Raw genomic sequence first — 57,671 nt, 5'->3', positions numbered from 1 at the left:
TGGTTATTAACTACCAAAGCGTTGATATTGAGCATATAGGTCTCGCGGTTGCAAAGGCTGCGCGTTTGTCCTTGGGAACCTTGAGAGATTTTAAATATTGATGAGTCGGAAAATGTTTGATCGAACTGACCTAAATAATTGAAGACCACCTCAGCTTGTGGAAGCGATCGCAGTAACTCTACTCTGGCAGTATCCTTACTAAGGTAACGTAGGACACCATAGCCCATCCCCTTATTTGGAATGCTCCGCAGCTGCTCTTTGATCGATTTCAAAGCCTCTACGGGATGAGAGATTTTTCCCAAATCTAACAGCACAGGAAAAATAGATGTAAACCAACCTACTGTGCGCGACAAATCGACATTATCAAAAATCTCTTCCCGTCCATGACCTTCCAGAGCTAGTAATAGAGAATTATTGCCAGTCCATTCAGAAAAAGCTTGTACTAGTGCCGTGAGCAAGACATCGTTAATTTGTGTATTGTAAGCTTTTGGTACTTCTTTTAGCAATACTTGAGTCTGTTCCTGTGCCAAAAAAATTGAGATGTTCTGAGCCGAAGCCACTGTATTGTCGCCGTCAGCAAAATCGACTGGCAAAGGAGCAATTTTTTGCCAAGACTCTCTCAGCCAATAGTCCCATTCTTGCTGGAGAGTAGCTGATTGTGCATATTTCTGTAGACATTCCGACCAGTATTTAAACGAAGTTGTCTTTACTGGCAGTTGCGCTTTCTTGCCTTGGTTCATCTGTTGGTATGCTGTTTCCAAGTCCTCCAGTAAAATCCGCCAAGAAACGCCATCTACCGCTAAATGGTGAATGACTATCAGCAAATGGCTTGGTTGCTGCCCTAAGTCAAACAGAGCAACTCGTATCAATGGGCCTGTTGAGAGATTAAGACTGGCTTGTAATTTGGTAGCAGCTGTTTCGATGGCTAGTTCTTGTTCGCTTGCTGATAGGGCAGAGAAATCCAAGTGTATCCAGGGTATTTCTGCATCAGGGCTGGCTATAATCTGCTGCCAGCTAGACTCTGTTTGTTCAAAGCGTAAGCGGAGAGCATCATGGTGTAACAGCAGTTGCTCTACCGATTTTTCTAATACAGCTAGGTCAAGAACTTGTTTAACTTCTAGTAAGACTGCTTGGTTCCAGTGGTGGGGTTCGAGTAGATTCTGTTCAAAAAACCAGTATTGTATTGGTGTTAGAGAAGCTAAACCTGTAATCAGTCCTTGTTCAGCTTGTTTTACCTTTTTCGCAACTGCCACACTTGCCAAACCAGCAACTGTTTGATGTTGAAATAACTGTTTAACTGCCAGTTGTAGACCAGCCTCGTTGGCTTTGGTGATAACTACAATGGCAAGGATAGAATCACCACCTAACTCAAAAAAGTTATCGAAAATACCCACTTTATCCATACCAAGCACTTCTGCCCAAATTTCAGCCAGCTTGGCTTCTAAGAAATTACGAGGTGCTACTAGCTCTTTGCCTAATTCAGGTCTTGCTGTATCAGGTACAGGTAGTGCCTTACGATCAACCTTACCATTAGGTGTTAATGGTAACGCTTCTAGGCTGACAAAAGCAGATGGTACCATGTAAGGTGGCAACTTTGACTCTAAAAAGCTACGTAGTTCAAAAATTGCCAGTGTTTGCTCTTTTTGAGGAACTACATACGCGACTAAACGTTTAGAATTTACCGATTCTTCGCTGACTACAACTACAGTTTCTTTTACTGCTGGGTATTGGTTGATAGCTACTTCAATTTCGCCAAGTTCAATGCGAAAACCGCGTATTTTTACTTGGTGATCGATACGTCCAAGGTAATCGATATTACCATCTGCTAAATAACGAGCAAGATCCCCGCTCTTGTATAGGCGTGCGCCCGGCTTGTTGCTGAAAGGATCGGAAACAAACTTACCTAAAGTCAGATCAATATTATTGATATAGCCTCGTCCGACTCCTTCACCACCAACATATAGTTCGCCGACCATACCCACAGGCAAAGGCTTGAGGTTTTCATCTAATATGTATACTTTTGCATTATGGATCGGTTTCCCAATCGGTACTAATTTTTCTAGCCATTGTTCTGGTTGAGCAACCCGATAAGCGGCACAGATGTCTGTACATTCGGTCGGGCCGTAAGTGTTGACAATTTGTGTTTCGCAGGGAATAGAGTCGAGCCATACCTTGAGCCTAGATATTGAAATCGGTTCACCACCCAAAAATACATACTTCAATGTCTTTTTCATACACAAGCTTTTATCACCTTGATCTATCAATGGATAAAAGGCGCTCGGAGTGCAGTTGAGCCACGTCACTTGTTTGTTACAAACGGACTCAGCGATTTGTGCAGCGTCATAGCATCCAGATGATAAAATGTGCAACTCACCTCCAACGAGTAAAGGAGCATAAATATTCTTCTGCGTCAAATCAAAACTCAAAGAAGATATGAGTAAAACACGGTCATTGGAGGTAAAATCGAATTCCATTACAAACCAATTCATGAGGTTTGCAAAGCTTCGCTGATAGACTCCTGCACCCTTGGGTTTACCTGTTGACCCAGAGGTGTAGATCACATACATTAAATTGTCTGGTGTGACACCACTGACTTGATTTTCTGGGCAATGTTTGGCAATGGCTTGGGAATCAGCGTCGAAACAAATCACATCCCCTTTGTACTTCGATAACCGTTCTGCTAGCCGTTTATGAGTCAACAAAACGAATATGTCGGCATTTTCTAGCATGAAGGCCAAACGTTCCGGTGGGTACATCGGATCTAGCGGTACATAAGCACCACCCGCTTTGAGGATGGCTAATATTCCGATGACCATATCAAGCGATCGCTCCACACAAATCCCGACTAATACCTCTGGTTCCACGCCCAGCTTTTTCAGATAGTGCGCTAGTTGATTTGCTCTAGCATTCAGTTCGTAGTAGGTTAATTGTTTATCCTCAAATACTACTGCTACTGCATCAGGCGTGCGTTCTACTTGCGCTTCAAACAACTGATGAATACATTGTTGTTGAGGATATTCAACCTGAGTGTTATTCCACTCCACTAGCTGCTGATGTAACTCCTCAGCCGTTAATAGTGGTAAGTCAGATAATCTTGCTTGTGGATTTGCAACAATCCCTTCTAGCAAAGTACAAAAATGCTCTACTATCCGAGTAATGGTTTCAGCATCAAACAAGTCGGTATTATATTCTAAGCACCCCTTCAATTCTGACTCTGCATTCACTATGTGCAAGGTTAAATCAAATCTGGCAGTCTGGCCATGCGTCGGGAGCCAATTTAGAGTCAAACCAGGTAGTGTCAGTTGCTTTTGAGTGTCTTCCTGCCAAGCAAACATTACTTGAAACAAGGGCATCTGACTGAGATTTCTATCTGGCTGAAGTTTTTCCACCAATTGCTCAAAAGGTATATCTGCATGAGCGTATGCACCCACGCATACCTCGCGCACTCTATTCAACAATTCTAAAAAACTTGGATTACCAGAAAGATGAGTCCGCAGCACCAGGGTATTTACAAAAAAACCAATCAGCCCTTGAATCTCACTTTGGTTGCGGTTAGCAATTGGGGAGCCAACGCAGATATCTTCTTGCCCTGTGTAACGGTACAGTAAAGCTTGAAATGCTCCCAGTAGCGTCATAAACAAGGTTACTCCTTCCTGATTGCTCAAGGATCTGAGCATATCAGTTAGGCTCGCTGATAGCTCAAAAGAAGCAATTGCGCCTCGGAAGCTTTGGACTGGTGGCCGTGGGCGATCTGTGGGCAAAGCTAAAGTTGAAGCATCTGCCAACTGTTGCTTCCAATAATCAAGTTGCGTCTTTTGTAATTCCCCTTGTAACCACTGACGCTGCCAAATAGCAAAGTCTGCGTATTGAATAGAGATATCAGGCAGGGGAGATGCTTTGTCGATGGAAAAAGCTTCATAGAGTCCTGCTAATTCACGAATCAGCACTCCTATAGACCAACCATCAACGGCAATGTGGTGGATCGTGAATAGCAGCAAGTATTCTTCGGCACCTGTTTGTAGCAACATGACTCGCAGCAACGGGCCAGTCACTAAATTAAAAGGTTTTTGAGCTATCTCTGTTGTTAACCGTTCAACTTGTTCTTGTCGTTTCACTTCTGACATCGAGAGCAAATTCACCACTGGCAGCGTCACAGTTACAGCAGGATGAATAATTTGAATTGCTTCTTCCTCAAGCATCTCAAAAGTAGTACGTAACGCTTCATGGCGCCGCACAATCTCATTGAGACTTCGCTCTAACGCATCCACGTTAAGCGTACCTAACAACTGTACGCACGCTAGTTCGCTGTAGTAAGGATTGTCGATATCTAACTGTTGAAGAAACCACAGCCGTTGTTGAGAAAAGGATAGGGGAGCAGGACTTATTTGAGCACGTTTGGGAATAACCTCTAATTGAGAGCGAGAGTCAACTTCACCGCGCAATCGCTTTGTGAGAAGCTCCTGTTGAGCGAGTGAAAGCTTTGACCGTCGTTTTAAAATTTCATCTTTTCTTGTTTCCATAATCCCCCCTATCAAACTACGATAACTAGCAGTACCTTCTAATCCATAATTTTGACCTTGACATATTCAGGAATAGGCTGTATTTGCGTTAGATCGTTTTCTAAAATCTCCAAATCTCCATTTTTTTCAATCTCATGAAAACCTGCAAATTTATAAGATATATACATCATTCGATTACGATTATTTGAAACAAACTCAGCCCGCAAACGAACATTATTATTCTTAGCTAATGTCATAATATGATTTAGCATAATTGTGCCGACACCTCTGGACATAACCCGACAAGACATCAGCAAAAGCTTCAGAGTCCATACAACCTCCGCACATTCTACAAGAGCTAGCCCAATTTTTCCATAACTGCCGTATTTATCTTCTAAACTAGCAATTAGTATTTTATGTTGATTTGATTTTCGGAAATGATTCAGTTCATCATAGGAGTATGTATAACCAGTTGTATTTAATTGATTAGTTCTTAATGTTAACTCTTCGGCTCTTTGTAAATCATCTTCTTGAGCGTCAGAAATAGTAAAAGTCATATTTAGTGTAGCTAAAAACTCGTCTTGAGTACCAATAAATTCTTTTTCCGAATTATTTCGTTCAATATCACTAATATACATTAATCTTCTCAGTTTTGAATCCTCTGTAATAAAACGAGGATTCATTTCTGGTTTATCTAAGATATCCGTTAAATCAGTTACATTAATACAATGTACTTCAGCAAGAGAGAAATTGACTTCTTCAAGTTCAAATAACTGGTCATCGATAAAGGCAAATACATTGATACCAATATTGAGCGACTTAGCAATTTCTTGAATAGAACTCGATTTTGAATTCCAATTGATTTGGGGATAGAGAAAATATTCGTATAGCCCAAACTCCTGGATTTTTTCCATTGCTCTGGCATAGTCATTTTTACTGGCAATAGACTGCAAAATACCTCGACTATCTAATGTTTTGATAATATCGATTCTATCGGGGAACAGGTAAACACAGTCATCCTCTAACAAAACACCATCCCAAAGCGTGTTATCTAAATCCCAAACTACGCATTTGATAGTTTTTTTATCGACTTGTTTATCGCTTAAAATTTCAGTGTTTGTGCTAATCATATTCTCACATCATTGCCAGTAAGTTTTGAGAATTGACAGTGGAAGCAGGTTTTGATATGTACTCTTGATAACCGTAATCAGCGATGGTAATCTGTTGTATTTGTGTACTTCCTTCAATGATTTCCATAATTTTGGCATCTCGGAAATATCTAGCAACCGAATATTCATTAGTACAACCATTAGCGCCGTGAATTTGTACGGCATCATTTGCGACTTTAGTTGCTGTTGTAGATGCAAAATATTTGGCGATTGAAGTCTCTGTGATGGAATTGGGATCGCCAATTTCTTTGAGATAGCCAGCTTGATAGCATAGTAATCTTGCTGCTTTCACATTGACTATCATCTCGGTAATCATTTGCCGAATTAATTGGTGTTCTTTCAAATAAACATCAAACTGTTTTCGTTCACTCGTGTAATGAATGCAGTCTTCTAGGCAGGCTTGAGCAATACCTACAGAACCCCATGCCACACTATATCTTCCATAATCTAATGCAGAAGAAGCTATATAAGAGAAACCAAAACCCAATCTGCCTACCAGGTTTTCTTTAGGAATTCGACAATCTAGAAAGTTTAATTGAGCAAGCATTGAAGCCCGAACACCTAATATTCCAGAAATAGGTTGTATTGAAAATCCTGGACTATTCTTTTCAACTAAAAAAGCAGAAGGTTTACCCGAACATTGGGCAAATACCAAAAATACATCTGCAATTTGCCCGTAAGTAATCCATTTTTTATTTCCATTTAAAACATAAGAGTCACCAGAAAGTGTTGCTGTGGTTTCTATACTTTTGGCATCGCTACCTACGTTTGGTTCACTTAAGGCGAAAGCAGCTATAACTTCACCAGATGCTAATTTTGGCAGCCAATACTCTTTTTGAGACTTATTACCCCATCGACAAAGAGCATAAGAAACCATACTGTGAACTGTGAGCAAACTCCGTAAAGAAGAACATCCTCGTCCAACTTCTTCATTAAGAAGACCATAGGTAATAATATCCATACTTTTGCCACCAAATTCTTCAGGTAATACTGCACCCAAATATCCTTGATGAGCAAACTTTTCTATAACTTTTGAAGAGGTATACTCTTCTTGGTCGAAGGAATTTGCATGAGGTATAATTTCTTCGTTTACGAAACCTCTAAACTTAGATTTATCATCTTTTTGTTGAGATGTCAACTCAATTTTCATGATGATTACTTGTTTGGTGGAAAGGATGGTAATTGTTATATTTCTTCATTTTTATGCGACTAAAGTTGTTTTCCGTTCAACTAAACGAATCATAGAATTTATAGTTCTGAAGTTATCAAGTTCCAGGTCTTCATTGTCAATAGTAATTTGAAATGCTTGCTCTATAAATAAGACAAGTTGCATAGCAAACATGGAATTGACAAAACCAAGGGCAAATATATCTTCATCTAACTGCAAATCATGATTTCGGAAAAATCGGGATAAAAATTCTCTAATTTTTACTTGTATTTCTGACATTTTTCAATTTGCCTTGATTTACAGAATGGCTAAGGACTTTGTTTTCATATCCAATTTCAAATTGCTCCATTGTAAGTATAAAAACCTTGCCCACTCTTGCGACCAAATAACCCGGCATTTACCATTTTTTTCAGTAATTGACAGGGCCTATATTTGCTGTCGTTGAAACTTTCATACAAAACTTCGATAGAAAAAAGAATCGTATCCAATCCAATTAAGTCAGCAGTTTCTAGAGGGCCCATCTTGTGCCCAAAACAACTTTTAAAAATTCTATCCACTTCTTCCACTGAAGCAACTTGGTCTTGTAGCAAGAAAATTGCTTCATTAATCATCAACATGAGAACTCGATTAGAAACAAAACCTGGCGCATCATTGACGAGGATGCTTTCCTTACCCATCTGAGCCAGTAATTCTTTCGCTGTTGAGATTGTTTCATCAGATGTGTGATACCCGCGAATCATTTCAACCATCGGCTTCATGGGAACCGGGTTCATGAAATGCATACCAATCACTTTATCAGCACGCTTAGTTAATGAAGCAATGCGAGTAATGGGAATAGCAGATGTATTAGCTGCAAATATAGTTTGTTCTGGACAAATCGCATCAAGTTGTGCGTATACTCCCTCTTTAATATCCCACTTTTCGGTGACATTTTCAATCACAAATTCTGTATCTTCAAGAAATTTATAGTTTGTAGAAAATTTAATTCTTTGAAGAGTGGTATCAGGATTGTCTACTTTTTCATTTTTATTGAAAAAACCTTGAAAACGGATATTATTTCTGATTTGTTTGTTAGCAGCTGACAAAATCTCTTCGGAAATATCTACTAAAATTACGTGATGACCGCTCTGGGCGAGACTTTGGGCTAACCCAATTCCCATCACACCTGCTCCGACAACACCGACAGTTTGAATTTTCATAATTTTATCCTGCAATGACTAACTTTTTCGATCTAGTTTGACAATTGCACATTAAGAGTTTTGTTAATCTCTCCAGTTACACTTGTTTCGTTTCTAGATAATTGTTCTAACTCTTCTATGAGAATTTCTTCAATCACCAAAGCTAATTCATCAATAGTGGGAGCTTCAAAAAGAGAACGAACAGGTAGTTCTATTTGAAAAGTTTTGCGAAGCTGAGAAATAAGTACAGTTCCCGTCAGAGAGTCTCCCCCTAAAGCAAAAAAGCTGTCATGAATACCTACTGGCTCTATACCCAGTAACTCTTGAAAAACTTCAACTAGTTTTTGCTCTACGTCATTACTAGGAGCAATGTATGCATTTTTTAAGTTTGGTCTAGAGTGACGAGAAGATAAATTAACTGTTTGGGCAGTATTTTTTTGTTGTAAAGGTTTTAATCTAATCCATTGGTCAATTCTAGATTGTAAATTCCCAGTTGAAACAACTATTTGATGATATTGACTCCATAAAATAATCCGTTCAAGGGCATTAATACCTTCTAAAGGTTCGATGGCGAATTCAGCCAAAGTTGTATTAGCAGGTATTTGTGAATTGTCTACTGCAAATCGCCACGCATCCCAGTTAATGCTCATCCAAGGAACAGGATTTATCTGATTGTGCTGGGAAGCAAAAGCATCCATGAATAGACTGGCTGCTGAGTAGGTAACAGAGCCTAATCCTCCTAAAACTGAGGTTAAGGAAGACATTAATAGACAAAAATCAAGGTTTTGAGACTGCAAAACTTCTTCTAATACTAAGAGTCTTTGTATTTCTTGCTGAAGTTGCTGTTGACACTTTCTTGGGTCTATCTCTACGATAGGGTTAAATAACTTATCTGCGGGTATTTTAGTTGTGTGGAATACCCCATTTATTTGACTAAACTTGTTTTGTATTAAATTTACCACATCAGCGCTTTCGATTAAGACTTCTGCACCCAAATTTTCTAGTTCTTGCACTTTGAAAATCTTGCGGCTGATGTTATTTTGAGCGTTGTGAGTTTTCAGCCACTGTTCCCACTCCTGTCGATTGGGAAAATCTTCAGCTTCTAAAATCAGCAGCTTTGCCTGTAGTGTCTTTGCTAGATGTTCGGCTACTACAAGTCCTATGTCTTCCAGTCCACCTGTAATCAAGTAGACTCCTTTTTCCTTGAATCTGGGTGTTTTGGGTAAATTTACATCTAATTGGACAGACTCAAAGGTTTGCACCCAACGTTCCAAACTACGGTAAGCAATAACTGAGTCAGAGGAATTGGTTTGGAGTTCCGTCAGTAGTTGTTCTACAAATTTTTCTTCTTGCCAACTTCCTGGTGAGGGAATAGCAACATCAATACTACGACATTTTATATTTGAATATTCTTGTGGGATGACCTTAACAAGTGCAAGGAGTGTTGCTTTTTCTGGACAAAGATTTTCAACTCCAGTTACAGCTTGCATATTGTTGGAGATAATTGCAATCTGTAACTCATTTGTAAAATTCTGTTTTCCTAGCGCTTGTGTCAACAATAATAAACTTTGGAATCCTTCTGTCGGGTTAAAGTCTCCAAGTTCTGACTGCGTTACACTCCATAGATGAATAATTCTTTGTGGTATGAAGTCTTGAGCGCGAAGTTCTTTGAGTAGGGTATTGTAATCATCTTGTTGTTGAGGCGCTATTGTATATGCACGCTTACCCAGATGCTCTCTTGAAGATTCACTCGTAGTCTCAAATTGTTTTCCAATTCTGACGGTAATGACATCATGACCTTCAAGTTCGAGTCGCTGCACGATTTGAGCGCCTAACCCATACTCATCAACAAATATTAACCATCGTTCTGCTTGTTTGACCTGACCGTTTGATTGTGGTGGTAGCGAACGTTTCCATGAAGGGATGTAGAACCAGTCAGCAATGTTGGGCTTTTTGCCAAATGAAACTTCATGCGTTTTGTCGGCTTCAAGTAATGCTGTAAATGCTGCTGGTGCTTTGAGGGTTGTTTGTGTAGTAGCCTGAGCGACAATTATGTGGTCTGTGAAAGGTGCGAATTCTGAGAAAGCTGTCACCTGCACAAAACCATGAGATTTGAGTTCTTGTTGCCACTGCTCTTTGGATAAAAAGGGATTGCACATGTTACGATCGCTTTCTAAATCCTCTATCGGATTCATCAGCAGCGCGTCAATGAACTCAAATTCCAAGCGTGGTTGAGTTGTTTCCCAAAAAAGAAGCAAACCTCCAGGAGCGAGTAAAGAGCGAATGCGATCGAGAGTTTCTCCAATATTTCGAGCAACGTGCAACACTTGGAAAGCTACAATTACATCAAAGCTGTGGCTTGAGTATCCTTGTTCTTGTAGCGATCGCTCAAGGTCTAGCAATTGGTATTCAATAAATGGATAATCGCTAAATTTCTTCTTAGCTGCATTCAAGAAGAAACCTCCCACATCAGTGAAGGTATAATTAGTTTTGTCTGATGGCAATATAGGTAATAACTCTGCCGTGCCGGTGCCAGTTCCAGCGCCAAGTTCCAGAATTCTGAGATTCACTTGAGGAGGTAGTGCTTTTGACACTTGTTCTAAGCATACCCGCATGATTGAGTTGTAGTACTTATTTTCAGGCAATTGTTGGACTGAAAATTCTCCTGACTTTAATAAGGTGGAAACATGGAACTCTAATGGTTCTTTTTTACCAGTCAGTAGAGCTACCATATTTTCGCCATACAGTTGCAGCAAATCTATTTGTTGCGGTGTGTCTGCCCATTTGGTTCTGACTTCTTCTACCAAAAGCTTATTAACAAAGTCTATTGATATTGGTAAAAAGTTACTAAACAGCCCTTGTTCTCGATTTAACTGACCTTGCTCTACCAATATTTCTAGCCATCGACTGAACAATTCTCTATAGGAAGGAATAATCTGACATTGGTCAAATAACTCTTCCAAAGAATACTTTTTAGTGGGATTGCTAAAAGCTCCTAAATGTGCTGTTGTAAGCTTAATATAAGCAATACATAAACGATCTAAACACTCTCTTTTCTCTTGAGCAATTGGCTCGTCAAGTTCCGAAGCCCCTATGCTGGCTTGGAGTTGACCAGCTTCTACTAAAGATTTCCAAAGCTCTGATGCTGTTAACTTGGGTTGGGAATTTATTTGTGCAGGTAATAATTTTTGTGGTTCAATCCAATATCTTTGTCGCTCAAAGGGATATGTTGGCAAGGGAAGGCGGTATCGGCGCTCATGGGTATGGAATCCCGACCAATCTATCTTAATTCCTTCAAGCCATAGTTGTCCTAATGTGTTGAGGATAAAAGCAACGTCTGACTGGCGCTCATAAGCATAGCGCAGCGAGGATAATATTACTTTGCGATCGCCAGAAACATTATCTAAGCATTGCATTGCTAAACTGCTTAATGCTTGTCCTGGCCCCACCTCTAAGAAAATTGGACTGTATTTTGTCCACAATTGATTTACTCCATCAGCAAAACGCACGGGTTGGCATAGATGCTGTGTCCAATAGCTGGGATTTGTGGCTTGCTCTGCTGTAATCCAAGTTCCGGTAACGTTAGATATATAAGGAATTTGCGGTGGTTTGAGGCTGATAGTTTGCACCAGTTCGGTGAAAGAGTCAGTGATCGCCTCCATCATGTAAGAATGAAAGGCATGGGAAGTCTGCAATTGCCGACAGGCTAACCCCTTAGCGCTCAACTCGCGTGCCAATTCCTCTACAGCCTGTGTAGTTCCCGCAAGCACACACTGAAATGAGCCATTAACTGCTGATAAGGAAAGGTTTTTATTCAAGAAAGGTTGCACTTCTTCTTCTGTTAAGGGAACTGCTAGCATTGCTCCCCCTGGCAACTCTTGAATCATTTGCGCTCTTTTGGCAACAAGAGTAATCGCATCTTCTAGAGACAATACTCCGGCTATTGTTGCTGCGGTATATTCACCGATGCTGTAACCAATCATCGCTACTGGACGAATGCCCCAGGATATCCATAATTGAGCTAAAGCATACTCAATGGCAAACAGTGCTGGCTGCGTCAGGTATGTTTGATTTAGTTTTTGGGCGGCGGGATCTGGTGATTGGCGATCGCGACCAAGCATTTGGCGTAAATCTATACCCGATTTTTCTTTGGTTGTTTCGGTTGTTGAATGGGAAGTAGGATAAATAACTTCTTTGAGATTAAGACCTAAAAGGGGTTCAAACAACGAGCAACAGCGATCGAGGTGTTCTCTAAAAGTTGGTTCAAACTGGTATAATTCAGAACCCATGTTGAGATAATGAGTTCCCAAACCAGTAAACATCAAGACTACTGGGCGCTCATTCATATCCTGAGTGCTAGTTAAGACTCGTTTAGGATTTTGGAAAGCTGCGATCGCATCTTCAGTATCTTGACAAACAACTGTCCGCCGATGACTCAAACCATGTCGCCCAACTTGCAATGTATAAGCCACATCTGCAAGGTTAATTTCTGGGTGCTGTTGCAAGTGATTAACCAAATTTGTAGTCGCCGTCTCCAAAGCAGAGTCAGTTTTGGCAGAAACTACCAGCAATTGATACTTTCTCCCCTGCTCCCCTGCCCCTCTGCTCCCCTGCCCTACAATAGGTGCTTCTTCTAAAACAACATGAGCATTAGTCCCCCCAAGACCAAAAGAACTAACCCCAGCGCGGCGTGGTGTCCCGTTTGTTTGCCATGCAGATAGTTGGGTATTAACGTAAAAAGGGCTGTTGGCAAAGTCTATTTCGGGATTTGGTTCTTCAAAGTACAAGCTGGGTGGTATTTGTTGATGCTTTAAAGCCAAAACAGTTTTAATTAAGCCTGTCACCCCAGCAGCTGTATTCAAATGGCTGACATTAGGTTTAACCGAACCGATCGCACAAAAACCTTTCTTACTGGTTCTGGCACGAAATACTTTTTCTAGCGCTCGAATTTCGATTGGATCGCCCAAGGCTGTACCAGTACCATGAGTTTCAATGTAGGTAATGGTATCAGGTTCAAAGTCGGCGATCGCTTGGGCTTGGGCGATCGCTTCTGCTTGACCTGCAACGCTCGGTGCTGTATAGCTGACTTTTACCGCACCATCATTATTAATAGCTGAACCTTTAATCACTCCATAAATATAGTCGCCATCTGCGACGGCATCCTCTAATCTCTTTAAGATCACAATACCCACGCCTCTGCCAAAAGGGCCGCCTTGGGCTTTAGCATCAAAAGCGCGAGTGTGAGCATCAGCAGAAGCCATCCCACCAGTTTGATAGAAATAACCTTCTACTTGGGGAGTTTGGATCGCGATACCACCAGCCAGTGCCATATCGCACTGGTAACTTTGCAACCCTCGGCACGCTAGATGAACAGCTACTAAGGAAGTGGAACAAGCTGTACCAACACTAATACTCGGCCCTTTTAAATTTAACTTGTAAGAAGTTCGTGTAGAGATAGAATCCTTATCATTGCCAAGGGCAATTTGCATATTCAGGGATTTGAGCAAGTCAGGGTGTGAGGCGAGATTATTCAGCAGGTAAGTACTTAGATTGCCCCCAGCATATACACCAATCAGGTTATTGTCTGTTTTTGGATCGTAACCAGCATTTTCTAAAGCTTCCCACGCACACTCTAAAAAAACTCGCTGTTGTGGGTCGAGAATCTCAGCTTCTCTAGGAGAGTAGCCAAAGAATGAAGCGTCAAACATCTCGATGTCTTCTAGCACAAACCCTGCTTTTACATAGTTAGGGTCTTGCAAACAAGTTGGATCTACGCCTTGTGCGATTAATTCTTCATCGCTGAAGGGTGAAATAGACTCTACACCGTTGCACAAATTCTGCCAAAACTGAGCCACATTTTTGGCTTTGGGAAACCGACCTGCCATGCCAATTACGGCTATTCCTTTCAATCGATTACTCATACACTCTCCTCCTGAGTTTCATCAGCTCCATTTCTTCTTCAATTGCTGCTTCTTGCCTCTTGGCACGCTCTTGGGCTTGCTCGAAGGCTGGCGGCTGTTGATTTTGTGTCTGGCTGAGATATCCTGCCAAGACATTGATGGTGGGATATTCAAATAAGTCAGCTGTGGAGATATCACAGTTTAAAGCCGCCTGCAATTTACTGCGTACCTGTACCATGAGAAGTGAATCGCCACCTAGCTCAAAGAAGTTGTCGTGGATACCTACTTGTTCGCTGCCCAGGAGTTCTTGCCAGATCGAAGAGATTTTTTGCTCGATTTCGTTTCTGGGAGCAATATAAGTAGTACTCAGTTCTGGTCTTGAATACGTTGGTTTTAAGAGGTTATCTTTGTTTGTAGCTTCTGGATTGGGTGAGTAATTCACGAGATCCGGCTTGATTTGAAGTCGGAAATCATGGGTTGAGACTAAAACTTGGGAAAGCGTATTTTCCAGAATCCGGTTGAGAGCTTCTATCCCCTCAGCAGGTGATAACCCTTGCTCAAGCAGCTGTTTTTGATACGTTTGGGCAGGTGTGAGAGATTTTTTCGGCTCTCTAGAACTGAAAGCTACGGATACTTTAGTGTCTTTGTTTTCCCCAATAGATAGGGAGTCTTGATTTTCCAAAGATACAACAATCTTACCAATATGTTTCGCTCTTGCCATCTCTTCAAAAGCACGAGCCACGGAATTAATGGCAAAGACCTGATAAGGCAAGGGTTGAAAATTTCTCTGGTGGAAATGTTGTACTACTTCGCGCCACAGGTCGCTAAAGTTGGGAAGTTGTCGGTCTACGTTAATAGCAAAGAACGATAAGCATTTTGCAAAGACTTTTAGACCTAGTTGGCTGTTATTGAGAATATCCCGCTTACCAATTTCTAGGAAGCGTCCGTAAGGTGCTAATACGTCTAGACTTTTGGTCAAGAATTCTCCAGCAAGGGAATTCAAAACTACGTCTACACCTTTGCCATGGGTGCGTTGCATCACTTCCTCAGCAAAAGCAACAGACCTAGAATCAAAGACATGCTCAATCCCAATTGAGTGCAGAAACGCTCGCTTCTCTGGATTACCCGCCGTGGCGAAGATTTCTGCTCCTATCCACTGAGCAATTTGAACTGCGGCCATGCCAACTCCACCAGCCGCAGCATGAATCAGAACGCGATCGCCTTTACTCAACCGACCCAATTGCATCAGGGAATAGTAAGCTGTAGTAAAGGCTACGGGAATTGTTGCTGCTGCTTCTAAACTCAAATGTTTAGGTTTGAGTGCAACTGATAAAGCAGAAGTCGTGAGGAATCGGCTAAAGCAACCATCGCCAAAGGCAATCACTTCGTCTCCGATTTCAAATCCCTCAACGCCTTCTCCTAATGCAACTATTTTTCCAGCACACTCCAAACCGAACTTGAGATCGGCATCAGTTGGGATAGGAAGCATTCCTAGAGCCAGAAGTACTTCTTTAAAGTTAAGACCAGTTGCAGCCACCTCAATTTCTATCTCTCCTCGTCCTGGTTGCTGTCGCGATCCTGATTGAAATGTCAAAGTATCTAAAGTGCCAGGAGAAGAAATTTGTAAACAAAAGTTTTGGTTTTCGGAAATAGGAGATTTTTTGGGGATGACATCTACTTTTCTCAAAGTATACTCTTCTATCTCAACCAATTCTCTCCCTTGCTCATCCATAATCGTGATATCAAATTTCAGAGTATCATTCCGAGATTTGTCATTTTTAGTGGATCTAATGTGACTGTATACTTTCTCAGGTAAAGATTCTCTAAACGTCAATTTTTTATAAGAAAATGGTAAGTAAGCACTATTTTCTTTGATGCTCAGAAAACCAACGGCATTATCTAGTAAAGCCGGATGTAATTTATATAAATTAAGATCGTTGGCAAATTGGCTAGGTATTTCTAGGATAGCTAAACCTTCATTTCTACCGAATTTTGCCTGTTTGAAGTTGTTCCATCTAGAGCCAAATTCTATATATCCTCCTTGAAGTTTAATTTCCCTTTCTGCATTGGTAATTTCCTGTTCGTTACATCTGGCTATAATTGCTTCAATGTCATATTGATTAGTAAATTCTGTTTCGATAAAGGCTATTTCTCCTCTAGCATGTTCTAACCATTTATCTCCCTCAGAGTTAGATTGACTGATGATCGAGAATTCAAATTTATCTCCCTGTTTTTTCAACAGTGTCCGAACTTCTTTTTCTTCATCAGCTTCTACCACTAAGGGCGAGAGGAAATACATTTCACTGATTTCTATTGGGCGATTTTCGCTATGCTTTTCAAAAGCAGCCTTAGCCATTTGCAGGTAAGCTGTTCCTGGAAGTGTCGCTTTTCCCATGACTATGTGTTCATTCAAAACCCAATGTTTGATGACGCTAAACTTCGAGATATATATTTCTTGCTCTGAACTCTCCACTATGCATTGCTCAAATAATGGATGGTTCACTGCTTGAAATTGAGGTTTGATAATCTGGGTTGCGGCTGTGGCTGCCATACCAACTTCCTGCCAAGCAGACCAGTTAATGGATGTAGTAAATATGCCATCTCGATTACTCTTATAGTGAGCAAAAGCGTCCAGAAAAGCATTAGCACTGGCATAATCTACCTGTCCTAATTCTCCTTGAATGGCAGTCATTGAAGAACACAAAACCAAGAAATCTAGCTGAGTATCCTGAAAAATACTATTAATAACTAGCGTTCCTTTCACTTTCGGAGCTAGAACCTTTGCTGTCATTTCCGCCGTTTTTAGCTGAATGATTCCACCTCCTGGAATTCCAGCAGTATGAATCACACCATTGAACTCACCAAAATGCTTCTGCGCCTTTGCGATCGCCTCAAGCATTTGTTCGCGATTGGTGACATCAGCACTCACCACCAAAATTTCTGCACCCAACTGTTCGAGTTCTTGGAGTTTTTGAATCTTGCAGCTAATAGTATCTTGCTCACCATGAGCCTTCAGCCACTCTGACCATTGGTCTTTTGCTGGAAATGATGAACGTCCTGTGAGCAGTAATTTTGCCTTTACAGTCTTCGCCAGATGCTCTGCTAAAACCAGTCCAATGCCACCTAATCCACCAGTGATTAAATATACGCCTTTTTCTTGTAGCTTTGGTATTTTTGTAGAGGCTGGCTTTAAGGAAACAGGTTCAAATTGTTGTACCCAACGATGATTTCCTCGGTAGGCGATAACTGAGTCAAAAGATTGTGTTTGTAGTTCACTCAGCAATTGTTCTATCAGTTTCTCTTGCTGCCAAGATTGATTTGAAGGAGTAGTAATATCAATGCTGCGACAACTGATATTTAAATACTCTTTTGGTATGACCTTGACAGGCCCAAGAATAGTTGCCTTTTCAGGACAAAGAATTTCATCTCCAGTCACTTCCTGGATGTTGTTGGAGATGACGGCTATTTGCAGTTGTTCGCTAAAATGATGTTTCCCAAGTGCCTGAGCGAGAAATAGCAGACTATAAAATCCTAAATCTTCTGTGCCAACTACTGATTCTGTATTATTAACAGGTGTGACATTCCATAAATGCACAATTGTATTTGGGAATTTGTCTTCTGCTAGAAGTTCTTTGAGCAAAGCATCATAGTCATCTGGTTGTTGGGGATTTAAGGTGTAGTGGCGATCGCTTAGTTTTCTCAACTTTGATCCGATGGTGAGTGCGATCGCATCTTGACCTTGCTGTTTCAATCGATTCACTAATTCTTCACCCAATCCGCACTCATCGGTAAACACCAGAGTGCAAGCCAAAACCGATTTTTCACTCTTGGGTTTTTCGGGTAGTGGAGAGCGTTTCCATGATGGGACGTAGAACCAGTCAGCAATATCTGACTTTTTACCCGTTACAGAGGCGACAGGCGTCTGTAAACTTGTCTTGACAGTTGGTGCTGGTTTTTGGTCATGAATCCAGTAACGCTGGCGCTCGAAGGGATATGTTGGTAAGGGAAGACGATGACGGCGCTCATGAGCATAAAATCCCGACCAATCCACATTTACTCCAGATAGCCAAAGCTTACCTAATGTGTTCATTAAGAACGCTACATCTGAGTGTTTTTCTTGAGGATGTCGTAATGAAGATAATGCGATCGGTTCTGAATGCTTTTTGGCGAAGGTAGATAAAGTATGTCCAGGCCCAACCTCCAGCAGGATGCGATTTGGCTCTTGCAGTAATACAGAAATTCCCTCCGAGAAGCGAACACAGGAGCGTAAATGTTTCGCCCAATAATTTGGATCTGTGGCTTGCTCTGCCGTAATCCAAGTGCCCGTAACATTGGAAATAAAAGGAATTTTCGGGGGATTTAGTCTAACTTTACTGACTTCCTTCTCGAATGGCTCCAAGATGGTTTCCATCATCGGAGAATGAAAAGCGTGGGAGGTATGAAGGCGACGACATTCTATCCCTTGAAGCTGGTTTTGCAATGCATCGATAGCATCATTAGTTCCCGATACTACACACAAAGCTGGTGCATTACTAGCAGCTAAGGACAAATTTTCATTCAGTAAACCTCTAACTTCCGCTTCTTTTAAGGGTACAGAGAGCATCGCACCAGATGGAAGTTGTTGCATCAGTCGCCCACGAGCAGCTACCAGTCTTAAGGCATCTTCAACAGACATTACACCAGCTAAACAGGCAGCGACATATTCCCCAATGCTATGACCAATCATCGCTTGAGGAGAAATCCCCCACGACATCCACAATTGAGCCAAAGCGTATTCTATGACAAACAATGCAGGTTGAGTAATGTCAGTTTGTTGCAGTTTTTCGGCTGCGGTTTTTGATTCAGACTCGCCCGGATAAATTAGCGATCGCAAATCGAACCCCAAATGTGGTTGCAGCAATTGACAGCAAAAATCGACTTGTTCTTGAAAAACTGGCTCAGTCTGGTAAAGTTCTTTACCCATGTCTACATACTGAGCGCCCTGTCCAGGGAACATGAAAGCAATGGGGCGATCGCTATTTTCAACTAAACGAGTCAAAACTCTTTGCGGATCTCGTAAGGCGCTGGCTGCATCCTCGATATCTTGGCACACCAGCACGCAACGATGATTAAATTCACCACGTCCTACTTGCAGGGTATGGGCAACATCCGCTAAGTTCACATCGGGATGTAGCTGGAGGTGATTAGCCAGATTTTCTGTTGCAGTTTCTAAAGCTGAGTTAGTTTTGGCAGAAAGTACTAACAACTGCCAAGGCCGAGAAGGGCTAGACGGTTCCAGCACTGGCGCTTCTTCTAAAATGACATGAGCATTAGTCCCACCAATACCCAAAGAACTCACACCAGCACGACGAGGAGTACTTTCCGTTTTCCATTCTGTGAGGGTTGTATTTACATAAAAAGGGCTGTTGGCAAAATCAATTTGGGGATTGGGTTGCTCAAAATTTAAACTGGGTGGTATCTGCTGATGTTTCAGAGCTAAAACTGTTTTAATCAGTCCGGCTATTCCAGCCGCCGCGTCTAAATGACCGATGTTTGTCTTCACTGAACCGATGGCACAAAAGCCTTTTTTGGTGGTATTGCTACGAAAGACTTGAGAAAGTGCGGCAATTTCAATCGGATCGCCTAAAGCTGTACCAGTACCATGAGCTTCAATATAATTGATTGTCTCAGGCTCAACTCCCGCCAGCATCATCGCTTCAGCAATCACCTCTGCTTGACCATTGACGCTAGGCGCTGTGTAGCCAACTTTACCAGAACCATCATTATTAATAGCTGAACCTTTAATTACAGCATGGATGCGATCGCCATCTGCTAGAGCATCACTCAATCGCTTTAGGACAACAATTCCTACACCATTACCGATAGTTGTTCCCTGCGCTTTCGCATCAAAAGCACGACAGTGACCATCAGGCGATAATGTGCCTCCGGGTTCGTACAGATAACCCGTTTTTTGGGGTACGTGGATAGAAACCCCACCGGCTAAAGCCATGTCGCATTGATAATTCAACAAACTTTGACAAGCAAGTGTGGTTGCAACTAATGAGGTGGAGCAAGCTGTTTGGACTGTAATACTTGGGCCGGTAAGATTTAATTTATAAGAAACACGAGTTGTAAGGAAATCTTTATCGTTACCAATTACTGTTTGGTAGCATTGGGCTGAACCCAGGCGATCGCGGTTTAAATCTAATGAATAATAGTTATTTAAGCTAGCACCAGCGTAAACTCCAATGCGACTGTCACATCTATTTGAATCATAGCCAGCATTTTCCAATGCTTCTAAAGCACACTCTAAAAAAATCCGGTGTTGGGGGTCAGTAATTTCTGCTTCTTTGGGATTAAAACTAAAAAATGACGCATCAAATAAATCGATATCTTTTAATATGGCACTGGCTTTTACATAATTGCGATCGCTTAATATATTAGGTTCAATCCCATCAGAGACTACTTCTTCATTTGTGAAGATAGAAATTGACTCTACACCAGACTGTAAATTTTGCCAAAACTCTTTAATATTTTTCGCATCGGGAAAACGCCCTGCCATCCCAATGATGGCTATGGCTTCCATCGAATCATTAGTATCTGAGATACTCATTAGTTTTTTGCCCTTCTTTCATTAATATTTTTTTATTTATGTCATATTTCAATTATTATTTCAGATAACTAAGATGAGAAAAAATTTGCCGTCGAGTATCTTTAAATGCTCTGCGACCATGTAAAAATCTGGAATTATCAATCATCACCATGTCGCCACTTTGCCACGGGATCGCCCCAGTCAATCTATTTATGATTGTGTTAATTTCGTCGATAACTACATCAGTAATCGGTGAACCATCTTCAAAGGTTACTGTCTGGGATTTTCCTTGTAAATAAGTTACTAAAAATTGTGGCAGAGAGCCAAAAAAGTTTCCGAAGACCGAGCTAGTATACGTCTCTAGCAAATATGACTTTATCTTCTCCCAAGTTCCTTGTTTCTGATACCACGGTATGATGCTATTAGCAAATGCCTCTTTACCAGAGGTTCTTGTTTTGACTACAGCAGAGCAAATATATTCCATGTGTATAGACCGATCGTCTCTGACAAAGTAATTTATTCCTTCAAACTCAGATAACGATCGCTTCGCATCGTCAATAGTGGTATCTGAACCAAAAAATAACTTCCAGCTATCGACATCAAAATCAAACATAAACTTGATCTTTTTGGAAAGAAATAGTTGTTTCGACTGTTCACTTAACTCTTTCCAAACCTGTACTCCATCCCAGAACAGAGTTTCACCATTTTCTGCTGCTGGTACAGCACAACAAAACCAAACAACATCAGGACGAAATGGACTGACTGCATTCTCACAATGAGGAGGAACATAGTCAGTTCCGTTGTCTACTAATTGGATAAATTTGTCTGGGGAATCAACAATTTGCCTTTGGGGATCTCGGACATATTTAGAACTAAATTTTCCCGAAAATTCTACCATTTGCTCATAATTAACCCCAAAACCTCGAAAAAGCAAAAGACCAAATGAATTGAACAGGTCTAATGTTTCTTGAGTTGGTAGGTTAAGGATATTTTCGCTTTGATCGCTAAAAATTATTTTAGCATCGGTAGTTCCAAATGTTGCTAAATTTATCATTGTATCCATGATTTAAAGTTTTTTCTTTTGATTAATCAATAATTGTTTTCGTTTTTCCACCGCTTGTATTTGTTTATTTGCACGGTCACGTATTGGTTTAAATAAAGTTTGATTTTCTGGTTTTTGATTTAAAGATTGTGTTAATGAGCTTATAGTTGGATTCTGAAATATTTCTATAATGGATATATTACAGTTAATAACTTCTTGCAGTTTGCTGTTAACCTGAACTATCAATAGTGAATGACCGCCAAGGTCAAAAAAGTTGTCATTGACACCCACTTTCTCTAGATGTAGCACCTCTTGCCAAACAGTAGCGATCGCTCGCTCTATCTCAGAACGAGGAGCCACATAAACTTCTTCTAACTTTGGGCGAGCGCCATCTGGCACTGGTAATGCTCGACGATCTACTTTGCCATTCGTCGTTAATGGCAGCGCCTTTAGCTGTACAAATACTGACGGCAGCATATATTCCGGTAGTTTCTCTTTAAGAAAGTTTCGGAGATTGGTGGTGGTAGGCGCTATATCAGTATTGGCAACAAAATAAGCCACCAAACTCTGATTCTTTGGTAAGTCCTCCCGCTTTAACACTACTGCTTCTTGAACTTTTGGATGTTGTCCTAATAAACCCTCAATTTCTCCAAGTTCAATACGATAACCACGCACCTTTACTTGATGGTCAATCCGACCCAAAAACTCTAGATTTCCATCCCAACGATAACGAGCCAAGTCCCCAGTCTTGTACAATCGCGCTCCTGGCTCGTGACTAAAGGAATTTGGAACGAATTTAAGAGCTGTAAGTTCTGGTCGATTTAGATAACCTCGCGCTAAACCAGCACCACCAATATATAGTTCACCTGGAACTCCAATCGGCACTAGCTGGTAATATTGGTCTAATATGTATAGCTGAGTGTTAGCTATTGGCTGACCAATAGGAACTGAGCTTGACTCAATTTCACCGTTGGGTACTCGATAAATACAACAGCCTACCACAGTTTCTGTTGGGCCATATTCATTTACCAACATCGTATCAGGTGCAAATGTCTTCCAGAAGCTGATGCTTTCTGTCAAGAGGTTTTCTCCTCCGATGATGAAAGCTCTAGTTATACCTGCTACTTCTTTTGACGATAATTGCCCAGAAAGTAATAATAGTTCGGCTGGTGTGATTTTAACCAGACTCAAGTTTGATTCTTGGCGAAGTGCATTCCCTAAAGACTCTATGCTTTGGTCTTCAGAAATAAGTTCCACCTGACGCCCAACTAGCAATGGTGAGAACAGGCTTGTGATAGTTAAATCAAAAGCAAGAGAAGAGTGAACGGTAGTTCCTTTACCTTGCTCAACTGTATATGCTTGAGTACACCAACTTAAGTAGTTGAGTAATCCCTGATGAGGAATTAATGTTCCTTTTGGTTTACCAGTGGAGCCAGAGGTGTAGATAACATACGCTAAGTTGGCGAAATCTGTCTTGCAAATAGGGTTTTTTGAAGATTCTTGAGCAATTTCTTTCCAGTTCAAGTCTAGACAAATTACCTTAGTGTTATCAGTTGGCAATTTCTCTATCAACCCCTGCTGAGTTAGCAGTACTGGACTCTGGGTGTCTTCTAAGATGAAAGCTAAACGCTCTTTGGGATGTACAGGATCTAAGGGTAAGTAGGCTCCGCCAGCTTTTAAAATACCTAACACTGCAACTACCATTAAGGGCGATCGCTCTAGACAAATCCCCACTAATACCTCTGGTTTTACTCCCAGCGATTGTAAGTAGTGCGCCAGTTGATTTGCTTGGTTGTTTAATTCCCGATAAGTTAATTGTTGATTTTCAAAGACGACTGCAATAGCATCTGGTGTTTTTTCTACCTGTGCTTCAAACAGTTGATGAATGCACTTATTTTGAGGATAATCTGTTTTGGTATCATTCCACTCAACTAATAATTTTTGTGCTTCAGATGGTGTTAATAATTGCAAGTCTGAAATGCGTTGTTGGGGATCGCTAACTATGCTTTCTAGCAAAGTCTGCAAGTGTCCCAGCATCCGAGTAACGGTATCTGCATTAAACAAATCTGTATTGTACTCGCAAGTCGCAACCAAGCCTTGCTCAGAATCCTCCATAAACAATGTCAAATCAAACTTAGATGTGCCGTTGTAACCTTCCTCATAAGTAACTGATATATCCGATAGGCTTATATTGGGTTTTGGAACATTTTGGAGAACGAACATCACTTGAAAGAGTGGGTTGTAGCTCAAGTCTCTGCTGGGATGTAGTTCTTCTACTAGCTTCTCAAAAGGTAAATCTTGATGAATATAAGCTTCTAAAGCTGTTGACTTCACCCGCGCTAATAACTCTTGAAAACTCAAATCGCCAGAAAGGTCTGTACGTAACACCAAAACATTGACAAAAAACCCTATTAATGATGTAAATTCTGCTCTATTTCGATTGGCGATTGGCGAACCGACCAAAATATCTGTCTGACCTGTATAGCGATACAGCAAGGTTTTAAAGGCTGTAAGCAAGGTCATAAACAGAGTTACTCCCAAATGACGGCTCAAATTCTTTAGCTCTTTTGTCAAAGTTTGAGAAAGAACTAATTTTGCTTGAGCGCCTGTGAAGGTTTGAACTGGCGATCGCGGCCGGTCTGTTGGTAAATTCAGTACAGTCAGATCGCCACTTAACTTTTGTTTCCAATAGGTAAGTTTTGCTTGAATGCGATCGCATAGCGTGTGCGTAGCGCTCTCCACTTCAAACAATTTTCGTTGCCAATTGACAAAATCTCTATACTGAATGGGTAGTTCGGGAAGTGGTAAGAGTTTGTCTGTGGAAAATGCTTCATATAATGCAGCTAGTTCTTCGATCAGAATACTTATAGACCAACCATCGACAATTATATGATGTAGAGCGAGCAACAATTGATAATTTTTATCATTTAATAGTAAAACTTTGGCACGCAGAAGCGATTGACAAGATAAATCAAACGGCTGCTGTGCAAATTCCATAGCTAAACATTGTGCTTTTGGAGTGGGTTCGCGAAATGAACGCAAATCTTCAACCGCCAAAGTTAAGGGTACAGCTTGATTTATAACTTGGATTGGTTGTCCATCAACCACTGTAAAGCTTGTGCGTAATACTTCGTGTCGTCTAACAATTTCATCAAGACTGTCTTGCAAGATTGCTAAATTAATGCAGCCTTTGAAGCTAATAACTATAGGAATGTTATATGTAGGACTATCGGGATTTAACTGATTGATAAACCACAATCCCTGTTGGGCAAAAGAAAGAGGATAAATAGATGTGTTTTTCTCTTGTTGAGTAAGGGATATTAAGGGTATTGCGTCTGTTGTCAGTTGAGCGAGGATCTTTGTAGCTAGCGATCGCGTATTCATCCCTTCAAAGAAGTCTGCTACGGATACTTCTACCTCTAAATCAACCTCAATCCGGTTTTTCAACTCAAACACTTTTAAAGAATCAAGCCCCAGAACACTTAATGGTTCTTGAGGATTGATATCATCTGGTGCGATCGCCAGTACTCTCGCTTCCTGTTCAATCAAATATGTTTCTAGAATCGGTTGACACTCCCTTGGGGAAAGCGCCAAAAGTTCAGAACGTTGTAATTGAGTTTCTTTTGTAAGAATATTGCTAATTTTGAGAATGTTGCTGACAAGTACATTCAGTTCACCATTCTGAAACTGAGCGCGAGTTGCACGACGTTGAATTTTACCACTGGAAGTTTTGGGAATACTACCTGGTTTAATCAAAACCACAGCATAAACTTGGACTTCATGTTCTTCAGTTACAGCTTGGCGAATTGCAGATATAACTTCTTCTAAATTTGGCTTGGCGCGAAACTTCAATTCTTGGACGATTACCAGCCGTTCTTCATTGTGAACCTCGACTGTAAATGCGGCGCTAGCACCAGAATTTAAAGACGAATGGCTGCGTTGGGCGGTTAATTCTATATCCTGTGGGTAAAGATTTCTACCGCGAATAATAATTAAATCTTTGGCTCTACCTGTAATAAAAAGCTCGCTATTTTCTAAAAAACCTAAATCTCCCGTCCGCAGAAAAGGGCCTACACCGGTGTCAGATAGATAAGCATGAAAAGTTTCTGCTGTCTCTCGATCGCGATTCCAATAACCTTGACCAACACTCGGCCCAGATACCCAGATTTCCCCAATTTCACCAGGTTTACAACTACTGAGTGTTTCTGGATTAGCGATCGCTACTTCCAGTTGTGGTATAACTCGACCACAACTAACAAAATAATAGACATCTTCAGTACTCTGGGACTGGGTACTGGGTACTGGGTACTGGGAAGGAAATTCTTTTAAAGCCTCCACTTCACTCGGCTTTAATATTTGGTTCGAGTCTGAGTCTGAATCCTCATGCAAATCTTCCCGTTCCCCAGTCCCTAGTCCCCAATTCCCAGTCCCCAATTCAACTACCCGATTAGATTCTAATGCAGACTTCTGGACTGTTTTGATTATCGGTGATGTCGCCTTCTCTACTCCAGAAACCATCAAAGTTGTTTCAGCCATCCCGTAACAAGGGTAGAATGCTTCTTTACGGAAGCCACAATCGGCAAAAGCTGCTGCAAACCGCTCTAAAGTATCATACCGAATCGGTTCCGCGCCGTTAAATGCCACACTCCAACTACTCAAGTCAAGAGTTTCTTTTTGTTCAGGAGTAATTTTTTGAGTACATAATTCATAGGCAAAATTAGGGCCTCCACTGGTTGTGCCTTTGTAGTGAGATATGGCCTGCAACCAACGGTAAGGACGTTGAAGAAAGGAAGTTGGAGGCATGATGATGCAAGGAAAACCTCCATATAAAGGTTGCAATATTCCTCCAATCAAGCCCATATCGTGATACATTGGCAACCACGTCACGAACTTACTTTCTGGAGAATGCTCCATAAATTGGTAAGTTGTGTCAGCATTGTGCAGTAGGTTCCCATGACTAATCATTACACCCTTGGGTGTCCCTGTAGAACCAGAGGTGTATTGCAAAAAAGCTAAAGTATCTCGATCGATAGAGGGTTCTTGCCAATTATCTTCTATTCCCTCTGCAAGATTATCAGTAGTTAGCCACTGTAAGGATTCTAAGTCAGTCTTTTGTGTCATTAAAGACTGCACATTCGGCAGGATTTCTGTTGTAGTGAGAGCGATCGCTGCTTGTGCATCTATAGAGATAGCTTTTATTCTTGGTGTATTGCGCTCATTTCGAGGGGGATATGCAGTTATAGCCACAACTCCTGCATATAAGCAACCAAAAAAAGCAACTAAAAAATCTAGTCCTGCGGGATAAAGTAGTAAAGCGCGTTCCCCAGTCAAACCCAATGCTTGTAATTGAGCAGCTATTTGGCGCGATCGCCTATCTAATTCTTGATATGTTAGCGTGGTTTGTTCTATCTCCCCATCTAACAAAAAGGTAAAAGCGTCTCTATCTGGTTGCGTAGAGCTTCTTAAGCGTAGTAGTTCGACAACTGTAGAAAAATTGCCAACAACATCAAATAAGCTATGAGAAAAACTATGCATTTTTATTTTCAACTCAACGCAATGTACAACTTATTTTTTATAAGAAAATCAATTAAACAAACATACTCTTAAAGAATTCCATAAAATAATTGAGTTTTCCAGCAGAGATTGTATGGGATAAATAATGAGGTGCAATGTTTAAAAAAACTGACACCATATTCTTTTGCCATAAAAAATCTTGAATTTTCAGATCGTACCAAAATGATAATGATATATTCTTATCTACTGCGGTAATATGATGCCACCAAAAAGGAGGTATATAGAGTATTTCTCCTGGTTTAAGGATAACTTCTATTTTTTCTTGCCAAGGAAACTTCGGAAATAATTCCAAATTCAAGAGGTCAGGATTTACCTTACTATTAAATCCTACGCCAGAAGGACTATCAAGAGGTGGATAGAATGACAAATAATTTGAAGGCGGATATAAAAGTATTCTTTTTCTCCCTCGGATTTGAGCAAAAATATTATGTAGTGGATCGAAGTGAAGGTTAGTAGTTGAAGAAAATTTTGTACTTGAAAAACCATACCATAGTATAACAAATGCCTTTCTGTTTAAGTATTCTGGATAAGTTACATCTCCAACAATTTCCGGAAAACGCTCTTCAAAATATGCCTCAGATAAATAGCATTCTAAATTACGATCTTCTAAATGGTTATTTATATAATCCTTGAGTTTAATTTCTTTTTGAGGCTCATAGCCATCTTCATTAGCAAAGTTTTTATGATCGTACCAAAAATCTTTTTGATAAAATCTTACTGGAACCATATTATCTCCACAGTGTTTTATCAGATAATCATTAGACCAATTCTGACAAGCACCCCAATGTTGAGCAACATCTTCAATTATAAAAGGCTGAAATTGTTTACATGTCTCAAAAAATTGCTTTGTACTAGGATTTTTAATTTTTAAAATTGACTCACTAGCTTGAATTTGCATAGAAACTCCAATCTCCTTACTTTAATTGAAAGTTTTACACTGGTTATTAAGTATTGCCATCTAGAATGAATGTTAGGTTTTTATTCATTTATGAATTATCAGAGCAATTTATTGGCTGATGTCCTTTTTTGAAGTTCAAGTTAATCTCACAGACTTATCTAATAATCAGGCACTTTTCCCAGTCAAACCAATACTTGTAATTGATCAGCTATATTTGTGCGATCGCCTATCTAAATTCTTGATATGTTAGCGTTGTTTGTTATGTTTCACCATCTAAGAAAAAGGTAAAAGCATTTCTATTGGACTGCGTAGAGCTTCTTAAGCCTAGTATTTCGACAACTGTATAAAATTTGCCAACAATATCAAAGAAGTTATAAAAATATTTATCCATTTCTATTTTCAACTTCCTTTATACAACGTACAATCAATTTTTATTACAAAAGCATCAATCAAACATCTTCTTAACAAATCCCAATGCCAGATTCTTGAGATTTCCAGCAGTGACTGAATGAGATAAATAATGAGGTGCAATGTTTAAAAAAACTGACAATATATTTTTCTGCAAAAATAAATCTTGAATTTTCAGAGCGTACCAAAATGATAATGATATATTATCGTCTACTGCGGTAACATGATGCCACCAAAAAGGAGGTAGATAGAGTATTTCTCCCGGTTGAAGTATAAATTCTATTTTTTCTTGCGAAGGGAATTTCGGAAATAATTCCAAATTCAAGAGATCAGGATTTACCTTACTACCATATGCTGCGCCAGAACTATCCTCAAGAGGTGGATAGAATGACAAATAATTTGAAGGTGGATATAAAAGTATTCTTTTTCTCCCTCTAATTTGAGCAAAAATATTATGTTCTGCGTCAAAGTGAAGGTTACTATTTGAAGAAAAATGTTTACTTGATAAACCATACCAAAACATAACATATGCCTTCCTGTTGAAGTATTCTGGATAGGTCACATCTCCAACAATTTCAGGGAAACGTTCTTCAAAAACTGCCTCATTTAAATAACATTCTAAACTATAATCATTCTTTGTTTTAGTAACTCTATCTTCTATTTGGTTATTTATATACTCCTCTAATTTCATTTCTTTATGAGTTTCGTAACCATTATAATAAGCAAAGTTCTTATAATCATTCCAAAAACCTTGTTTAAAAAACCTTACAGGAACCAGATTATTACCACACTTTTTTATCAGATAATCATTTGACCAATTATTACAAGCATCCCAATCTTTAGCAACATCTTCAATTATGAAAGGCTGATATTGTTTCCATATCTCTGAAAATTGCTTGACACTAGGGCTTTTGATTTTTAAAATGGATTTACTAGCTTGAGTTTGCATTTTCAATCTCCTTACTTTAACTGAAAATTTTACACTGCTTATAGATATTGCTATCTAGAGTGAATATTGGGTTTTCATTCATTTATGAATTATCAGAGCAATTTATTGGTTGATGTCCTTTTTTGGAGTTAAAGTTAATATCACGGACTTGTCTAATAATCAGGCACTTTTCCCAGTCAAACACAATACTTGTAATTGAGCAGCTATATTTATGCGTCATTTTTGACTAAAGACATATGTTTGTTTTTTCTGTAAAAGTTTAATATTGAATAATTTAAGAATTATCATTGAGATTAGCTAAAAAAGCTTCTGCCTCTTATGCAGATAATCCTTCAACTTTTTCCAACACTGCTCAATCATTTCTGCTTGCTTACCTGGCATAATTAATTGCACCAAAAAGTCAAGCATTGGCAACCCTACAGGAAATTTTGCTCCTAATCGAGAAACTAATTTAGTTGCAATCTGGGTCCCTCCTGCCAACTCGGATTTCTCACTTGTGAGAAATCCGGGTTAATTGTTGTTGGCGTTTTAAGTAAGGATTATGAACGACTACCTAAAACTTCGGAGACATTCATCTGTGTTCCCATGATTCGTATCATGGTTCGACGACTGGCATAATTTTTAGCTATCTTCGTTATTGCAAGTAATTTTTATTTATCCTTGATTACATTAACGAGAATAAGTTGCTTTAGCAAGAGGATTTTTATAGATAGTCTTTATCAAAAAGCGCTTTAGTATTAGCTTTGCTTATGTAATTTTATTTAATTTTATTTATAGGATGACGAGCAATATACTTTTTAAAATCTCATCTCAAAACAGATATCTAAGTTTTACATGAGGTTATATAAACTATCATTTTCGCCTTATTTGGGGCAAATTCGTAATTAATAAGGCTATTTTGGTTTTGGGAAATACTTGTTTGGAAGGTAGTTTTGGCTATTAGTACAATCTCTGATTAGATATCAAGCAAACATACGGCTATAAGAATAATTACTGCCTGGGATACATTATTAAATAAAAAAGATTATTAATTATCTTGTGTCTAGCATCACTTCATAATATGATTCAACTAGCTTAAACCTAAATGACAATTCTTTTCAAAGATTGTCATTGTGTCTCCGAGTCCAGCCAAGTAGTGTGATTGAGTGTAAGCGGATCAATGAAGTTAGATAAATTTTTTCAAAGCCTGCTGTTAACAGGTGCGGTTGTTGTTGTGATTAACATTCCAGTTAAAGGTGAGGAAGTACGAGAGAATGTTCAAAGCAAATCTTCTACCCAGAAGGTAGGAAAATCTGCATTAGATGAGAAGGTTGCAGTTACAAATAAAAAATTTGCGAACAGCAAATCTCCAGTACTAGCTCCCAGTAGCAAAAAATCCCAACTCCTTAAAACAAAGTCGGATAAAACAAGTAAAAATATTCGCCAACTAAGCGAAATCGAACTTCCCGCTACTAGCGCCCAAATGCTGGTACAGTCACCAACACCAACTAACCCCCCTAACTCAGAACAAAGAAATGGGGATCAACAAGTCATACCAATCACAGGAGTCAAGGTAAATCCCACAGACAAAGGTGTGGAGTTAATTTTAGAGACATCTCTTGGGGAAAAACTACAAACTATAAATCGTAGTCAAGAAAATAACTTTATTGTTGATATTCCCAACGCACAACTGCGTTTACCCAGTGGTGAAGCTTTCGTATTTCGTTCAGAAAAACCACTTACGGGAGTGACTGAGATTACAGTCATCAACCAGGATGCGAATACTGTCCGGGTGATGGTGGTAGGTGAGGCAGGACTACCACAAACTGAGTTGTTTGATGGTGATGAAGGTCTGATTTTTGGAGTGACAACAACTGCTGCAACAGCGACGCAGCCACCGAAAACACCACAGCAACCAGTAAATGAGACACCGCAAGAGGAACCAGCAGCACAACCGGATGAGCCGATTGAATTGGTGGTGACAGGGGAGCAAGATGGGTATCGCGTACCCAACTCTTCAACTGGGACAAGAACCGATACACCTTTGCGTGACATTCCTCAATCGATTCAAGTCATACCACAACAAGTCTTGCGTGACCAACAGGTTACTCGCTTAGACGATGCACTCAGGAATGTTGCTGGTGTAACTCAAGAATTTACCAGTGGTCCCGGTGTTTACTATAGAATTCGCGGATTTGATCTAGCGAATAATAATTCGCTCAGGGATGGTTTACCCGATCCTGGCGTTGGAGATTTGGTTGAACTTGCCAATGTTGAGCGAGTCGAAGTTCTCAAAGGCCCAGCATCCGTGCTATTTGGCTTGGGTAATCCGGGAGGAAGCATCAACATTGTCACTAAACGTCCCTTAAGTGAGCCTTTTTATGCTGTTGATGCAACTGTTGGCAGCTATAGTTTCTACAGAGGTGCGCTCGATCTCTCTGGTCCGTTAAATGACTCGAAAACCGTATTGTATCGCCTCAATACAGCCTATAGAAATTCTGGTAGTTTTATCGATTCCTACAGTAGTGAAAACTTCAGTATATCACCTGCGATCAGTGTGGCAATTGGTAAAAGAACTAACCTGAATTTAAATGCAGACTATATCGAGACTAGAGATTCTAGTCCAGGATTTGGTTTACCGACTGTTGGCACTATATTTCCAAACCCTAACGGTAAAATCCCCCGTAATCGCAACCTTACTGAACCTTCTGATGAAATAAACGGAACAATTACAAGGGTCGGATATCAACTAGAACATAAATTTAGCGACAATTGGTCTTTAAGCAATGCTTTCCGGTATGGTTTAAGTAGTTATGAATCCAGACAAACAAGACCTGGAAGTTTGGATGCAAACTTAGAAACTATTAGTCGTTCTTTCTCAATATTTGACCAAGATTTAACGATTTATACTCTAACAACAAATGTTGTTGGTAAGTTTACTACAGGTTCGATTAAGCATCAGCTTCTATTTGGGGTTGATTTGAATCGTTATATAAATGCAACACCAAGATTTGCATCTGCTGATGCCGCATCCATTAATATATTTAATCCTGTTTACGGTCAACCAAGAGATGCGTTTAATTTTGAAACTACCAATAAAACAACAACAGATTCATTAGGAATCTATCTTCAAGATCAAATCGCCCTAACAGAAAATTTGAAGCTGCTGTTGGGTGCGCGGTTTGATGGTTTCGATCAGACATCTGAAGATTTTTCTTCTAATACAGAAACCAACCAGTCAAATAGTGCCTTGAGTCCTCGATTTGGAATTGTTTATCAACCCATCCCCCCTATTTCGCTGTATGCCAGCTATATCAGTTCATTTACTCCAGCACAAGGCACATATCTTTTTGGCGCTAGTTTGGCGACAGCTTTTGACCCAGAACGGGGTAGACAGTATGAGGTTGGGGTAAAGGCAGATTTAAACGACCGACTTTCAGCAACGCTTGCTTTCTATGATTTGACGCGTACCAATGTTTTGGTAACTGACCCCAGTACAGGTTTTCAAATCCAAACAGGTGAGCAGAACAGCCGAGGGATTGAACTGAGCGTGACGGGCGAAATTTTGCCGGGATGGAGTATTTTTGCAGGTTATGCCTATACTGATGCACGTATTACCGAGGATACTACTTTTGAAGTTGGAAACAGATTGCCCAATACCGCATACAATGCTTTCAACGTATGGACAAGCTACGAAATTCAAAAAGGTGATTTACAAGGGTTAGGATTTGGTTTTGGTTTGTTTTTTGTGGGCGATCGCGCTGGAAATTTGGAAAATACTTACGATGTACCGAGTTATGTTCGGACTGATGCAGCTATTTTCTACAACAGAGATAGATTTAGAGTCGGACTCAACTTTAAAAACTTATTTGATGTAGAGTATTTTGAAAATACCTATTTTGGCGATCGTGTTGGTTATGGACAGCCCTTTACAGTTCAAGGAACCATTTCATGGCAACTTTAATAATCTAGACAATCATGCGACATTTTTCCTACTGGCTAATATTGGGCTTCTTAGGATTTATTCTAGTTACAGCTTGCAGTCATCACCCATCTGAAAATACATCCTCTTTACCTAAACAACCAAATGCAGAATGTCGCATGGTTAAACACACAATGGGGGAAACCTGTGTTCCCATTCACCCCCAACGTGTTGTTACCTTATCATCATGTACTTTAGGCAATGTCCTGGCACTCGGTGTTCAACCTATCGCAACGACCAACGAAGTTTATCAGGAGAAAAACTCTCTAACAACCGTTAAAGGTAAAACAGAGGGAATAAAACTAGTCGGACTTTCTCAACCCAATTTAGAAGCAACATTACTACTCAAACCAGATTTGATTATTGGTGTAGATTGGTTCAAGCCAATATATCCTCTACTATCTAAAATTGCCCCTACAGTATTGGGTAAAATCGATTATCCTAACTGGGAAGACCATTTTAGTTTTGTGGCTGAAGCATTAGGAAAGCAAGAGGTTGAAAAAGCTCTTTGGAAACGCTACTATGAGCGAATGCAACAGCTAAAACTAGCATTAGGAACTCGCTACCAAGACAAAAAAGTATCATTTATATATATTTGGAATGAGCGAATATCAATTGACGCCAAAAACTCATTCGCTGGCTCCATTCTTAGCGATGCTCTTTTGCAGCGTCCAGCTTCACAAAATATGGATTCACCTTATGGAGCATTTCCTATTTCCCTAGAGGAATTAGAAAAAGCAGATGGGGATATTTTATTTGTGACAACTTATTCAAGTGGTGGCAATCAATTTCTGGAAGAGAAACAACGAGATCCACTTTGGAAAACCCTTAAGGCTGTTCAAGAAAATCATGTTTATTATGTTGATTTTATGTCATGGGCTGCGACAAATATGCTTGGAACTGATGCAGTAATTGATGATCTCTTTAAATATCTCGTCAACACCCCTGAATCCAAATGACCAAACACACGCTATTAGTCTGCAAGTCTTGCCACCGTTCATCTGAAGAACGACCAGAAAATCCGCCTTTCGATGGTGCTATTTTAATTGATCGACTAAACACTTTATGCGTCGAACAATTTCCGTCTGATGAAATTAAAATTCAGCCTGTTGGATGTTTATGGGCTTGTAGTAAAGGCTGTGTTGTATCTGTATCAAGCCATAACAAAGCCACCTATCTCTTTCTCAATCTTACCCCAGAAGACAGCCCAGCAGCATTATTAGAATTTATGCAATTGTATATCAAGAGTCGTAAAGGAGTTTTAGCATGGGAACAGCTTCCTGAGCTTTTACAGTCTGCGATTTTCGCGCAAATTCCGCCTGTAAAATCATAGCTTTGGTAATACCCCTCTTCTGTCACTCTCCGGGAGGGCAATCGCTAGAAGTCTTATGAGGCAATCAATACAAGCTATACTATTAGAAAAAAATTGGTCTTGTATTTGTTATGAGAAAATAATCGCGCGATTGCTTGCTATACAAAAGCTCTAGAATTCAGAAATGGTAAATGTTTTCGGAGAGTGACAGAAGAGGGGTATATGTTTTTGCGATGGGGATAAATATCACTTTGACACCCTACTTTTTATTTCATCCCTGACTGCACGTTCCATAAACCAGCATAAATCTTATTTTTCTCCAGTAATTTTTCATGTGTTCCCGACTCAACTAATTCTCCATATTCCATTACATAAATACAATCAGCGTTGCGGATAGTGGAAAGACGATGAGCTATGGCTATCGTCGTTCGATTTACAGTAATCCGTTCCAAAGAACGCTGAATAGCGGCTTCAGTTTCATTATCTACCGCTGAGGTAGCTTCATCTAAAATTAAAATTGGTGGATTCTTTAGAACAGCCCTAGCGATCGCAATTCTTTGGCGTTGTCCACCAGATAATTTTTGACCCCGTTCTCCGACTATCGTCTCATAACCTTGGGGTAGCCGCAGAATAAAATCATCAGCTTCGGCAATTTTCGCAGCTTCAATTATTTGTTCATCGGTAGCATTAAAAGTACCATAGGCGATATTTTCAGCAATCGTACCATGAAATAAGAATACATCTTGGCTGACCAAGCCGATACTGCGACGCAAATCACCTAGATTTAATTTTTGGATATTAATACCATCAATTGCGATTATCCCAGAAGAAATATCATACAATCGCAATAATAATTTAACTAAAGTGCTTTTGCCAGAACCTGTAGAACCAACAATAGCAATAGTTTTACCTGCGGGGATATGTAAGGATAGTTTTTTAATTATTGGCTCTCTATCTTGATAAGCAAAAGTAACTTGTTTAAAGTCAATTTTACCACGGACTTGATCGATAGATAAAAATTTATCTCCTGTAACAATGTTGATGGGAGTATCTAATAAATTCATCACACGCTTGGTAGAAGCCATTGACCTTTGATATTTGTCAAATATTTCTCCTAATGTTACTAAAGGCCACAACAATCTCTGTAATAAAACGAGTAAAACACTGTAACTCCCAATAGATATTTTTCCAGCATGTGTCGCCATACCTCCCCAAAACAATAAAGCTGTGAACCCCACTAAAACTAGCATTCTAATTAAAGGATTGAATGCAGCAGAAAGTTTAATTGCTTTGGTATTACTTTTTCTATATTCTTCGCTTTCTCCTGCCAATCTAGCGCTTTCATAATTTTCGGCAGTAAAACTTTTAATTGTGGTAATACCACTGATATTATTTGCTAGCCGGGAGTTCAGAAAGCTTACTCTTTCCCGCACTTCAGCATAACGAGCTTCCAGAAGCTTTTGATAAGTAAAGGAACCCCAAATAATAAATGGTATTGGCAACATTGCTGCCAAGGTTATAGAAGGGGGTAAAATAAAGAATGCACCACTAGTTAAAATAATAAGTGAGGTGATAAGATTGATAATCTCATTAGCTCCATAATTTAAAAAATCTTCTAACTGGTTGATATCATCATTCAAAATTGATATCAAACCGCCAGTGCTACTTTCTTCAAAGTAAGCTGAATCTAATTTTTGTACATGATTGTAGGCATCTAAACGTAAATTATTCTGGATATTTTGGGCTAAATTACGCCAAAGTCTACTATATGAGTACTCAGAAATTGATTCTACTATCCAGATAATGATAGTGATAAATGTAAGCAGTAAAAATTGCCAAAATATATCTTTGATACCCAATTTGGAAAAGAAAGAATTTTGCTGCTCTACGAGAATATCTACCGCAATACCAATTAACCACGGTGGTGCTAAGTCTAAAATCGTATTGATGATAGAACATGATGTTGCCTGCCAAATTTGTTGGCGATATTGGTTGCCATAGTTGAGTAGGCGTTGTAAAGGAGAGGCTGAATTTCTAGGATTTTTAGATACTCTAGGAGATTTGGATGTGGTTGTCACGACAGTTTCTTGTTTGTAGTTAGGTGATTGATGATAGCGATATCTTTAGTAGAAATCTAATTAGGAATTTAAGTAAATTTGTTTGTTATTTACTTTTCCCTTTCGTCCTATCGGTACACACATTGGCGTCTCTACCACTGGGTCAGGAATAATCCGACACTCCAACCCAAAAACCTCTTGAACCATTTCTTGAGTCATCACTCGCTTTGGTTCCCCAGCAGCAAAAATTCGACCATCTTTGACTGCAACTAAGTAATCAGCATAACGACACGCTTGATTTAAATCATGCAGTACCATCACAATTGTCCGTCTCTGATTTTGGTTTAACTCATACAACAAATCCAAAATTTCTATCTGGTGCGCCAAATCTAAAAAAGTAGTCGGTTCATCTAACAGTAAAATCTCTGTATCTTGCGCCAACGCCATTGCAATCCAAGCTCTTTGTCGTTGTCCACCAGACAAAGTATCTAATGCTCTATCTGCTAATTTCAACAAATCTGTAATTAAGAGTGCCTGCTGCACGATTTTTTCATCTTTTGTCGACCACTGCTGTAACCAATTTTGATAAGGATAACGTCCTTGTGCTACTAAATCTTGCACTGTTAACCCTTCTGGTGCTACTGGTGCTTGGGGCAAAATACCTAACTGCTGTGCTACTTCTTTGGTAGAAAGATTGAAAATAGACGTTCCATCAAGATAGACTGTACCGCTACGGGGTTGAAGCAATCTTGCCAGACCTCGTAACAAAGTTGATTTCCCACAACCATTAGCACCAACTAAAGCACTAATTTGTCCGGCGGGGATTGCCAAATTTAGGTCACGGATAATCAGCGCCCCATCATAAGCTAAAGACAGACTTTTAGTTGAGAGTCCTTTCATAGGTGATATTTACTAGCTTTATTTTTTGCGATTACGAATTAATAAATAAAGAAAATAAGGAGCGCCAATAGCAGCAGTTACAATCCCACAAGGAAGTTCGATAGGTGCAAATAGTGTTCTTCCTAGCAAGTCTGCCATCACAACAATCACTCCCCCCAAGAGTGCGGAAGTAGGAATCAAGCCTTCATGGGTCGCACCTACCAACTGTCGTCCTAAATGGGGTGCGATTAAACCAATAAAACCAATATTTCCGGCGGTGGCGACTCCTGCACCTGCTAAGGCTACACCTACCAGCACGAGTAAACCACGTTGCCATTCCACTTGACTACCTAAACTTTTGGCAACATCATCTCCTAAGTTAAGAGCGTTCAAATGCCTTGCTAGTGTCAAAGCCATTGGCACAAAAATAATTAACCAAGGTAACAAAGAAAAGACTTGCTCCCAAGTCCGGCCGTAGACGCTCCCAGCTAACCAAACCAAAGCATTGCTAACATCAGAAATTTGGCCAAAGGTAATCATCAAGCTGGTTATGGCACTGGCGATCGCAGACAAGCCAACACCCATTAAAATTAATAAAATCGGAGAACTACCGTTATTCCAAGCCAGCGAGTAAATTAAAATCGCCATCAGCAATGCACCAGCAAAGGCTGATAAAGGTAAGGTATAAATCGCTGCTGATGGAAATAATACAATTACTGCAACTGCCGCCAAGCTCGCCCCAGCATTGATGCCGATAATACCTGGGTCAGCCAATGGATTGCGTGTCAATCCTTGAAAGATCGTGCCAGAAATTGCCAGCGCCACTCCCACCATAAAAGCTACAAGGGTGCGGGGTAAACGCAGATTCTGAATCACGAATGGATGGTCTGGGTTTCCTGTATCTAAACCCAATATAGTTTTCACGATATCCCAAGGCGAGATTGGATATTCACCCTGCCCTATATTCATCACCATCGCCACTGCGATCGCTACTGCCAAACATAACAGTATGACTGGTACACGTCGGTCGGTGCGGAAAGATATCGCTTGGGAACGAATGACTAGCCAATCAAAACTCATTTTTTCACCTTTGACTTAGCTAGGTAGACAAAAAAAGGAGCGCCAACTATTGCTGTCATTACACCTACAGGTAACTCCTGTGGTTTAAACAATATACGGGCAGCAATATCTGCAACCAACAGTAAAATAGCACCCAAAACTGCACAATAAGGTAATATCCAACGATAATCGGTTTTAATGTAAAATCTCACTATATGGGGAACGACTAAACCAATGAAGCCGATTGGCCCTGCAAGGGCAACGGAACTTCCTGCTAGTAAAACTACGCTGATAGCGGTAAATATTTTGATCCAAGCTGTCTGTTGACCCAAGCCTTTAGCGACATCTTCACCTAAACTCATAGTGGTAATTTGTCTGCCGAGGGTAAAAGCTAATACTAATCCCATACTGACGAAAGGCAGTAGTAGTAAGAATAAATTAAAATCTCGACCAGATAGTGAACCTGCTAACCAAAATCTCACTTGTTCGAGTGTTTGTTGACTGACAATGAGGATACCAGTGGTGAAGGAAGAAATCAGAGCAGTTAACGCCGCTCCCGCTACCGTCAAATTCAGTGGGGTGGCTCCTCCCCGTCCCAGAGAACCAAGAATGTAAACTAACACTGCTGTTAATCCCGCACCCAAAAAGGCCACAAGAGCGTAAATACTTGGGGATGAACTGCCAAAAACAAAAGTTGACACAACGACAAACAGGGCGGCTCCTGACTCAATACCTAAAATACCTGGGTCTGCTAAGGGGTTTCTTGTCAAACCCTGCATCAATGCTCCCGATACCGCAAGGGCTGAACCTACAACAATAGCAATTAGCGATCGCGGTAATCTCACGGTCTGAATAACTAAGCGATCGTAGGAACCATCAGAAGCTATAAAAGATGTCAAAATTTTGTCTAAAGGTATTTCTGTTGCACCTAGCGTCACACTGTACACCAAGCAAATTAGCAGCATACATAGCCCTAAAACCAGACCAAATAAGGCTGATGTTTGTGGCTGTTTCAATCCTCTAGGTGAGACTGTAGTCGCTTTTATCATGATCCTGCCGTAATTTGAAAATATGGCGTTGCATAATTGCGGGATGATTTTACTAGTTTTGTGGGATGGGCCGAAAAGCCCGTCCCTTGTATTTCCGGGCGGGCAGGATGCCCACCCCACAAGAATCATCCCTTGATTCAGCAACGCCTATTACGCTCTGCTTGGCTAGTTGTTTTTTCAATAGATAATATCAATATTTCACAGTATTTTGCTCGTCGAATTGATAATCTTTCTTGATAAATATATAGATTACATGATTGTGTAGCCTTTTAGCCATTTTTTAAACGGAATAAAGGATACTGTCACAATTTTGATATTATTTCTCAATAAAATATTATTGTTAGATCGACTTAAATCTGCTATAACTCTCTTTATCTAGTAGTCTGCCAACCCAAAAATGCGCTTGTGAGGACTGGGGAAAGGGTCAGGGGGAAAGAAAAAACCTTTAACCTAAACCCAGTAACCTTTTCCCCAAACCCAATTCCGAGTTAAAAATGCACAAAGCGAGCAGTATTGACTAAACGTGAGTTCGACGGCTCTAAAAACCCCACTTCCATTCCTCTCCCTCACAGGGAGAGAGGCTTTGAAACCCTAATTTTTTCGTTGTCAACTAAAAATATTGCTGCCCCTCTCCGCCTCGGAGAGGGGTTGGGGAGAGGTTCATCGAACTCACATTGACTAAAGTCCTGATTACGAACTTACTAGTAAATCAATTTGTATTAATTGGATAATACTCCTGCAATACTCGTCAATTCCATAATTTTCTCAAACTGAAAATCATGAGCTAAATTCTTGATAAAATTTTGCAGTACAGCATTTTCTGAAGGGATTTGCTCAATTAATTCTAAAATCAGGTCATCACTACATTGAGCTGCGGCAGTATATAACTGTTTCACCCATTCAGGGGACATTTCAGATAATAGAGTTACTAAATCTGTGAGTGTCAACATTGATTTTGGCTTTTGTTGCTTTAGAGTTGTTAGCTGATAGCTTTCCTCTTGATAAATATATTGAACTCCCAAATATTCGCTCAATTTTTCTAGTAATTCTTCCTCGCGAAAAGGCTTGTTAATATAATCATCGCAACCCGCTTTGATTATTGCCTCTCGTTGTTCCTCAAAAGCATTAGCAGTTAAGGCAATAATAATTGTTTTCCAATTTGGAATTTGGGATTCGGTATTTTGGTTTGAGGTTTCTTCTTTGGTTTTAATAAGTTTTGTGGCTTCGTAGCCGTCCATAATTGGCATCCGCATATCCATTAAGATTAGATGTGGTTGCCATGTTTGCCAAAGTGCGATCGCTTCAATGCCATTTATTGCTTCTTGGACTGCAAAACCGATAGATGTCAGAATTTTCTTTAACACTAAACGGCTGTCTGTGGAATCATCAACCACTAAAATACGGTATTCGCTTTGAGCAGGCGCTAAACTAATAATTTGGGGTTTAGTTTGTTCAATCTGGATTTCGCTGGCTATGGCTAGACCAATTTGAATATCAAAAGTAAATTTACTTCCCTCGCCAATAGTGCTGGTGACGCTAATATCTCCTCCCATTAGTTGCACATATTTGCGGCTAATTGCTAAACCTAGTCCTGTTCCCTGTTGCGATTTTCTTCCGGTTTCAGTTTGCCCAAAAGCTTCAAAGAGCAAATCAATTTCTTGTGGGGCAATACCGCGGCCAGTATCTTGTACCTCAAAGGTTAGGAATTGAGCATTGGGCACTTGTACTGAGCGACTTGTGCCGAGCGAAGCCGAGGTAAGCCGATGTATTGGGCATTGGGAAAGAGGAGGCAGAAGTTCTTTAATTTTGAATTTTGAGTCGCACTTTTGGTGCGCTTCTAGCGCAACTTGAATTTTGAATTGATTTCTCCCCTGCTCCTCTGCTCCCCAGTCCCCACTCCCCATCCCCACCCGCAGCGTTACCCTGCCAGTATCGGTAAATTTGATTGCATTTCCCAGGAGGTTAAGTAAGACTTGACGCAGTTTACTTTCATCAACTTGGATGTATTGGGGAAGGTGAGATGTATATTCAAAGATTAATTCCAATCCTTTGGAGGTGGCGCGGAAGCGCAACATCTCTTCGAGGTTTTCCAAAAGGCGAATTAAGTCAAAGCTGTTGAGATTTAAGGTTATTCTGCCAGCTTCGATTTTAGACATTTCCAAAATGTCGTTGATTAAATTCAGGAGATGTTCGCCAGCACGATTGATGATTGCTAGATTTTGCTGGTGTTCAGTTGATAAATCGCGATCATGGCTCATGACTTGGGTAAAACCGAGGATGGCGTTAAGTGGAGTACGCAGTTCGTGACTCATGTTGGCCAAGAATTCGCTTTTGGCACGATTAGCAGCATCAGCAACGATCACAGCTTCTTGCAATGCTTGTGACTGCCTTTGAGTTTGCGCTAGCAATTGTGCCTGCTGTAAAGCAACACCCAACTGATTGCCAATTTGAACTACGATATTGACTTCTCCTGGTTTCCATTGGCGGGGATCGGAATTTTGATAACTCGCCAGCAATCCCCAAAGCTGACTACCGTGTAAAATCGGAACAATAATGTAGGCTTTAGCCTGAAAGCGCTCTAAGAGGTTGATATAAGCAGAATGAAAATCAGCGTTGTAAATGTCTGAAACACAGATGAAACTTGCACCTGTGGTTACTTGCAGATCGGGATATTCCACCTGATTATCGGCGCTATCCAAAATTTTCGCAAGACAACGCCCATCTTGTAAAACACCTTCTGTGAGATGAGGATCGTTGTTGTGTTCTTCTATGAGAGAAATCCAACCGTTACCCACCGATTCCGAAACAAATTCGCCATTCCAGTTGGGATTGAAACGATAGACAACAACCCGATCGCAGTTTAGTACTTGGCGTAATTCTTCGGTTGTCGCTGCAAATATCGTCTCTAAATCCAGTGTTTGGCGCATTCTTTGAATCACTTGCGCGATCGCTCTTTCTCGCTCTGCACTCTCACGCAAGGCTTCTTCTGCCAATTTTCTCTCGGTAATATCAGTAATTGTACCGATGTATCCTTTAATTTCTCCATCATCTCTAAATTCTGGCAAAGCATGACAAATTACCCAGACAACTGTACTATCATCATGCAAAAAACGATGTTCGTATTTATAGGTTGACTTAGCAGCTGTTGCTTGATTCCATGCCAACAATAGCTGCTCGCGGTCGTCTGGATGTACGGCATTTGCCCAATGTGTTCCTAGAGAACTTTCTAAACTATATCCAGTAATTTCACTCCAGCGTTGATTAAAATATAAAACATTGCCATCCACATCAGTATGAAAGATACAAGCTGGTGAAGCTTCTGCCAGAAGTTGATATCGTTGCTGACCTGACTGCAAAGCCAGTTCTGCCAATTTGCGATCGTTAATGTCTGCCCAATAACCAACCCATTCGATCGGGGAATTCGCTTCGTCACGAATTAACCTCATTTCTTCGTAGAACCAGTGATAAGTTCTGTCAGCGTGTAACCACCGGTATTCATAAGAAATGTACTCCTGCTTAATAAGGTGGGAAAATTTTTCCGAGATCGGTTCAATATCTTGTGGATGGACGCGATCGAGCCAAAAACTGGAGTTACCGATAAATTTTTGCGCTTCATAGCCTACCATTTCTTTAATGTTTTCACTGATAAAAGTAATGCTAAAATCATCTGAGGTTTTGCTGCTATAAATGACTACAGGGCTAGAGGTGAGCAGATATTGTAGGCGTTCGTTGACTAAACGCAGTTCTTGTTCGACGTATTTGCGTTCGCGTAGGGCTGCATGTAGTTCGCTAATTTCTACTAAAACTGTGCCAACACCAGAGGGGCGATCGCCTTCACCAACAATCGGAAAATAAGAAGCTAAGAAGTGGCGGATAATATCTGGTTGTTTGATTGATGTGCTGCTTAATTCTTGATTAATAATCGGTTGACCAGTTATCAGAACTTGTTGATAAATTGGTTCTACTAAAGGAGCGATGTCGGGTAAGACTTCATGGATGGTCTTGCCAATATGAGCTTGCTGGGGTAGTCCATTAATCTCCGCCAACAGTTGGTTAATTTGCACAAATCGCAGCTGTTTATCTACAATATTCATGCCGACAGGAGCGCTGCTAAAAAAGGCATTGAGACGAGCTTCTCTGAGCGCTAATTCTTGTTCTAAAGTTTTGCGCTCAATCAACCCACCCAATTGAGCCGCAACAGCACTGACTAGCAAGAGCAAACGCCGATCTACCAATACTGAGCTACGTTTAAAAAACACTAAAACAGCTAATACTTGGTTCCCAGCCAGTATGGGAACACCAAAACCAGCTTTTAATCCTACCTTGGCGGCTTGTGGCGATCGCCAGAAAACTGGTTCTGTAACTTTAGAAACATCTTTTATCCATTCTGGTTCTTGACTCTGCCAAACTCTTCCTGGTAATCCCGCTCCCAGAGCAAATTTCAAAGTTTGGCTTTGCTGGCAGAATTCTTTTAAGCTGCTCTGTTCGCCGTACCAGCTTAAACTGTGTTTTAAAAAATTCCCATCTTCATTAGGTATCCAGGCTTCACCAAAATCCCAGCCAATGGTGTGACAAATTAAGCGCAAGACCACTGCTAAGGCGCTGTTGACATCGCTAGCGCGAGTGATAGCTTGGGTTGTCAACAGCAACAAACGGCTTTCATTTTCTGCCTGTTTGCGTTCAGTAATATCTTTGGCGGTTCCCAGTACGTACCATTGCCCATCAATCTCGATCATTTCTGCACTCAACAGTGTTGTTTTAATTTCTCCTGTTGAAGTGCAGACATCAATTTCATAGTTGCGGATGGCTTTTGCTTGTTGCAGAATGTGGATGAGAAAATTATATTCTTCTGGATTCACCCAAATATGCAATTCTTCATCGGTGCGATCGAGCACTTGAGAGCGAGAATAACCAAAAAACCGACAAAAGCTGTCGTTTACTTCGATGTAGCGTTTGCCCTGAACAGTAATTAAGGCTATTGGATCGGGAGATGACCGGAAAGCTGATGCTAACTTTTCTTCAGAAGCCCGTCGTGCTGCTTCTGCGCGTTGGCGTTCTTTTGCCTCCAATACCAAAGATACTAAATTACCCAGAGAGCGAGCGAAATTTTGGTCTTCTAGCGTCCAATGATGAGTAACTTTCACTGCCTCCAAACATAAAACTCCTACGGTCTTTCCCTCTAGCCTAATAGGTGTATAGAGGATAGAGGTGATGTTTAATTTTGAGTAAGAGGCAGAAAATTCTTTAATTCTGGGATCGGTATGAGCATCATCTGCGGCGATTGATTGGTTTTGCTGCAAAGCTGCAAAATAAATTGGATAGTCTGCCACTGATAAGAAAAGTCCTTCGCTATGTTGATTGCGACTGCCCTCAAATAGATCGAAACACTGGATTTTTATATCTGTTGCGTCATACAGCCAGACACTAGCTCTTTCTACGCCAATATTTTTGACAGCTGTTTCTGTGATTTTACCCAAGGCTGCTTTCAAATCACCCTGATAAAGTATTTGATTTTGTGCCAATTGTGTGAGTACGAGATTATGATTGCGGAGCTTAATCGCGCTTTCTCGGAGTAATTTTTCTACTTCTCGACGCTGCGTAATATTACTAGCAGTGCCAGTCATGCCTATAACTTGACCGTCTTCGTTGCGTAATGCGATCGCATTTAACATTAGATAAAGTAAAGTACCATCTTTAGCGACACAGGTAGTTTCATGCTGAAAGATAGACTTTCCCTGAAGAACACGCTCAAAGGCTACTTTATCTTGAGCAACTTGTGTCGGTGAGATGAAATCAATTAAGGCACGCCCGATCATTTCTTGCGGTTCGTAGCCATAAATCTGCTTGACTGCTGGATTGACAAAGGTAATTAGTCCATCAATGTCCACCGACCAGATCGCGTCCTGGGATGTCTCCACTAAAAGCCGATACTGACTTTCACTCTTCTTCAAGGCGGCTTCGACTACCAGACGTTCGCTTTGATAAACTTCTCTACAAAAGGCTTTGCTAATGCTAACGGGAATTTCTTTAAAAATATCTTCTATTTGTCTGTCGCGAATATTTAACTCAACTGTAAGCCTTTGACGCTCTTTAATTTCCTGTTGCAGTTGGGCATTTTTTTCTTTTAACTGTTTTTTCAGTCTTTGGACATTGAGTTGATTTTGGACGCGTAATAAAACTTCTTTAGTTTGGAATGGTTGAGTTATATAGTCAATATAGCTTAAATTTAAGGCGCTTATTTTTTCAAAATAATCATCGAAAATTCCGAAAAGAATTATCGGAATATCTTGAGTTTTATCGTTAGCTTTCAAATATTGACATACTTGATAATCATTTTTGTCGATAATGAGAACATTTAGCAAAAGCAAATCTGGGGGAGAAACGAGTGCTGTCTTGATTGCCAATTGCCCAGAAATCGCACTTTCTACCTGATAACCTTGGTGTTGAAGGATGTCTGATAAAAAATGTAAATTCTCTAAGTTGTCATCAACTAATAAAATTTTTATTTTTTGAGCATCCATATCAGTTACTAAGTTAATTTTCAATCAGAAAGAATTTCTGGAATAAAACTGAACATGAAATCAGAAAGCAAAACTCTGTCACCAGATTGTAAATAAAATCATCGTCGCTTACAAGCATACTTCAGCGCTGGGTGTATAGAAAAGTTGCAGATAAACCAGGATAACTGTTTATATCATGTCCGCTTCATTACTTAATTAAATCCGAATAATCCCAAACAGCCAATAGCTACGGTGTATATACAAGTCCTAAAAATCTGGATTGATGAGGCTGACTCGTTCCCAGTCTCCGACTGGGAATGCATTAGACCTCTTGCATAAATCAAAAATAAGAAAGAACCCCACCCCGCCAAAGCTACGCTTTGTCTCCCCTCCCGAAGAGCGGGGAGGGGTTGGGGGTGGGGTGTTAGAGACTTTTGCAAGAGGTCTATTCATTGAGTCTCTGACTCAATGTCTAACTGGAGACAGCAGCCGCTAATCAGCCATTGCCATACTCTGTATGGGAACGAGATAAATCTGAGAACAATGGGAAATCGAGCTTTTTTCTACTTGTGTCCACACCGTAGCCCTTCGCGTTGGGGAGACGCCAAAAGCGTTAGCAAGTCTTCATACGGCAAGCTACGTCCAGCGTCTTTGTCAATCTAACCTTGAAATCGGGCTAGAGCTTCTGGCTACAAGCGAATTTAATTAAATTTACATTACATAATATAGTTTAATTTACGATCGCCTACTTCTTTGACATTCAATATTCTCAAGCTTTTCATCCGTTTTTTGTTTGATACGGTAAATCCAACCTATAACTGTACGGTTTACCCAACTATTTTGAGATTCTTCTTTTATTAAATTACTTATTACCCTGAAGAAACAAAGCAAATAAAACTCCTCTCTAAAAAATACCTCTAAAACTTTGTTTGATTACCCAAGATTGAATTAGAAAGTTAAGGAGAGATTGAAATATGGCACTCATTCGTTGGGAACCATTCCGTGAAATGGAAATTCTGCGTCGTCAAATGGATCAACTATTCTCCGATCTGACAGTAGCCGAGCGCGATAACTCCGAGATTTCTGGATCGCTAAGAACAGCGTGGGTTCCGGCGGTTGAATTACATGATAATGGTTCAGAATTGCTATTAAGAGTTGAGATTCCAGGTCTGGAAGCTAAAGACTTGGATATTCAAGTTACTCAAGATGCAGTTTCGATAGCTGGTGAGCATCGTTACGAAAAACATTCCCAATCTAACGCTAAAGTTCATTCGGAATTCCGGTATGGCAAGTTCGCGAGAGTAATTCCTCTGCCAACCAAAGTTCAGAATCAACAAGTTAAGGCAGACTTGAAAGATGGGATTTTAATTTTGAATTTACCTAAACTGGAGCAAGAACAAAGCAAAGTCTTTAAAGTGAATTTAGGCCAATCTCAAAGTGCTACAGCTTCTATAGAAGCTGGCAATGGCAACAACTAACCCAACATAACATCACAGCAAAGTGTTCCAACTGCTTGAGAATATGTTCTATTTTCTCATTCAATGATTCCTATCTCTCTGGAATAGGTAAATTTTGATAGAAACCCCAGCTAAACTTATCGGCTGGGGTTTTTATTGTTTTTTTACTTAGCACTGTTGCGATAATACCAATTCTGTATCAAGATGCACATGAAAAACCCTCTTGTTAATCCTCTGATGCTTTGGGAGACGATGTAGCCGGGGGTAAAGATATGCAGCTTCACGAAGAAACGGTATCAATTTAACAGAGGGTGCTATTCCTCTTGTACATCAACCCAAATATTGCCTTCTTCAACACGAATCGGAAATACTGGCAATGCTTTTGGTTGTGAAACCAACGAGAGTACCTTACCTACACCAGGTGGCCAGGCACACCATCCTTGTACTTCACCAGTCCGCAGGTCAAAGGCACTGCGATGGAAGGTACAAACTATTGCCCCACTTTCAGTGATTTTCCCACTTTTCAACGGTAATTTTAAATGAGGGCAGTTGTTATCTACAGCATAAAGCTGACTTTCGTGATTCAAAAGCAAAATTTTTCGGTTGCCAACTTTCACCACTTCTCGCGCACCAGGGGAAAGTGCTTCGACTGCAAGAACTTTAGTCCAACTCATTAGGTTCTCCTCTTTTAATATATCTGCTTACAGTTTCCCGCAATAGTGACCAGTGCGATCGCCTTTCAATACCGGAGAGCCGAGAATGTCTACAACGGGCTTTGTCTAAGATTCTAAAACTATAAAATTTTACAAAAAATTCCAGCTTTATACTGAATAAAATTATTTCTGGGTAAACTAAATAAAGCGTTTACTATCTATGTATCACAAGGCTTATAGCTGAAAAATACAATTTTGAGGAATATAAAAAATGATTAAGACAAGTTACGAATTTGACCAGTCTATCCTCGCCGCCGGATCTTCATTAAAGACAAATATTCTGCTACGTTTTCGTGCCGACATAGCTAAATCTCCTCGACGTAACCTTAACCTTTCGCTTGTAATTGACCGTTCCGGCTCTATGGCAGGCGCTCCCTTGCATCACGCACTCAAAGCCGCTGAGTCTGTGGTAGAGCGACTTGAGCCAGATGACATTCTCTCAGTAGTTGTTTACGACGATGAAGTGGATAGCGTTGTGCCACCCCAGTCTGTGACTAACAAAGCCGCACTGAAAAATTCCATCCGCAAGGTGAGAGCAGGCGGTATTACCAACTTATCGGGGGGATGGCTCAAAGGCTGCGAACACGTGAAGACGCGACTCGATCCCCAAAAAATCAACCGCGTTCTCCTGCTTACCGATGGTCACGCCAATATGGGCATTCAAGACCCCAAAATCCTGACGGCGACAGCAGGGCAAAAAGCTGAGGAAGGCATTATCACAACTACGTTAGGTTTTGCTCAAGGTTTCAACGAAGACTTGCTCATTGGAATGGCAAGGGCAGCCACGGGCAACTTCTACTTCATTCAAAGCATTGATGAAGCAACTGAAGTGTTTAGTATTGAGCTAGATAGTTTAAGAGCAGTAGTGGGACAAAACCTCAAGGTGACACTTGAATTGGCAGATGGTGTCAGCCTGGTTGATACCTTAAGTCTGGCTAAAGTTAGCCAGAATGACGCTAGTCAAGCTGTCATCACCTTGGGAGAGCTTTACGAGGATGAGGACAAACTTCTCGGTTTGAGTCTGGGGATATCAAGCGCTCAAGTTGGCGATTTACCTGTGATGAAACTGCATTACAGCGCCGATGTTGTGCAAGATGACCGCATTCAAAGCGTTTCCGGTACTATAGATGTCGTCGCCAAAGTTGGCACTGTTGAGGAAGCAGCTTTTGCTGCTACAAGCCATATCATTCTAGAACTGAGTCGCCTTACCATTGCTAAGGCCAAAGAGACTGCCCTTAATCTCGCTGAACAGGGCAAGCATCAGGAAGCTGAACAAACCCTGCGGGCGCTCGTGAAAGATTTGCGAGATCAAGGCTTGAATGAGAATTTTGAAATTGCTGAAGAAATCGATCAGCTGGAATATTTCGCCAGTCGGATCGCTCAAAAAGCTTTAGGCAATGCCGGACGGAAAGAGATGCGAGATCAGACTTACCAAACGATGACGCGCAATCGCAGCGATTTGGTGGGTCGCGGTGTCACTACTGGCGATGAAGTGTACGCCATGCCCACTGTGAATGAAGTTGGTTCAGGTGTTGAATTGCACTGCGTTCGTGAAGGGGGTAAACTGCGGGTCAAGGTCATGTCTGAAGGCTACGATCCAACCAAGAACATCCAGTTTCCTCGTGCCATTCGTGCCGAAGGGGCGTGCTATGTTGTTGAAGGATTGGAACTCTCAAGCGATCGCACTTTCTATCGGGTACGTGGTAAAATCACCCGTTTTGCTCAACCCGGTGAAACAGATATCTTCGTTGCCCCTAGACAATCCAATCGAGCTAACACAGGTAAAGCTTCCAAAGGGCCTGCCAGTGCTGCCGATCTGCCTACAACTGACAGCGTCGGGGACAGCATTTTAGTTCAGTGTGTCAAAGATGGCAGCAAACTACGTGCTAGAGTGGTTTCCGACGGATATGAACCGGATTGGAATATGCGTTTTCCGCGATCGGTGCGCGAGGAAGGAATGCTTTACGTCGTTGATGAAGTCAAAACCGCACCAGATGGCAAATCTTATATTGCCTGTGGTGAAATTAAGCGATTTGTCCAACCCACTTGAATTGAGGAGCGGGGAGCAGGGGAGAACGGGAGGCAGGGGAGGCAGGGGAGGCAGGGGAGCAGAGGAGAAGTTGCAGTAAGCTTATTCCCCTCTGCACCTCTGCCTCTTCTAATGCCCAATCCTTAAAATATGCCAAGTAAATATGCCTTAGCTGACTGAGACTGTCAGGATCAAAGAGTAAAGAGTAAAAGGGAATCTATTTTGACTTTTAACTTTCTCCTTTTGTTCAACTTTCCACAACGGGAGGTTTAATCTTGACTAAATTGAAAGTTGGTATCAACGGTTTCGGTCGAATCGGGCGACTTGTACTTCGCGCTGGCATCGATAATCCCAACATTGAGTTTGTGGGTATTAACGATCTAGTACCACCAGATAATCTCGCTTACCTATTAAAGTACGACTCAACCCACGGTCAATTAAAGCATAAGGTTGAAGCCAAGGAAGACGGCATCCTGATTGACGGACATTTTATTCCTTGTGTGTCGGTGAGGAATCCAGCAGAGTTACCTTGGGGAAAATTAGGTGCAGATTATGTCGTGGAAGCTACCGGACTCTTCACTGATTATGAAGGAGCTGCAAACCACCTAAAGGCAGGTGCAAAGCGAGTGGTAATTTCCGCTCCCACCAAAGATCCAGATAGAGTTACTACCCTGTTAATGGGTGTCAATCATCAACTGTTTGACCCTAGCAAGGATATCATTGTCTCCAATGCTAGCTGCACTACAAACTGTCTAGCTCCCATAGCTAAGGTCATTAATGATAATTTCGGGTTGACTGAAGGGTTGATGACCACAGTCCATGCTATGACTGCGACTCAGCCAACTGTAGACGGCCCCAGCAAGAAAGACTGGCGGGGTGGTCGAGGTGCATCCCAAAATATTATTCCCTCCTCCACAGGCGCAGCGAAAGCCGTAGCACTGGTTTTACCAGAATTGAAGGGCAGGTTAACTGGGATGGCATTACGAGTTCCGACTCCCGATGTCTCTGTAGTTGATTTAACTTTCAAAACAGCCAAAGACACCAGTTATCAGGAAATCCGTGCTGCGATGAAGGAGGCTGCCGCAGGTTCACTCAAGGGTATCTTGGGTTACACAGATGAAGAAGTAGTTTCCACAGATTTTCAAGGTGATACTCATTCCAGTATCTTTGACGCAGGTGCTGGGATTGAGTTGAATTCCAACTTCTTCAAGGTAATTGCCTGGTATGACAACGAGTGGGGCTACTCAAATCGCGTCATTGACCTAATGTTGTCTATGTCACAGAAGGAAAAACTCGCACCGACAGCGGCTGTGGTTTGATTAGTTTTTGGGCATGGGGCATTGGGGAGCCACTGCGGTCTTGGGGTCTCCCCAAGTGGAGCAAGTGGCGTCATGGGGCATGGGGCATTAATAATTAAGTTTTTTCCCCAGTCCCTAATCTCCAGTACCCAGTACCCAATTTGGGATTTGGGTGAAATGGTAAATACTCCGAAAACAAAACGGAACCTAGTATTTTTATTTAGCAAACCAGTGATATGAAGCACGTGTGAATTTGGATGTTTTGTGCGATGTCTACGACGGGCTACGCCTATGCTCAATGCATCCAAATTTGCAAGTTACTCCTCAACCCCCAATCCCTATGCGTCGAACCAAAATCATTTGTACTGTTGGCCCGGCTACATCTGCACCTGAAAAGCTGCAATCCTTGGTAAAAGCTGGAATGAATGTGGCACGGCTGAATTTCTCCCACGGAGCTTATGAATTCCACGCCCAAACGGCTCACTATCTCAGGCAAATTAGTACTGAGTTGCAAAAGCCGATCGCGATTATGCAAGACTTATGTGGCCCCAAAATTCGCTTGGGAACTTTACCACCGGAAGGTTTGGACTTAGAAGCTGGTACTGAAGTTACCTTTGTTTTGCAAGAAAAGGGTGAGAGTATTGACGAACTACCCTTACCATTGCCGACTTTGTTCGCAATGGTGCGACCTGGCGAACCGATTTTGATTAATGATGGTCGCGTCAAGTTAATTGTTACCGATCGCGATGCCGATCGCATTCGGGCACAAGTTAAAATCGGCGGGCTAATTTCTACGCACAAGGGAGTAAACCTGCCTCAAACTCCTTTACCTGTAAGTTCGATCACCGAAAAAGACTTGCTGGATCTGCGCTTTGGGATTCAGTTAGGTGTAGACTGGGTAGCGGTATCCTTCGTGCGATCGCCACAAGATTTAGAACCCGCCAAGCGCATGATTGAAGCCGCTGGCGCTTCGATTCGCTTAATAGCCAAAATCGAAAGAGCAGAAGCTGTAGAAAACTTTGACTCTATTCTGAACGTTGCTGACGCGATTATGATTGCCCGTGGTGATTTAGGGGTGGAAGTGCCAATTCACGAAGTACCCCTAATTCAAAAAGAGATTATTCGCCGTTGCAATCGTGCTGGCAAGCCAGTGATTACAGCCACCCAAATGCTAGAGTCGATGATTAGCGCCCCCGATCCCACCCGCGCCGAAGCAACCGATGTTGCTAACTCTATCTTGGATGGAACAGACGCAGTAATGCTTTCTGGTGAAACAGCTGTCGGACAATATCCCATCGCCGCCGTCGAGATGATGCACAATATAGCCGTACGGACAGAACAAGCTCTAGATGAGGGTAGCAAACACGCTTGGTGTCATGAAGCAGGCAGTCTGAGCGTTACCGAATCTGTGGCAGAATCCGTGTGTCGCATCGCCTATGAAACTGGCTCACGGGCAATTCTTTGTAACACTACATCAGGAAGTACGGCGAGAATGGTTTCTAAATATCGGCCGACTTCTCCGATTATTGCCCTAACCTCCGACATCACCGCTTACCGCCAGCTAGCACTTTCTTGGGGTGTGGAGGCTTTGCTGATCCCACCAGTCCACAATGCTGAAGAGATGTTTACCAATGTGGTGAACACAGTTGTAGACATGGGTTTAGCGAATAAGGGCGATAAAGTAGTAATTACCTCTGGTGTTCCAATTGGTAAATCAGGAACAACTAGTTTAATCAAAGTGCATTCCATTGGACAGCCAATTTCGGCATAAGGCACTTAGAATAGGGCTGTGGCTGAAGATAGTAAGCAAAATTGGGCAACGATCAAGAAAAATTGCCAGAATCAGAATTGAAGGAAGAGTAAAAAGTGTAAAGAACTGGGGAATAAGTAAATCCTGTAACAAACATCACGGAGTATTTTATGTCTAAGAATTTACTGGAACAATTGCGACAAGTGACTGTTGTAGTCGCAGATACAGGGGATATCCAGGCAATTGAAAAGTTCAAACCCCAAGATGCTACCACCAATCCTTCGCTGATTACTGCTGCGGCACAAATGCCAGAATATCAGGAAATTGTCGATCAAACTTTACTCCAAGCCCAGAAAGATGCTGGAGCCGGAGCCACCCAAACACAGATAGTTTCTCTGGCTTTTGACCGTTTGGCAGTTGCCTTTGGATTAAAGATTTTGCAAATCATTCCCGGTCGCGTGTCTACGGAAGTGGATGCTCGTTTGTCTTACGATACCGAAGCTACTGTAACTAAGGCACGGGAATTAATTGCTCAGTATAAAGCTGCTGGAATTGGCCGCGATCGCGTTTTAATTAAAATTGCCAGCACTTGGGAAGGCATTCGCGCTGCGGAAATTCTCGAAAAAGAAGGTATTCACTGTAACCTTACCTTGTTATTTGGTCTTCACCAAGCGATCGCCTGTGCTGAAGCTGGCGTTACTCTAATTTCTCCCTTCGTGGGCCGGATTCTTGACTGGTACAAAAAAGATACCGGACGCGATAGCTACCCAGCAGCCGAAGATCCAGGTGTTTTGTCTGTTACCAAAATCTACAACTACTACAAGAAATTTGGCTATAAAACTGAAGTTATGGGAGCTAGTTTCCGTAACGTTGGTGAAATTACTGAACTTGCAGGTAGTGATTTGCTGACCATTTCACCATCACTTTTGGCTGAATTACAAGCAACCGTTGGAGAACTGCCACGTAAACTCGATCCTGCGAAGGTAGTAAACTTGTCAATCGAAAAGATATCCATTGACAAAGCCAGCTATGACAAGATGCACGCTGCTGACCGTATGGCAACTGACAAACTAGACGAAGGTATTAAAGGTTTCACCAAGGCACTAGAAGACCTTGAGAAACTTTTGGCAGACCGACTAGTTCGCCTGGAAGGAGAGGTAGTGGCAAGCCATTAGGGATTTCCAATTAAAAAACATCCAAAGTAGTAGCGTGTCAAGACTAAAATAGTGCATTAGCTTTACTCTTGTGGGATGGGGGTCTCGCCCGTCCGGTGCGGGCTAGAGAGCTTACACTACAAGAAAATTTATTGCAACATTTAAGGCTTGATATCATGTCCGCTTGATTGCTTATTAAACCCGAAGAACCCCACCCCGCCAAAGCTATGCTTTGTCTCCCCTCCCCGCCTGCGGGGAGGGGTTGGGGGTGGGGTTCTTTTCTTATGGGTAATTTGGCGGACATGATATGACTCTTTTAATCCTCGTGGTCATCGAACGGATCGTTCAATTCCTTGCTAGGAGGGCCAAAGGAGGTATAAATCGAAATTCCTGTGATGGCAATCACCACGGCAGCCACAGAAATGCTAAGAACTATTGCGGGTTCCATAATTGAGAGATAGATGATGAGTGCTATTCTTATAGAATATTACAGAAGATTAAAAAAAGCTTTGGCAAGTAATCTTAGGTGAACTATGGCACAAAGGACTAGGTTGGGAGATATCCTGAAACCACTTAACTCTGAGTATGGAAAAGTGGCTCCAGGTTGGGGTACTACCCCTGTGATGGCTGTTTTTATAGGGCTATTTTTCGTGTTTCTGCTGATTATTCTGCAACTTTACAATAAAACACTGTTGGTTCAGGATGTATTTGTCGATTGGCGCAGTTTAGGACGCTAACACATACACGAGCGAGCGAGTTTGGATAACAAGTTAAGTTACACCCGGTTCTTCCGGGTTTTTTTGTGAGTTGCGATTTCCGACTAGACTAACTATATATGTGAGTTTTTGTAGTGGTTTTAGAGTTTACAGGAGACAAAAAATGAATATATTTGGTATTGGTCTGCCGGAAATGGCTGTAATTATGGTAGTAGCGCTGTTAATCTTTGGCCCAAAAAAGCTACCAGAGATCGGTCGGAGTGTGGGCAAAACAATTCGTAGTTTTCAAGAAGCTTCCAAGGAGTTTCAAAACGAGTTTCAAAAAGAAGCAGAACAGTTAGAAGAAGTTGTACAGACTACTGCTGAATTGGAACCTAAGCAAATCCACCCTGCTAAATCTGAGCAGGATACCGCTAGTTCTTCCCAACCTAGCTAGTAGTTTGTCGAGTTCGTAGTAAGGACTTTAGTCCTTATTTTCTAAGCACTAAAGTGCTTACTACAAACCCTTCATTACTAGTAGTCTGGCAACCTAAAAATGTTAAGTGGAGGTTGGGTAAAGGGAAAAGGGACTCATGGTAAGGGATAAAAAACCTTTACCCTTTACCCCTGCCCCTTTACCCCTGCCCCTTTACCCCACCAAGTTGCCAAGGCGTACTACTAGAAGAGTGATGAATATCAATTGACTGTAGACAAAATGACAGAAGCTGTTACGCAACCAGCTTTGGTAATTCCGCAACTAATCGTCGGGTTAGGGAATCCAGAAGCTAAGTACGACCAAACACGCCATAATATCGGTTTTGCTGCTTTAGAAACTCTCTCTCGTTCTTGGCGCATTTCCTTAACAGAAAACCGCAAGTTTCAAGGTGAGTATGGCGAGGGTATGGCCCCAGGTGGAGGTAAAATTCGCTTGTTGAAACCGTTAACTTATATGAATCGCTCAGGACAAGCAATACAAGCGGTGACAAGTTGGTATAAATTGCCGCCTGAGTCAGTGTTGGTGATTTATGACGATATGGATTTGCCTTTGGGAAAAACTCGTTTGCGCTTATCTGGTTCGGCTGGGGGACATAACGGTATGAAAAGTGCGATCGCACATCTTAGTACCCAAAACTTTCCCCGTTTGCGAATCGGTATTGGTAAACCCAAAGATGCAGCTAATAACGATGATTCTGGTGCTATCTCTCATGTGCTAGGGCGATTTTCCGCTGCCGAAAATCAGCAGATGTCTCTTGTACTTCAGTTCGTAGTTGAGTGTATTGAACTAAGTCTCAAGCAGGGAGTAGAAAAGGCGATGAATGTTTGTAATAGCCGCACAATTAATAATTCTGAGTCTTAGGGCTGGATGAATACTATCCTATCAGCTGATTAAAGAAAGCTAACCGATGTTTAAAGGCGCTTATTTTGGTTGATGGGCAGCGATTTTAGCTTGCTCCATCTAACCAAGATAAAGTCTCTAACGCGCTCTACGTATAGGAAAAGTAACTTATTTACACCCTAATTAGCGGTGCGGCAGACTTTGCTTAATATTTGTATGAATAATGGCGCAAGCGCTATTGCCTGTTTTCGGTCATAACCTCAAGCAATGCCGATATCACACCAAATAGGTTTATTTAAAACGTCTTGTGCGTCTAGCTGCCACTGCCTTACGTTTGCGTTTTTCTATTGGTGTTTCAAAGTGCCGATGATATTTTACATCAGCTAATATCCCAGCTTTGGAAACCTGGCGTTTAAACCGACGCAAAGCTGAGTCTATTCCTTCGTTCTCTCCTAGAACCACCTGGGTCATTCTTGCCTTTTCCTCATCATCAATAGTTTCCATTCTAATATTACCCTCAACCTTAGTAAAACCCCTCTGAGCTAAAGTCACAGTTAAGAGGCTATTTGTCCGGCTGAGGCGGGTTATGTGTACTTCTATCTCGGAAAATCGTTACTTAACTAAAAGTTAATCTAAGTGCCCTAATGCACTCTCAGAACCAATAGAGAAGATGAGAAAATTATAATACTAAATTTTTTTGGCTTTACTATGAACTAGCGAATAATGTAATCTTAGCTACTAAGGTAGATGAGTCAATCTGACTATATTTACAGATTTTAAAAGTTGATTCTGCCCTCATTTAGTAATTTATATCCAGCGGCTAATGCTGTAAAAGCAACTATGAAATTCCATAAGCTAGTTGGCTGTAAAATAACTCCACCGCTTAAGAAAACTAGTACTATACCAATGCCTAGAAAAATCCATCCTAATACCAATTTTTTATAAAGCTGCATAGAATTCGATCCCCCCTAACCCCCCTTAAAAAAGGGGGAACCGGAAAAACATCTATCAAAGTCCCCCTTTTTAAGGGGATTTAGGGGGATCAAGATATGTGCAACTTCACATT

31 protein-coding genes (1 of these 31 running past the window's edge) are annotated in these 57,671 nt (G+C 41.0%); 11 read left to right on the top strand and 20 right to left on the bottom strand.

Going from position 1 to position 57,671, the window contains the following annotated elements; translation table 11 throughout:
• The 11 genes from RMY32_RS28360 to RMY32_RS28310 form a co-directional block, all read right to left on the bottom strand.
• Positions 1 to 4,520, bottom strand: partial view of a non-ribosomal peptide synthetase gene (locus tag RMY32_RS28360; protein WP_322711396.1) — the 5' portion only. It extends 226 nt beyond the left edge of the window; the window shows 4,520 of its 4,746 coding nt (coding positions 1–4,520); it begins with the start codon at positions 4,518 to 4,520; its stop codon lies off the left edge, out of view.
• A 38-nt stretch (positions 4,521 to 4,558) separates the two neighbouring features.
• On the bottom strand, positions 4,559 to 5,629 hold the full coding sequence (locus tag RMY32_RS28355) for an HAD-IIIC family phosphatase (protein WP_322711395.1): 1,071 nt from the start codon (positions 5,627 to 5,629) through the stop codon (positions 4,559 to 4,561).
• Positions 5,630 to 5,633: 4 nt separating this feature from the next.
• Positions 5,634 to 6,818, bottom strand: coding sequence for an acyl-CoA dehydrogenase family protein (locus tag RMY32_RS28350; protein WP_322711394.1), 1,185 nt, complete (start codon positions 6,816 to 6,818; stop codon positions 5,634 to 5,636).
• A gap of 51 nt (positions 6,819 to 6,869) precedes the next feature.
• A complete protein-coding gene (locus RMY32_RS28345) occupies positions 6,870 to 7,115 on the bottom strand; it encodes an acyl carrier protein (RefSeq protein WP_322711393.1) in 246 nt (81 codons plus the stop codon).
• A 56-nt stretch (positions 7,116 to 7,171) separates the two neighbouring features.
• Entirely contained in the window at positions 7,172 to 8,035 is an 864-nt protein-coding gene (locus RMY32_RS28340) for a 3-hydroxyacyl-CoA dehydrogenase family protein (protein ID WP_322711392.1), read from the bottom strand.
• 32 nt (positions 8,036 to 8,067) lie between these two features.
• Positions 8,068 to 13,935 (bottom strand): polyketide synthase, encoded by a 5,868-nt coding sequence (locus tag RMY32_RS28335; protein ID WP_322711391.1) that lies wholly within the window; start codon positions 13,933 to 13,935, stop codon positions 8,068 to 8,070.
• A complete protein-coding gene (locus RMY32_RS28330) occupies positions 13,928 to 20,506 on the bottom strand; it encodes an SDR family NAD(P)-dependent oxidoreductase (RefSeq protein WP_409884186.1) in 6,579 nt (2,192 codons plus the stop codon). Before RMY32_RS28330 ends, RMY32_RS28335 begins: the two co-directional genes overlap by 8 nt.
• Positions 20,507 to 20,561: 55 nt before the next feature.
• Positions 20,562 to 21,548 (bottom strand): TauD/TfdA family dioxygenase, encoded by a 987-nt coding sequence (locus tag RMY32_RS28325; RefSeq protein ID WP_322711390.1) that lies wholly within the window; start codon positions 21,546 to 21,548, stop codon positions 20,562 to 20,564.
• A gap of 3 nt (positions 21,549 to 21,551) precedes the next feature.
• A complete protein-coding gene (locus RMY32_RS28320; protein WP_322711389.1) occupies positions 21,552 to 27,062 on the bottom strand; it encodes a non-ribosomal peptide synthetase in 5,511 nt (1,836 codons plus the stop codon).
• 52 nt (positions 27,063 to 27,114) lie between these two features.
• A complete protein-coding gene (locus tag RMY32_RS28315; RefSeq protein ID WP_322711388.1) occupies positions 27,115 to 27,999 on the bottom strand; it encodes a cupin-like domain-containing protein in 885 nt (294 codons plus the stop codon).
• Positions 28,000 to 28,444: 445 nt separating this feature from the next.
• On the bottom strand, positions 28,445 to 29,356 hold the full coding sequence (locus RMY32_RS28310; protein ID WP_322711387.1) for a cupin-like domain-containing protein: 912 nt from the start codon (positions 29,354 to 29,356) through the stop codon (positions 28,445 to 28,447).
• A 1,159-nt stretch (positions 29,357 to 30,515) separates the two neighbouring features.
• Here RMY32_RS28310 and RMY32_RS28305 point away from each other — a divergent pair.
• The 3 genes from RMY32_RS28305 to RMY32_RS28295 all read left to right on the top strand — a co-directional run bounded on the left by RMY32_RS28305 (position 30,516) and on the right by RMY32_RS28295 (position 34,650).
• Positions 30,516 to 33,299 (top strand): TonB-dependent receptor, encoded by a 2,784-nt coding sequence (locus tag RMY32_RS28305; RefSeq protein ID WP_322711385.1) that lies wholly within the window; start codon positions 30,516 to 30,518, stop codon positions 33,297 to 33,299.
• Positions 33,300 to 33,436: 137 nt separating this feature from the next.
• Positions 33,437 to 34,276, top strand: a complete 840-nt coding sequence (locus RMY32_RS28300) for an iron-siderophore ABC transporter substrate-binding protein (RefSeq protein WP_322711384.1) — start codon at positions 33,437 to 33,439, stop codon at positions 34,274 to 34,276.
• Positions 34,273 to 34,650 carry a DUF1636 family protein gene (locus RMY32_RS28295; RefSeq protein ID WP_322711383.1) on the top strand — a complete coding sequence of 126 codons (378 nt, stop codon included), beginning with the start codon at positions 34,273 to 34,275 and terminating at the stop codon, positions 34,648 to 34,650. The genes RMY32_RS28300 and RMY32_RS28295 overlap by 4 nt, the downstream gene beginning before the upstream one ends.
• A 245-nt stretch (positions 34,651 to 34,895) precedes the next feature.
• Here RMY32_RS28295 and RMY32_RS28290 read toward each other — a convergent pair whose 3' ends face one another.
• The 5 genes from RMY32_RS28290 to RMY32_RS28270 all read right to left on the bottom strand — a co-directional run bounded on the left by RMY32_RS28290 (position 34,896) and on the right by RMY32_RS28270 (position 46,194).
• Entirely contained in the window at positions 34,896 to 36,707 is a 1,812-nt protein-coding gene (locus RMY32_RS28290) for an ABC transporter ATP-binding protein (protein WP_322711382.1), read from the bottom strand.
• Positions 36,708 to 36,767: 60 nt separating this feature from the next.
• Entirely contained in the window at positions 36,768 to 37,586 is an 819-nt protein-coding gene (locus RMY32_RS28285) for an ABC transporter ATP-binding protein (RefSeq protein WP_322711381.1), read from the bottom strand.
• A gap of 18 nt (positions 37,587 to 37,604) precedes the next feature.
• Positions 37,605 to 38,645 (bottom strand): iron ABC transporter permease, encoded by a 1,041-nt coding sequence (locus RMY32_RS28280; protein WP_322711380.1) that lies wholly within the window; start codon positions 38,643 to 38,645, stop codon positions 37,605 to 37,607.
• The gene (locus tag RMY32_RS28275) at positions 38,642 to 39,673 is read right to left on the bottom strand and encodes an iron ABC transporter permease (RefSeq protein WP_322697378.1); all 1,032 of its coding nucleotides are present in this window, start codon (positions 39,671 to 39,673) and stop codon (positions 38,642 to 38,644) included. The genes RMY32_RS28280 and RMY32_RS28275 overlap by 4 nt, the downstream gene beginning before the upstream one ends.
• Before the next feature lie 719 nt (positions 39,674 to 40,392).
• Positions 40,393 to 46,194 carry a PAS domain S-box protein gene (locus RMY32_RS28270; protein ID WP_322711379.1) on the bottom strand — a complete coding sequence of 1,934 codons (5,802 nt, stop codon included), beginning with the start codon at positions 46,192 to 46,194 and terminating at the stop codon, positions 40,393 to 40,395.
• 953 nt (positions 46,195 to 47,147) lie between these two features.
• On the opposite strand from RMY32_RS28270, the gene RMY32_RS28265 reads away from it, so the two are divergent.
• A complete protein-coding gene (locus RMY32_RS28265) occupies positions 47,148 to 47,651 on the top strand; it encodes an Hsp20/alpha crystallin family protein (RefSeq protein ID WP_322711378.1) in 504 nt (167 codons plus the stop codon).
• A 293-nt stretch (positions 47,652 to 47,944) separates the two neighbouring features.
• Here the strand turns inward: RMY32_RS28265 and RMY32_RS28260 are convergent, their stop codons facing one another.
• Positions 47,945 to 48,304 carry a Rieske (2Fe-2S) protein gene (locus tag RMY32_RS28260; protein WP_322711377.1) on the bottom strand — a complete coding sequence of 120 codons (360 nt, stop codon included), beginning with the start codon at positions 48,302 to 48,304 and terminating at the stop codon, positions 47,945 to 47,947.
• Positions 48,305 to 48,554: 250 nt separating this feature from the next.
• On the opposite strand from RMY32_RS28260, the gene RMY32_RS28255 reads away from it, so the two are divergent.
• From RMY32_RS28255 to RMY32_RS28240, 4 genes are all read left to right on the top strand, one after another.
• A complete protein-coding gene (locus RMY32_RS28255) occupies positions 48,555 to 50,393 on the top strand; it encodes a vWA domain-containing protein (protein WP_322711376.1) in 1,839 nt (612 codons plus the stop codon).
• 254 nt (positions 50,394 to 50,647) lie between these two features.
• Positions 50,648 to 51,691 (top strand): type I glyceraldehyde-3-phosphate dehydrogenase, encoded by a 1,044-nt coding sequence (gene gap, locus RMY32_RS28250; protein WP_322711375.1) that lies wholly within the window; start codon positions 50,648 to 50,650, stop codon positions 51,689 to 51,691.
• Between the two features lie 319 nt (positions 51,692 to 52,010).
• Positions 52,011 to 53,441: a pyruvate kinase gene (pyk, locus tag RMY32_RS28245; protein ID WP_322711374.1), complete on the top strand. Its 1,431-nt coding sequence runs from the start codon at positions 52,011 to 52,013 to the stop codon at positions 53,439 to 53,441.
• A gap of 149 nt (positions 53,442 to 53,590) precedes the next feature.
• Positions 53,591 to 54,595 (top strand): transaldolase, encoded by a 1,005-nt coding sequence (locus RMY32_RS28240; RefSeq protein WP_322711373.1) that lies wholly within the window; start codon positions 53,591 to 53,593, stop codon positions 54,593 to 54,595.
• Positions 54,596 to 54,890: 295 nt separating this feature from the next.
• Here RMY32_RS28240 and psbN read toward each other — a convergent pair whose 3' ends face one another.
• Positions 54,891 to 55,022, bottom strand: a complete 132-nt coding sequence (psbN, locus tag RMY32_RS28235; protein ID WP_322674202.1) for a photosystem II reaction center protein PsbN — start codon at positions 55,020 to 55,022, stop codon at positions 54,891 to 54,893.
• Between the two features lie 85 nt (positions 55,023 to 55,107).
• Here psbN and psbH point away from each other — a divergent pair, with 85 nt between their 5' ends.
• The 3 genes from psbH to pth all read left to right on the top strand — a co-directional run bounded on the left by psbH (position 55,108) and on the right by pth (position 56,626).
• Positions 55,108 to 55,311, top strand: a complete 204-nt coding sequence (gene psbH / locus RMY32_RS28230; RefSeq protein WP_322674201.1) for a photosystem II reaction center phosphoprotein PsbH — start codon at positions 55,108 to 55,110, stop codon at positions 55,309 to 55,311.
• Between the two features lie 142 nt (positions 55,312 to 55,453).
• Entirely contained in the window at positions 55,454 to 55,726 is a 273-nt protein-coding gene (locus RMY32_RS28225) for a TatA/E family twin arginine-targeting protein translocase (protein WP_094348881.1), read from the top strand.
• Between the two features lie 258 nt (positions 55,727 to 55,984).
• Positions 55,985 to 56,626 carry an aminoacyl-tRNA hydrolase gene (pth, locus tag RMY32_RS28220; RefSeq protein ID WP_322674211.1) on the top strand — a complete coding sequence of 214 codons (642 nt, stop codon included), beginning with the start codon at positions 55,985 to 55,987 and terminating at the stop codon, positions 56,624 to 56,626.
• 270 nt (positions 56,627 to 56,896) lie between these two features.
• Here the strand turns inward: pth and rpsU are convergent, their stop codons facing one another.
• The gene (gene rpsU / locus RMY32_RS28215; protein WP_069073049.1) at positions 56,897 to 57,076 is read right to left on the bottom strand and encodes a 30S ribosomal protein S21; all 180 of its coding nucleotides are present in this window, start codon (positions 57,074 to 57,076) and stop codon (positions 56,897 to 56,899) included.
• A 305-nt stretch (positions 57,077 to 57,381) separates the two neighbouring features.
• A complete protein-coding gene (locus RMY32_RS28210; RefSeq protein ID WP_322711400.1) occupies positions 57,382 to 57,558 on the bottom strand; it encodes a hypothetical protein in 177 nt (58 codons plus the stop codon).
• Positions 57,559 to 57,671 lie beyond the last annotated feature (113 nt).

This window comes from Nostoc sp. ChiSLP03a (assembly GCF_034531215.2).
GTDB lineage: Bacteria > Cyanobacteriota > Cyanobacteriia > Cyanobacteriales > Nostocaceae > Nostoc.
This window is presented reverse-complemented; position numbering and strand designations above follow the sequence as displayed.

Bases quoted from the DNA above. Each gene is read 5' to 3' on its own strand.
- RMY32_RS28350 (WP_322711394.1), bottom strand. From the start codon at position 6,818: ATGAAAATTGAGTTGACATCTCAACAAAAAGATGATAAATCTAAGTTT.
- RMY32_RS28355 (WP_322711395.1), bottom strand. From the start codon at position 5,629: ATGATTAGCACAAACACTGAAATTTTAAGCGATAAACAAGTCGATAAA.
- RMY32_RS28265 (WP_322711378.1), top strand. From the start codon at position 47,148: ATGGCACTCATTCGTTGGGAACCATTCCGTGAAATGGAAATTCTGCGT.
- RMY32_RS28345 (WP_322711393.1), bottom strand. From the start codon at position 7,115: ATGTCAGAAATACAAGTAAAAATTAGAGAATTTTTATCCCGATTTTTC.
- RMY32_RS28210 (WP_322711400.1), bottom strand. From the start codon at position 57,558: ATGCAGCTTTATAAAAAATTGGTATTAGGATGGATTTTTCTAGGCATT.
- RMY32_RS28315 (WP_322711388.1), bottom strand. From the start codon at position 27,999: ATGCAAATTCAAGCTAGTGAGTCAATTTTAAAAATTAAAAATCCTAGT.
- RMY32_RS28295 (WP_322711383.1), top strand. From the start codon at position 34,273: ATGACCAAACACACGCTATTAGTCTGCAAGTCTTGCCACCGTTCATCT.
- RMY32_RS28260 (WP_322711377.1), bottom strand. From the start codon at position 48,304: ATGAGTTGGACTAAAGTTCTTGCAGTCGAAGCACTTTCCCCTGGTGCG.
- RMY32_RS28270 (WP_322711379.1), bottom strand. From the start codon at position 46,194: ATGGATGCTCAAAAAATAAAAATTTTATTAGTTGATGACAACTTAGAG.
- RMY32_RS28225 (WP_094348881.1), top strand. From the start codon at position 55,454: ATGAATATATTTGGTATTGGTCTGCCGGAAATGGCTGTAATTATGGTA.
- psbH (WP_322674201.1), top strand. From the start codon at position 55,108: ATGGCACAAAGGACTAGGTTGGGAGATATCCTGAAACCACTTAACTCT.
- RMY32_RS28275 (WP_322697378.1), bottom strand. From the start codon at position 39,673: ATGATAAAAGCGACTACAGTCTCACCTAGAGGATTGAAACAGCCACAA.
- pth (WP_322674211.1), top strand. From the start codon at position 55,985: ATGACAGAAGCTGTTACGCAACCAGCTTTGGTAATTCCGCAACTAATC.
- RMY32_RS28330 (WP_409884186.1), bottom strand. From the start codon at position 20,506: ATGAGTATCTCAGATACTAATGATTCGATGGAAGCCATAGCCATCATT.
- RMY32_RS28325 (WP_322711390.1), bottom strand. From the start codon at position 21,548: ATGGATACAATGATAAATTTAGCAACATTTGGAACTACCGATGCTAAA.
- RMY32_RS28240 (WP_322711373.1), top strand. From the start codon at position 53,591: ATGTCTAAGAATTTACTGGAACAATTGCGACAAGTGACTGTTGTAGTC.
- RMY32_RS28280 (WP_322711380.1), bottom strand. From the start codon at position 38,645: ATGAGTTTTGATTGGCTAGTCATTCGTTCCCAAGCGATATCTTTCCGC.
- RMY32_RS28340 (WP_322711392.1), bottom strand. From the start codon at position 8,035: ATGAAAATTCAAACTGTCGGTGTTGTCGGAGCAGGTGTGATGGGAATT.
- RMY32_RS28310 (WP_322711387.1), bottom strand. From the start codon at position 29,356: ATGCAAACTCAAGCTAGTAAATCCATTTTAAAAATCAAAAGCCCTAGT.
- RMY32_RS28335 (WP_322711391.1), bottom strand. From the start codon at position 13,935: ATGAGTAATCGATTGAAAGGAATAGCCGTAATTGGCATGGCAGGTCGG.
- RMY32_RS28305 (WP_322711385.1), top strand. From the start codon at position 30,516: ATGAAGTTAGATAAATTTTTTCAAAGCCTGCTGTTAACAGGTGCGGTT.
- RMY32_RS28320 (WP_322711389.1), bottom strand. From the start codon at position 27,062: ATGCATAGTTTTTCTCATAGCTTATTTGATGTTGTTGGCAATTTTTCT.
- RMY32_RS28300 (WP_322711384.1), top strand. From the start codon at position 33,437: ATGGTTAAACACACAATGGGGGAAACCTGTGTTCCCATTCACCCCCAA.
- rpsU (WP_069073049.1), bottom strand. From the start codon at position 57,076: ATGACCCAGGTGGTTCTAGGAGAGAACGAAGGAATAGACTCAGCTTTG.
- psbN (WP_322674202.1), bottom strand. From the start codon at position 55,022: ATGGAACCCGCAATAGTTCTTAGCATTTCTGTGGCTGCCGTGGTGATT.
- RMY32_RS28285 (WP_322711381.1), bottom strand. From the start codon at position 37,586: ATGAAAGGACTCTCAACTAAAAGTCTGTCTTTAGCTTATGATGGGGCG.
- RMY32_RS28255 (WP_322711376.1), top strand. From the start codon at position 48,555: ATGATTAAGACAAGTTACGAATTTGACCAGTCTATCCTCGCCGCCGGA.
- pyk (WP_322711374.1), top strand. From the start codon at position 52,011: ATGCGTCGAACCAAAATCATTTGTACTGTTGGCCCGGCTACATCTGCA.